This is a genomic window from Fictibacillus aquaticus, from assembly GCF_002245695.1.
Lineage (GTDB): Bacteria > Bacillota > Bacilli > Bacillales > Fictibacillaceae > Fictibacillus > Fictibacillus aquaticus.
In genome coordinates this window covers 57,672-112,828 of the sequence record NZ_NOII01000001.1, presented here as the reverse complement: position 1 = coordinate 112,828, position 55,157 = coordinate 57,672, and the positions used below count along the sequence as shown (strand labels likewise).

Sequence of the window (55,157 nt, the reverse complement as noted above, 5' to 3'; positions counted from 1 at the left end):
GAGAGATCCATCAACTCATACGCGTATCTTCTTGACACACCCAAAATTTTTGACACTTGCTTTGCATCCAGATAAACCGGAAATCCTTTTTCACCTTCCATATTTACCGTTCCTCCATTCGTTTTATTGGTCATTTTGACCATCGTTGGATAAAAAAATATCCGTGATTTGAGCATCAAACAGGGTTGCGATCCTTACCCTCATTTGGAGAGATGCAATGACTTTCTCATTCTCCAAGCGATTCAGGTACCACTTGCTAACATTCAGCTTTGCTGCTACTTCTTCTTGGGTCCAGTTCTTAGCTAAACGATACTCCCTGATGCGGTTAACCATATTGGCCTCCCTTCCGTTGGTCAAATTGACCTTCCTGTAATACTTACTATAATGGTCAAAATGACCAATGTCAATACATTATATTGAATTATTTTATTTATGTGTGCTAAAAGGTAATTTTGTTATGATGTGGAATTAATTACAGGTTGTGAATCAATAGTCAGAATGACCGAGGTTATGTAATATATGTTTGAGGAGGTTTGACCACTAAATGGATAAAAAAGAGATAAATAATAAAATCGGGCAAAGAATTAAAAAAATTAGAGAAGATAGAAAACTTGATATTCGAGATGTTGCCCTGGCGATCAACGTAGATAATAGTAATTTAGGGAAAATTGAACGTGGGGAAAGAATCGCTTCAACTGAATTGTTAGTAAGACTTTCGGAATTTTATAAGGTTCACATTTCGTATTTCTTCGGAGAACTCCAACCAGTTCCAGAAGACCTTAATAAAATTGGTGTAGAATGGATTTCTTTTGCGGATAAGATGAAAAAAGACGAACTTACTCCTGAAGAAATAGAAAATATTATTAAAGCTGTGAAAAAGTTAAACATTTAATGAACTATTATTGCACACAAAAATATTGTCGTATTTTGTAAAAAATAAGCAACCTCACAAGCCTTTCCATTTCTCTCGTACTTCCCTATAATTAAAATATACCAAAAACGGAACATATGTTCTCATTTTTGTTCGGTTTTTTTACTGGAAGGGGAAACGAGAGAATGAAAGTGATCTATTCTACCGATTTGCAACCTGGTCTTACTGTATGTGTTGGAGAATATATCATCATAGGAGTTGAGGAAGATGAAGGGTTACTATCGTAAACGTGGTAACCGATGGTCTTTCACGGTCGATATAGGAAAAGATTCTAAAACAGGTAAGAGAAAGCAAAAGACACTTTCAGGTTTTCCCACTAAAAAAGAAGCTCAAAAAGCCGCTGCAGAACTTATAGCCAAAATAGAAAGTGGAAATTTTATTAATCCAAGCAAAACAGAATTAAGAACGTTCCTTATCGATTTCGTGGAAAATCAGTACAAGCCAAATGTAAGATCTAACACATGGAAACGTGCGGAGGTCATTGTCAATAATCATCTGGTCCCCTCTTTGGGCCACCTTAAGTTAAAAGATATTAAACCGGCTCATATTCAAAACTACTTTACAGAAAAGCTCGAGGCGGGATTATCAGCTAATTACATTAATATTATGAATCAGCTGCTTAAGAAGGCATTGGATGTTGCGGTTAAATGGGAGCTGATTGAAAAAAATCCTGCTCAAGTGGTTCAAGCACCAAAGCGATTCAAAAGTAAGTTTGATGTATGGACCACGCAAGAAGCGCAGGATTTCCTCTCTCATATGAAAGGAAAGAAGTATTATCCTGTATATTTGCTCGCGATCTACACCGGAATGAGAAAAGGTGAACTTATCGCATTAAGATGGCAGGATATATCATTGGACAATGAAACGTTACAAGTTAATCGAACGTTCGTGTTCACAGACTATAAGCCGTCATTCAATGAACCTAAAACCGCAAGTTCTATAAGAACCATCCACTTGCCCACTCTTGTCCTTCAGGAGTTAAAACGATTACTCGTTAAGGCGAAGGAACAAAAACTCAGTAGAGGCGAATTATGGGCGTCTAGTGACCTGTTATTCACCACGCGAACGGGTAATGTGGTCATGCCGAACCAAATTCAGAAGGATTTTGCCAAGGCGTGCGAATCATTATGCCTAAAGCGAATCAGATTCCATGATCTCCGGCACACTCATGCCACCATGCTACTGCAGATGGGCGTACACCCTAAAGTGGTTTCTGAGAGGCTGGGGCATTCGAGCATCCAGATTACTCTGGACACATATTCTCATGTACTGCCTTCCATGCAAGAATCACTCGTTAAGGATTTGGACAACCTCATCTCCCAAAGTGGTCAAAAAGTGGTCAAATGAGTGTTAGGCGGCAAAGGAAAAACCGCGAACCCCTTTATTATCAAGGTTTCGCGGTCATTAATTAGTTAAGTGTATACTGTCGTACACAGTATACACTTTTCAATTCGGCATGAGAAGATAAAATGAGAAAAAAATACCGAAAAAAGAAAACGCTTTCTTCCATTTCTGCTGTCTGTATATGCCAAATGGCACAGCTGAGAAGGCTTTAGTGCAAATGGAAGGCCGCTCCCCGTTATGCTGCTGCATGCGGAGAACGGCCTCTTGTTCCTCAATCATAATAAGCTTGGTTCTGTTTCATAAGGTGATCTGAAAATCTCCTCAAGCTTAGAGCTGTTTATTTTTTTAGCGAAAGGTTAATCAGCTTTTCGATCATTTCCGGATAATCGAGCCCGATTTCTCTTGCAGCATCAGGAAACAGGCTTGTCGGCGTCATACCCGGCAGCGTGTTTACTTCGAGAATGACGGGTGCTGAACCATCATGCGGAACAATAAAATCAACGCGTGAATAAACTTCGCAGCCCAGGGCCTCGTGAGCAAGCACTGCTTGATTTTGAAGCAGTTCTGTCACTTCTTCACTCACTCTTGCCGGGACATAATGGATGCTGCCGCCTTCTGCATACTTGGATTCATAATCATAGTATTTGTTTTTCGGTACGATCTCGACGACCGGAAGCGCCTGAACATTTCCCTTTTCGCCCATCACAGCTACCGTCACTTCAGTTCCTGCGATAAACTCCTCTACCATCACTGTATCATCATGCTTGAAGGCCTCTGAGATGCCTTTGAGAAGCTCGCTTTGACTATGCGCGATCGTAAGTCCAATCGTGGACCCTTCCCTGTTAGGCTTAACGACTGCAGGAAATCCGAAAGAGATTTCCGCCTGCTGTTCTTTGTATAATTTTCTTTCTAACACTACTTCACGGGCTATCCGAATGTTTTGCTCTTTGAAAAACATTTTAGATTTTGCTTTATCCATCGCAATTCCTGAAGCGAGCGCGTTTGAGCCGACGTATGGCAATTCGAGCATGTCAAGTACACCCTGCAGCCTTCCATCTTCTCCAAACCTTCCATGAAGGCCTAAAAAAACGATATCTGCTTCAAGATCAAGAAGTTCGTTCAATCGAGAAGGATGAAAATCAATCCCGGTTACTTCGTGTCCTTTTTGTTCAAGCGCTGCGATAATCTGCTTACCTGTTGACAAGGAAACTTCCCGCTCAGCAGATACACCGCCATACAATACTGCCACTTTCATATATTTCACTCCTAGCCCAATTATGTAAAATCATTATATTCCCCCTATAACGCAACGGGAACATTCATCTTTAAAATATCAATAATCATAACATGTTTTCATAAGCTGTACCTACTGTTTTGCCGCATATTTTTTTGCTCTGCATTTTTTAAGAAAATAAAAAAACTGCTATTCTTCAGCAGCTTTTTATTTAAAATAATGCACTATTTGTTTAATCGCATCTTCTGCCATAAGTTTTTTTCCGTATTCCATGACTCTATAGCTCGTAATCGTGGAAGAACATCCAAATTCAGCCAGCAGAGCGATCAGCATATCATATTCAACGCCTGAAACATCATGTTCTTCAAATTTCAGGTAAAATCTTTCGTTGTATGAAAATAAAGTGCCTCCTGATAAACCTGCACCCGACAAGCGCTTTGAAAGGGAGATTACATCCTCGAAACTGAAGAATTCGTAAAACACTTCATCACTTTCATCCAGCGTAACTTGCATCTCGATATAATCTTCGTCATAATCTTCTTCTATTTCATATTCATTGACGCCTTTTGTAACAATGACTACCATACCCTGTGCGGGAAGGGAGAAGACTTCAACAGCAATCGGGCCGTCCGCTTTAAATCCGACTTCATCATCCGCCTCTGTCATCATATCGCGGAACAGCTGATGAACCTTTGGAATGTCTTGCCATATTTCTTCTTTAGAGATGCCGCGCTCATTCAGATCATCAAACGTCAGGAAGATTTTTATTTTGTTATAGGTTAGCCGCTCTACCCGCATCTATGTTCCCCCTTACGATACAATCCTAATCATAATCTTATTACAATATATGAATCACGTTAAACTTGGTGAATGGGTGCCAAGCATAGGTTTTAGCTTTTTCTCATATTCTGCTCGATCCAGTCTTCCCATTCTTGTCTAGTGCTCCCTACTATCATGTGCTCAAAGCCCGTTTTTAACTCATCAGCCATCATATTAAAAGCTGTCCCTCCAGCACCAAAAGACACATCCGCAAACTTTTGCTCAAGAGATTGCAGCCACTGCACCGTCTTCTCTGCATGATCCTCAATGGTGCACGAGACAAATACAAACTTTGGGGATGAATCAGCAATTACTTTTTCGAGGTCGCTCTGAGGTATGCCTTGTCCCAGATAAATCACCTCAAAGCCATTTCTTCTTAAGTACAAGGTAAAAATCAGCAATCCAAGCTCATGCTCTTCTCCAGGCCCGCAAAAGGCCATGACTCTCGGAAGATATGGATCCACCGAAAAGCTGTGGAGGATTTGTCCAATTTTCACGCGGAGAAAAGAGCTGGCGTAATGCTCGTGCGCGACCGTGATCTTCTTTTCTTCCCACATATATCCAATTTTAACAAGAAGTGAGCCGAGAATATCGATAACTACTTTTTCAATCGTATACATGCTGAAAGCCTGGCTTATAAGGTCCTGTGCTTTTCTTTCTTGAAATGTCAGCAAAGCTTCAAGAATTTGTTCAGATAGACGTGAAGCTTGATCTTCAGCAGAAGATTGAACAAAAGCGGGTTCTTTATAAAGTTCCCCGCTTTGGGCTAGATCGACAGCCTGGCTTATGGTGAATCCTTTGTTCACTTTATTGATCAGCCATTTTAAGATATAGATTTGATCATCCGTATAAAGACGGTGTCCCGCTTCATTTCGTTTCGGCTGGACAATGGCATATCTTCTTTCCCACGCTCTCAGTGTCCCTGCCTGTATGCCAAGCATTTTGGAAACTGCTTTAATATTATATTTCCCTTCAGATGCCATCCTACACGTTCCTCCAACCGAATTTCTACTTAAAATGAGTATAGCGAATGTCTTTCGCAGTGTAAACTTTTCGAGTGAGAGTAATCAAATGCGTCTGAGCAGGGGCACAGAGACGAAGCGGGATATGTGTAGCTCCATAACCATTGCTGATCAGGAGCGGAACACCTTTCAGGCTGTACCACCCGCCCTTTTGCCTGATCCCAAACGGACCAAGACGGATCTGTCCGCCGTGAGTGTGGCCGCTTAAGATGAGGGACAGTCCAGAGATCTGTTCCTCCTTTAACTGATAAGCATAATCAGGATTATGAACGATCAGTACGGTGCATCCTTCAGCTTCCTTTAAAGCTTTTCTGCTATCAGGTGTACCGGCAGCACAATCGTCGATTCCTGCAAAAAACAGCTCGCTGTCTCCCTCTTGAATCTTGACTGAACTATTGTCGAGTACCTCTGCATCTTCTTGTTCTAATAATTTGAGAAGATCGTTTTTAGGCATATCATAGTCATTGTTTCCGTACACAAAAAACAAGGGTCCGTATCTCTTCAGATAACGCAGGTTCTCCTCGATTCGCTCCCTAGGCACTCCCCGCTCAAGAAGGTCCCCTCCGATAACGATCCAATCCGCTTGCTTCAAAGCATGATCTAGTGCTCGGCTGATCTTTCTGCGGTGTATATCCGAAATAAAGAAGATTTTTTTTCCGCTAAACGCTTCCGGCAGGTCTTTTATTTCGCAATTGCCGTTAATGACACGTGTTGAATGAGCTTCAAACAACATCCATGCTAACAAAAGAGCCGCAAAAATAAGGCATCCAATAATCAAACTTTCCATCTGTTGCACTCCCTGCTTTTTCTGTTAATAAGAAAGCCTTCCTCATGAAGGAAGGCTTAATCCTCATGAATGCTGAGGATTCGGAAACCAGACTGTTCCAGTTTTTTTAAAAACTTATCCATATTTTGCTTTTTTTCTACTTTCATAACGATCCTTCTTACCAGTTTATCTGTTTCATCAAAAGTAGCAAGTGAAATGATGTTTTCGTGAAACTGTCTGGTGATTTCCGACAGTCTTGCTATACGCCCCTCAGTCTCAACTGAGGTAAAGCTGATTCTTACACCTTTTACGTTCATGCCAAAAGCACTTTGAAACTGACTGAGTATATCGGATCGGGTGATGATTCCGAGCAGATCCCCTGTCTTTCCAGTGACTGCGATGAGTGGCCGGTCTTTTACGAGCAGCAGTGTTTTTTCGAATACTGCATCCTCATTTATACTGTCATCTTTCCAATGAGCAATGTCGCCTGCCTTAACATAATTCAAAAAATCATCGGTTGCCATTCCGCTTAAAAATTGTGCTTCAAATAATTTATATCTCGTGACGATTCCCGCATATTTGCCTTCCTTCAGTACAGGCACTCCATCAATATCGTGCTTTTCAAGAAGTGAAAGCACCTCTTTTGCTGTTCTGTTTTCTTGAACATGCAATGTTTTGCGAAGCGGTATCATTGCGCTGCTTACAAACAAGTTATCTCCTCCTTGACCGGAGTAAATTTTTTGAATATTTAAAAAGATTTGTTGAAAAAATTGTAAATTTCACATATGATGAGATTAACAGTTAATTTCAGAATGGAGAGGAACATCATGACTCTTTCAAAATTGGTAAATAAATCTCTCATCACATGCGAGGAATTTTCCTACAGCATGAATCTCGGACTTCCTGTAGAAGTCTACTGTCCAGTCAGGCATAAAACCATTGCGTTCGGACGAATTATTTCCATGTGCGAGCAAAGCATAGTAATTAACGATGAATGCCACCCCCGCGACTCATTCCTATTTTTCGGCTGTCCCTGCTCCTGATCCACTACTTGTGAAGTACGTTGATGTTATATTCCTTCTTCATATACTCCATGACAACATGTCTGTTATCCCATTGCTCTTTTTCTGTCCACCACTCTTCGTTCCTGTCAATAAAATCTCGGCGTGCTGACTCGTACTCGTCATCGGCTTTTCCATATTTTTTTTTCAGTATAAGAAGCTGAAACCCTGAAAGCAGACAGAAAAAACCGCAAAGCCAAACAACAGGATCAGAAAACATACTTCTTAATGCAGAGACGGATTTTCCATTCCCTGAAGAAAATGACACATACGCAAAAAGCAGCAGTATGATAAACATCAGCGAAAATCCCCAAGTGTTTTGCATGCTTTTCCATTTTTCTTTCTCGGATTTTTTTTGGATGAGCACGGTGAGCATTTGTTTGGTCGCGTCTGGAACGATTGTCTTGTACTCGTTAAAATTCTCCATTAGCATGACCTCCTGTTTAAACCTATGCAGCCTGCCCTAGAATCATTCTTCGTTCAGCACAGGGGTTCATTGTTCTTTCATGTTATTAAAAACAGCACAACAAAACACCTCGGCCGCAAGCGCCGAGGTGTTTATTTTTCAATTTGAACCTGAACCGGTTCATCATTTTTGTTTTTGTCGAGAGGATCAAGGATACGCCCAGACCAGTAGTCGTAAGAGAAAGTTGCAGCTATTAAAAGCAGGAAAGCTAATAGGATAACTTTAAAAAGCGGGAAAGGCTTTCTCTCGGGAGCCTCATCCTGTTCTCCCGCTTTGCTGTTCTCCATCGTTTCTTCTCGCCTTTTCCGCTGATGAAATTCTCTTCTTGGAGGGAGCGGTGTCGTTGCCGATGCCGGCACCGCAGAACCTGTTTCCTCTGCAAGCTCGCGCAATGATCCAGCTTGGTCTTTATTCATCATCCCTTGATTCACCTCTTTTACGTTCACTATTTCGTCTGTAATCTCTTGCTATCATCATACCGGATATTGCATCAAATAAAAAATGAAAAAGAATCGGAAGCCAGATTGATCCGCTCCATTCATACAAAAGTCCCAGCCAAATTGAGAGAAAGACAACAAAAAGAAGCAGGAACGGCTTTTTTATATAACGGAAGTGAAGGAGTACAAAAACAAGACTTGATCCTGTGAGTCCGATAAGCGGCTGAAGCGTTCCGCGGAAAAGGTATTCTTCACAAACAGCAATTACTGCGGACAAAAAAAGGATATGTAAAGTGCTTATGCTGCCAAACAGCTTTTCATTAATACCGCCATCGTCAAGGCTTTGTTCAGGCAGCATCCTTTTCAATACGTATGAGGCTGAAACAGCTGCAGCTGCACTCAGTACTCCTGTAAAAAACTGCCACTGCGAAACAGCATTTAATGTGAGCCAAGGCTCAGGGATGTTAAATATATATGAAAGAATGACAGCACACGCGAAAAAAATCATCTGTGTAAGATAAACATTGATAATGAGTTCTTTTGGAGTAAGATCTTCTGCTTTAATCTTCTTCAATTGTCTATAACCCGCCTTTTTATAGAAGCATCAGTCTCAGTTCCTCACGCCAATCCAGCAAGCTGGCATCAGCTTCTGCTTCCTCTTGGCCGGCATAGCTGCTGAGTGATATCCCGCAGCTGCCGCAGCAGCGGTCATCCTGCATCACTCCAGCTTCATCAAAAAGATTCAGCAGAGCGGTCCTCTTGCAGCTGTGTAGCCGAATCCAGTTTATCAGCTTTCTAAACTGTTCGTGCTTATATTTTTTTCTTGATTCAATTCTTGAAGATAGCCTAGTAAAAAAATCTCCCGACAGACCCTTGCTTTTCAAAGCTTCATCCCGTTCAATATAAAACTCTAAAAAACGAGCGGCTGTTTCGGCTAGAAATGCACCTTCAATGCGCTCTTTCATTTCATCTTTCGTTGTACAGCCTCCAAATATTGCCGGAAGCCGCAAAGGATCAGGAAGTTCCATTTCAATAAAATGAAAAGGGATTTCCTCATCAAGCGGATGATAGAGCAGAATAGCAACCGCCGGCATTCCGTCCCTGCCTGCTCTCCCTATCTCCTGAACGTATGCCTCGATGCTTGAAGGCAGCTGATAATGGATCACGTACCTTACATCACTCTTGTTGATTCCCATTCCAAACGCGTTCGTACAGCAGATCAAATCGAGCTGGCCTTCCAAGAACTGTTTCTGCACGAGCATCCTGTCGTGATGCTCCATTCCGCCGTGATAAAATGCTGTTCTCTTTTTACCCGCCTCTTTGGCAGCATGACAGACCCACTCTGCCATGTTTCTTGTAGAAGTGTAGATGATTCCCGGTCCCTTCAGCATCATGATCAGATCCTGCAGCCTCTCTTGTTTTTCATCAAGTGTTGCGGCTGTCTCCGCAACTAGAGCAATATTGCTTCTGTTCATGGTCCCGATGTGCTTTGAGGGCTCTTTTAAACAAAGATATTTAACGATGTCATCTTGCACCTTTTTCCCCGCCGTTGCAGTAAGAGCAAGACAAGGAGGGTTTCCGATTTCTCTTCTAATCTCAGCAAGGCTTAAATAGTGCGGCCTGAACTCATGGCCCCATTGCGAAACGCAATGGGCTTCATCTACGGCAAATAATCCTACATCCGCCTTTTTTAAGGACAAGATCAGGCTTTTGTTCTGCAGCATTTCTGGCGAAACGAAAATAAACTGGCTGGTGGCGAGTCTGTCCATTTGTTCTCTTTTTTCCTCGTATAATAATGAGGAATTAAAAGCGACAGTACGTTTAAACCCCATTCTCTTCAGCTGCTCTGTTTGATCCTCCATTAAAGATAAAAGAGGGGAGACGATAACGACAGGCTTATTCAGCATAACACCCGAAAGCTGGTAGCAGATCGATTTTCCAGTACCGGTAGGCAGCACTGCTAAAACATCCTGGCCGTTAAGAACGTCACAGATAATTTCTTTTTGACCGTGTCGAAAGGAATCAAAACCGAAATGGCGCTGCAGTTCTTTTTCAAGATTCACCATTTTATTCACCCCCAGCCTTCTTTAGCGATCGCCAGACGAATTTTCAAATACGATAAAGATGAGGCTTCATCTTTTATCGCTTTTAATCGCTTGTCTTTTAATTTTGAGCAAATGCGGGAGATGAGCTGCCGTTCACTCTCTGTTATGTATGGGGATATATCAAAATCGGGAACAGAACGCGCAATCTCCACGAGATGATCTTCTAGTGTGCTTTTTTTAAGCCTCCGATTCCGTTCTATCTCTTCAAGAGTCTGTCCCTCCGCAAGCAATTTGTATGTCGCTCTTGCTGAGATCGTTAAAGAGACTGCTTCACCCGTTGGAAGAAGTTTTGACAGTTCCGGATAGGCAGCAGGGTTCTCTTTAATACAAGAGAGGATATAATGAAGCATGGACCGAAACAGCATCCTCGCTTCAGGCTCTGGCACACTGTAAAGACCGGCAAGCTGCTCAAAAGTTGATCCTATTCTTTCATGTCTAGTAAGTCTCTGCAAAAAAAGGCTGGCAGCACGATCATCTCTATACATTTCAAACAAATGTTCAAACTCTTTATGCAGACGTTCAGATGCCATTTTTCTCGAGGCTGAGTCTCGAGGGAAAACCGCCTTTACTGCTGCTGCAGCTCTAGCGTCACTTACCACTGGAAGAAATCTGCTATGATTGTTCAGCACGTTTGACAATGACTGAACGTAAAGTGCCAAAGTAAGCCAGAATGATTTCTCATAACTCCAATGAGCTAATCCTGCTAAATGATCCAAAAAAGGAAAAGAAACTTCTTTCAAGATATCTTTTCCATCAGCAGTACAGTAATACGTTCCAGGAGATTGCTCTTCTATCCAATTTTCAGACTCAAGCACTCCGGTGATTTCATCGAAACGTTCCTTATTAAAATTCGTCAATACGCCATAATACTTTCCGATGTTAAACAGCTGGGCATCTGCAAGAGACTGTGCTGTCCTTTTCCCTGAAACAATATGAAACAAGCCTTGTGCTGACCTTGCACCGTTCATGTTCTGAAAGCAGTCAAGCAGCATATAATCATATACATTCAAAGTGATACACCCTTGCAATCATTTTTCTTATTGTAACAAAAACCATGCCTGTCCGCATGAATTGAATTCGAGGCAAAATGGTAAATAAGATAAGAGAGTTGGTTTCGTTCGACTGTGTGGGGGAATAATCTTTCTGAAGAGAAAATAGCGGCCGGATTTAATTGTTGAAATGTGTTTATGAAGTCTTTACAATATAAATAGTAAACCTTAATTCGTTTCAGGAAATTGTTGGATATAATTTTAGCAATCTTTTTTCCGGTTACCAATTCATTTAGGAGGTAATTTCTATGCCAAAGTACACAATTGTAGACAAAGAAACCTGTATCGCCTGCGGCGCTTGCGGAGCAGCAGCACCCGACATTTACGATTACGATGATGAAGGAATCGCGTTCGTGACGCTCGATGACAACCAAGGTATCGTGGAGATCCCGGATGTGCTTCTTGATGATATGCAGGACGCGTTTGAAGGATGCCCGACTGACTCAATTAAAGTAGCAGAAGAGCCGTTTGACGGGGACGCATTAAAATACGAATAACGTTAATTCAACTGGCAAGTCTTTCTTATTCACAGGAAGGCTTGTTTTTATTTTATTAAGGATGATAATCATTGTCAATTAAATATTGTCTCCTGCTTGCTGTCTTATCCTCCAAAAAAACAGCCAGAGAGCATGCTCTCTGGCTTGTCATTCCCGCCCTCATGATTTTCCGCTATGTACGGTTTTTTTTATTAATCAAGCTCCTAATTTAGCCGTGAAAAACAGGACGCCAATGCACAGCGTCAAAAACAATACAGCCGAAATTCTAGTTACATAATCGCTCATAACAACCTCCCCTGACATAACCGTATTAGTGTATGTTCTTGCTAGAAAAAGTTGCTAAAGAAATCGTTTGTTTATATAAAAAGTCACCTGCGTGCAGCAGGTGACAGGTAACTAGTATATGTCAGCGGCGTTATATTTCCGCATCTGTTTATCCATGATAATATAAAGCGGCTTCGCAAGCACACCATAAAAGATCATGTTGCCTATTGCGTGATTCGTATCAAAACTGATGCCGGCTAGATAATACGCCCAGATATGGTCCACCGCGATCGCGTTAAAGAGCGTCATGACGATGCCGAAGTAATAGCCGCAAAATCCAGCATATAAGACCAGCGCCCAAAAAGGGAATATATTCCTATGCTTTCCAAGCCATCCGCTGAAAAGTGCAATGCTTCCCCAAGCCGCGATCTGGCCGATCGACCAAATGCCGCTGCCAAGAAACATGTTGGTCGTGATCGTACTGATGACCGCCAATACAAATCCGTAAACCGGTCCCAAAACGAAGGAGGCGATAATCAGTATTGAGGTATTCGGCTGTACGTTCGGTATGGAGGTAAAGGCGATCCTTCCCACTGTCAGAAGCGCCGACAGCACTCCAAGCAATGTAAGGATTTTCAACTTTTGGCTACTCATATTTATGAAGGTCGAAGCTGACTTTGTCTCCCTTTTTCAGCTTGATCTCTTTAGCTCCCTTCATCGCTTCCTTTCCGTTGACAGAAAAAAACCATGATGTTTTATCTTTTTCGCTGCCTTCAATGCCGTTAATACCGCTGATGAAAGAATCATCGAACATCGTTTTGACATCAAATTCCCTTTTCATCACTTCCATCACGGTTTCTCCTTCCTTGATGGCAACCTCCTTTTGTTCTACTTTTTCTTTACCATTTTCCTTCGTTAATTCGACAGTAACTGTTTCTTGTTTTTGGTTTTCTTCTGTAGTGTTTTTGCTCGTTTCTGCTGATTTCTCTTTTTCTGCCTGTCCACAGCCTGAGACAGCGATCATTGCTGCAAATAGAAGTGCCGTTAAACGTTTCATAGACTTGTTCTCTCCTTAAATAATATTTTTGGCCAAACAAATACCCATGCAGAAAGACCGCATGGGCAGATAGATTATGATGACAAAGAGTGCTTTAGTAGAAAAGCTCCGTTTCGCCAACACTGCCTATCCTCGTAGGTCATGCTGAAATTCTTTGTAACAGGCAGGTCTCCTGGCTCATGGTCTTCGTCTCCTATAAGCCTTCCCGTCTGCACAGACAGTGGCATCATGTATAGGATCCTCCCATTTACAGTGGCGGGACCGCAACGGAATTTAACCGTTTTCCCTTTTAAGCATACCCGTTATTTGGGCTGCACCTGTTAACTCATATGAAATTCACAATTTTTATTATATCGGAACACAACCGTCTGGGAAAGAGCTAATTTCCAATTGTTTCTTATGAAACAAGAAAAATCGCGATTTTCAGACCTCTCCGTCCATATTTCGCGGAATAACAAAAGAAAATGTCGTTCCTTCTCCTCTTTTGCTGTGGACAGTGATGACCCCATCATGGGCTTCCACAATGTTTTTGGCTATGGCAAGACCTAGACCAGTGCCGCCTGACTTACCGCGTGTCCTCGCTTTGTCGCCTTTATAGAAGCGTTCAAAAACAAACGGCAGATCTTCTTCAGGGATGCCTGACCCTGTATCTGTAACATCCACCTTTACAGCCGCATCTGAAATAGAAGCTCTCAGGATGACTTCACCGTCCTCTGCTGTATGCCTGATCGCATTATCAATCAAATTAGTAAGAACCTGCTCAAGGCGGTCTGCATCAGCATACAATTCGCCGCTGCTATCTTCTAATTCTGCCTCTAGATGAAGATGGATCTTCCTTTCTTTTGCCGGACCATGAAATTTCCGGAGTATACGAGATGCATAATCATGTATATTGATCCAGGATTTATACAGCTTCATATGTCCTGCTTCGAGACGTGCAAGATCCAGCAGTTCATTGACGAGCCTGCTCATCCTGCGTGATTCATCGAGAATAATCCCAGCCAGTTCTTTTTTCTCTTCTTCTGTTTCGGCAATATCATCGACAATTGCTTCACTGTAGCCTTGCAGCATGGCGATCGGCGTCTTCAGTTCATGTGAAACGTTCGCGACAAAATCCTTTCTAAGCTTGTCCATCCTCCGCTCCTCCGTCATATCACGCAAAACGGCGACAGCACCTCTGATAAGTGACTGATTATAAAGCGGCGTCATAACGACAACCCAGGAACGGCCTTGAAGCGCGACTTCTATAAGCTGTTCACGCTCGAGCGTCACGACCTGATTAAACTGCTGCGACACCGCTTCAGGCAAGCTGTACTTTTCTTTGGCCGACATGCCGGTCTCATAATAGCACGCCTGCAAGAAACGGTCAGCAGGAGGATTCGTCACAAGAATGTTCATCTTCCTGTCGAAGGTAATAACACCATCCGCCATCGAGCTGAGTACGCCTGATAATTGCTCTTTCTCCTGATTGAGCGCTTGCACATAGTTTTTCAGCTGGCGCCCCATTCGATTGAATGTCATTCCAAGCTCGCCGATCTCATCATGTGTAAGAATGGGCACTTTAGCATCAAACTCACCTTTTGCCACAAGCATCGCTGCTTCTCTCATTTTACGCAGGGGCGCCGTGATGCGGCTTGAAAGGAAAAAGGCAAAGACCGTAGTCAAAATAATTGCGATGCCAGCGGCGATAAAGATAAGCTTTTTAGCCTGGTCTGTCGTTTTGGCGATATTCTCCACTGACTGATACACGTAAACTGCTCCTGTACCACCTGAAGGGTCGCGGTACGGCTCTCCATAAATGATCATCGTATGATCTTCTGTCCCGCCTTCTTGCTTGAGCGGAAATTCTTCTTTAACAAACCTTTTTACTCTCTTTTGCGGTACATCAGAAAGCTGTTTATTTGACAAAAAAACCTCAATGTCCAGTTCGCTGTCCTTTGAGCTTGAAGCCGGAAGCACAGGCTGCCTGCTGCTGTCGATCATCATCACTGACATTGAGTAAACGTCTGCCATCTCTTTCGTGATTCTGACTGCTTCTGTGCTGTTTGGATCTTTCTCAAGAATAACAACAAGCCTGTCTGCCATCTTTGTCAGCTGGTCTTTCGCCTGATTATCATGAAACGTTTCAAAAAACTGTGTAAGAAGCATCGTTAAAATGATCAGTACAGCCAGTACGAGCAAAAGGATTGTCAGCCAGAGCTTGCCGACTACACTTCTCCAGAGCATCTATTCCGCGCCCTCAAATTTGTACCCGACGCCCCAGACCGTTGCGATCATGGAGGCTGCGTCCGGCGAGACTTTGTTCAGCTTTTCTCGCAGCCGTTTTACATGCGTGTCAACTGTCCTTAAATCGCCAAAGAACTCATAATTCCAGACATCCTTCAGCAGCTGTTCCCGGGCATATACTTTATCTGGTGTGCGGGCGAGATAATGAAGGAGCTCATATTCCTTTGGTGTCAGGTTGACTTCCTTCCCGTCTGCGATCACCTTATGTGCATCATGGTCAATGGTCAGGTGCGGAAAGACGATAATATTTTTGGAAACCGTATCTGTTTCAAGGAACCGAGTGGTAGAAGATCTTCTCAGCAGCGCTTTCACTCTCAAAATGACTTCTCTTGGACTGAATGGCTTTGATATGTAATCATCAGTTCCGGCCTCGAAGCCTTGAATCCTGTTCAGCTCTTCACCCTTGGCAGTCAGCATGATGACAGGCGTCGCTTTTTTCTCACGCAGCTTCTCGCAAACCTCGATGCCATCCATGCCCGGAAGCATGAGGTCGAGCAAAATGAGGTCAAAGTTCATCGACAATGCCATCTGCAGTGCTTCTTCTCCATTTTCAGCTTCTTCTGTTTCATAGTTTTCGCGTTCAAGGTACATTTTTATCAGTTTTCGGATGCGTTCTTCATCGTCTACGATGAGGATTCTGCCTTCTTTTTGATCCATAGTATCACCTGCTTTTATTTTGTAAACATTTCCTCTTTTATCATACAGCAACCGCTCTTAAACTACAAAAAGCAGGCCCATGCATGTCAGATGGCACTGAAAAAGTCCTTTACTAACAAGTTTGGTGCAGGTGATCTCCGCTCCAGGGTGCTGAGCTTTCCGCGGGGCGTGCGGTGAGCGGCGCCTGAAACGGAGATCAACCTCTTCACTGAATTCTTTAATAGCATCAAGAATTACGAAAACAGCTATAAAAAAGAAAAACCGGCAAAATTCAACCGGTTTTTCATTACCCTCTGCATGTCATGGCCTGCTTTTTGTTTAAGCGTATGAATGAAGTCCTGCAACGACCAGGTTGACAGCGATCAAGTTGAACATGATGATGACAAATCCCAGTACACAGAGCCATGCGGACTTTGTTCCGTGCCAGCCTCTTGAAAGTCGAAGATGCAGATAGGCAGCATAAAACAGGAAAGTGATAAGCGCCCATACTTCTTTTGGATCCCATCCCCAGTAACGGTTCCACGCTTCGTGCGCCCATATCATCGCAAAGATAAGTGCTCCAAGCGTAAAGACAGGAAATCCGATAGCAACACTTCGGTAGCTGATTTCATCCAGCAGTTCTGGATTGATGTTTCTAAGCTTTGGCTGAATGGCAGCTGCCAGGCGCTTTCTTAAGATAAGCCTGAGCAACCCATACAGAATTCCTCCTGAGAGCAGCGACCAGATCATTGTGTTAAGCTTTACTGCTGCATTTTCACCTTTCATCCAGGCAGGTGCTTCAAACAGCGGTCCAAACCCTCCTTGCACTTCGGCACTATCAGCAGGTGCAGAGATGACAGGCAGCTGATATACGGCTTCTAGTTCGTTTCCGTTCTTCCCAGTGAATGAATAAACCGCCTCATATCCTGCTGATTTGAATGTGACAGACAAGATGATAAAGCCAAGTACGCACAGCAGACAATAAAGCACTCCTTCAAGCCATTTTGTTTCTCTCGTTGATTTTTCCTGCTTGACCGTACCGATCAGATAAATAAGACCTGCAGCGAAAGAAATTGCCAGGATGCCTTCTCCTAGAGCGGCAGTTGTTACATGAATCTTAAGCCAGTCGCTTTTTAGAGCCGGGATAAGCGGCGATATATCTTTTGGAAACATACCGGCATAGGCGATAACCAGCAAAGCGATCGGCATCGCAAAGACTCCAAGAGCATTTGTTTTATAGATTCCATAAAGGATAATAAAAGCAAAAACCATCATCATGCCAAAAAAGGTTGTGAATTCAAACAAGTTTGAAACAGGGGCATGCCCGCTCGCTGCCCATCTTGTAAAGAAATAGCCGAGCTGAAGGGCAAAGCCTACGATCGATGTAATGTATCCGATTCTTCCCCAGCGCTTTGAATATGATGCTACCTTCTCTTTTTTGTCCGATAGCGACATCGCAAAAAAGAGTGTGCCTATTAAATAGGTGATAAACGCCGCATAAAGCAGCGTGCTGCTTAACTGAGCCATGATATTCCTTTCCTCTCTCTGACTGGATTAAGCGGTCTTGGCTGCAGTGCGGTCTTCAGGCATCACGATGCCTGTTTTATCAGACAGCTTCTGCAAATCCTTCTTTATGCCAAACCAGTTCTTGTTTGTATGGGCAGCGATCCATAATCCGCCCTCTTTTTCTTTGATCCAGATGCGCCGATGGTTCCAGTACAGCCCCTGCACGACACCGATCATAAAGATTATGCCCCCAAGAGAAACGATTGGGAGTGTATGATCCTTCCTGACTGTGAGTGCTGTGAGGTTTTTTGTTTTTATACCGGCAAACTCGACTTTATAGCGATTGCCCTCCATTTCGATATTGTTCTTGATTGCAACAAACGCTTTTTCTTTCTTTGTGCTTTCAGGCGAAATCATCTCGAAAACAAACGCCGGGTTGTCAGGGACATTATTTTTTGTTTTAGGCTCTCCGTCTTCTAGGAAATAGTTTGGATAATATTTTCCGAGGTTCACAGAATAGCCGTTTCCGAGATCATATTTCTTCTTCGGATTAATCAAGTCCACCTCAAACGCACCTACTTTTTTTTGCGATTCTTTTTCCACTAAAGAAAATGACATCGCATTCAATTCGTCCATTTTAAAATCTGTCTGGTATAAAGAGAACGAATCAAATTTCAGCGGTTTGTTGACCTGGATTTTTCCTTCTTTTACCTTTTTTATCTCGCCGGCTCCAATCGTTCCGTTGCTGTCTGATTTGTAAAGGACGGCATTCGTTTGAAAGTTTTTAGGGACCGGATTAGATGTGTTCTGAAGCGCATCTTTAAACTGCTCATCGTTTTTGTCATAAAACTCAAGAATGAACTTTTCGTTCTTCAAATAATATTGTCCATCCTCAGACAGCGTACCGGGAATAGCTGCTGTATCCCCTTCACGAAGCCAAAGCACCTCTTCAACATACATGCCTGGGAAAAAACGGAGCATTGCCCCTGCGAGGAAGATGACGAGGCCAACATGGTTCACGTAAGGACCCCATCTTGAGAAGCGTCCCTTTTCAGCAAAAAGGCTCCCGTTTTCTTCTCTTATTTTATAGTTTTGTTCTTTCAGCGCTATTTTCATCGTACCAAGATCGCCTTTAACATCTTGTGCAAAAAGCCGCTGATGCTTCAAGAACTGGTCATGCCTGATAACTTTCTGGCGTTTCAGCGATTTATACAATGGAACGCCGCGGTCGATGCTCGCCACAATAATTGAAAGTGCCAGCATTCCAAGAAGGACGATAAACCACCATGATCCGTATAGATTATGGAATCCTAACAAGAAATAAATTTTGCCCAGGTTGCCGTATTCTGACTCATAATGCGAAGCAGGATCTACGTTTTGCGGTATGTACATCTCCTGAGGAAAAATTGTGCCGATTGCAGCAGCCACAAGAATAACAACTATGATCCAGATACCAACTTTTACTGAAGAAAAAAAGTTCCATATCTTATCGACCGCTGTGCGATTGTATGTCTGTGATCTTCTTGCTGTCCCTTCATAACGCATGCTCGCTTCCATGTTTTCCTTTGCATCAGCAAACGGCTTTCCGCATGATTGGCAGATGAGTGTACCAGGAGGATTGTGATGTCCGCATTCGCATATTATGGTTTTCTCCATTTAAAGCTCCTCCTTTCTTTTCGTCGTTTAAGGCTTAATTTTTTCCATCATTTGCACGATGTCTTTGTTTGAAAGTGAACGGCTAGTCTTTTCTACAACCTTGCCGTTCTTGTCGATTGTCAGAGTGGTAGGAATCGGACCTATACCGTAAGCTCTCGTCACATCCCTGTTCTTGTCTAGCGGAATAGAGAACGTTAGCCGGTATTTGTCACGGAAATCTTCCACGGCAATATTTGACTCACCAACATTGACCGCTAAAATTTCAACTCCTTGTTCCTTATAAACTTTAAATTGCCTTTCCATATAAGGCATTTCGCGTTCACACGGTTTACACCATGTTCCCCAGAAATTCAGGAATACTCCTTTTCCTCTGTAATCGCTTAACCTGACTTCCTTGCCATTAACATCTGTCAGTACGAAATCCGGTGCTTGATCCCCGCTATTAACGAGTGTACGTTCTTTTATGAAAAAGCTGCTGTACACGGTATATCCAATAGCTGCTGCAATAAGTGCAAGCAAGATGGACCGAAACCAAAATCTTCCGTTCCGCTTCAATGTAAATCCGCTCCTTTGTCTTTCGCTGCCAATTTTAATGATAACGCTAAAAAAAGGCTGTTATCGGCCTTTTTTTGACGGTTGTGTGACAGCCGCGTTGCGCAGAAGCTTAACCTCATGCGGAGTCAGTTCCCTGAACTCTCCTGGATTAAGACCTTTCACGTCTAAAAATGCGTACTTTTCACGTTTTAGTTTTTGAACAGGGTGTCCGATATGTTCGAACATCCTTCTGACTTGGCGGTTCTTACCCTCTGAAATGGTCAGCTCAATAATCGCTGTCTGCTTCTTTTTATCCATTGATAGAAGTTTTGATTTTGCAGGAGCAGTCTTGCCATCTTCGAGGATCACGCCGCGTTCGAGCTTCTTCAGCTGTTCTCTAAGAGGTATGCCTTTTACTTTAGCGATGTATGTTTTTTCCACTTTATATTTGGGATGCATGAGCACGTTAGCAAATTCGCCATCGTTGGTCATAATCAAGACACCGGTTGTGTCATAATCAAGACGGCCGACAGGAAATACCCGTTCTTCTACGATATCCTTGAAATAGTCAGCTACTGTCTTACGCCCTTTATCATCGGAAACAGCTGTAATCACGCCTGATGGTTTGTACATTAAGAAATATACCGGCTGCTCTCTTTGCACCTGAACGCCGTCTACCTCGATCCTGTCTTTCGGGGAAACCTTTGTTCCAAGTTCTCTTACTGTGTCGCCGTTCACTTTCACACGGCCTTCTGTAATCATTTCTTCTGCTTTTCTTCGGGAAGTAATACCGCTTTGGGCGATTACTTTTTGTAAACGTTCCATTCTTTCACCTCATCATACATCATACATCAAAAGGCTGGTGTTTCCAACCTGTCCTTGATTACATTTAAAACGCCCGCACCACGGATCAATTCCGTAATGCGGGCGGATAACATGATTATTATGAAAATACTAAACTGACAACGATGATTGAAGCTGTGAATCCGATCAAGTCTGCTAGAAGCCCGACTTTCAGGGCATATCCCATCTTTCTGATTCCTACTGCACCAAAATACACGGTCAGCACATAAAAGGTTGTATCAGTGCTGCCTTGGATCGTCGATGCGAGCCTCCCGATAAACGAGTCCGGACCGTATGTTGCCATCAGGTCAGAAGTCATACCGAGAGCTCCGGTTCCTGAAATCGTCCGCAGCAATCCGAGCGGGACAATTTCTGCAGGCACATGGAGCAAATGGAACAATGGCCTGAAAATGCCGAGGACAAGGTCCAGCGCACCCGATGCCCGAAAAACAGAGATAGCGACAAGCATTCCAACAAGGTATGGGATAACAGAGATGGCCATCGAGAACCCTTCTTTCCCGCCCTCAACGAAAGTTTCATACGTAGGGACCTTTTTCATCGTCCCATAAAGAAGAATGAAACCTATTAAAATAGGAATAAACCAGACAGAAAAAGATTGAATGGCAGCCATCACCTTCTCTTCTCCTTTCTGACAGATCGATAATAATAATAACGGTCGATCAGAATTGCACCCACTGTTGAAAAAGCGGTGGCGATCAAAGTCGGCCCCACAATGTCTGTCGGAGTTGCTGAATTATAGCTCATTCTGATTGCGATGATCGTTGTGGGTATGAGGGTGATGCTTGATGTGTTAATGGCAAGCAGTGTGATCATCGATCTGCTCGCTTCATCACGCCCGCCATTAAGGAGCTTAAGCTGCTCCATCGCCTTGATCCCCATCGGTGTTGCCGCGTTTCCAAGACCAAAAAGGTTAGCGACCATGTTAGAAAGGATATATCCTTGTGCCGGATGGTTTTTCGGCACATCCGGAAAAAGCAGCCTGACAACAGGGCGAAACAAGATCGCGAGCAGTTCCAGCAGCCCGCCTTTTTCTGCTATTTTCATAAGGCCCAGCCAGAATACGAGAATGCTGATCATCCCTAGACTTAACGTGACAGCTTCTTTAGCACTCGTAAACAATGCTTCGTTCACTTTATCCATTGTGCCGTTAAGCGCTGCGGTTATAAAACCCGTGACCATAAGCCCTACCCATATATAATTAACCATCTGTGCCGCCTTCTGCCTGAACAAAAAACAGCTGTGAAAAGATGTTTTTAAATGTTCCCCATACTCCAAGATCGTCTTTTATGGGTGCTTTTCCTTCATAATAGAGTGGCAGATTGCCAATTTCAATGCCGGCTAATTCAATGAACAGCCGGCCTACTGGTTTCGGAGCTTCTCCGCCCTTCCATTTGCCATCCTTCGGGTATCGGTAAACGTTCATTTTGGATGTTATATCCCGTTTTTCCGACTCTCTCAGCGGATAAAAGAAGGTGCGGTTCGCCTCCAATTTATGTTTGTACTCTTTCTGAACTCCATCAACCGGCCCTTTTTTCACGATCGGTACAAGGTCGAATTCGTGAAAAGCCCATTCAAACATCCGTTCATGGTCATCCCAATCGTTAGGATCGTTGAGCGTGACAGCGATCAGCTCCATCCCGTTTTTCTCAGCCGTTGATACGAGTGTCCTTTTGGCTCGCTTCGTGTAGCCTGTCTTGCCGCCAGTGGAATACTTATAGTACTTCAGCATTTTATTTTTATTGCGCCATACACGGTCCCATTTCTCCCCTTCCTGAGGAGAGCGGTACACCTTTGTTGCTGAGATCTCTTTAAATGTTTCGTTTTCCATCGCATAGCGCGTCAATAGAGCCATATCGTAAGCGCTGGAATAGTGATCTTCATGGTCATCTAGGCCATGGGGATTCTGAAACAGTGTATCCTTCATTCCAATTTCCTGTGCTTTTTCATTCATCATGTATACGAAGCCTTCAAGACTGCCGCCTACATACTCGGCGATCGCTACCGCACTGTCATTACCTGACCGAAGCATGAGGCCGTAAACGAGGTCTTTCAGCGGTACGGTTTCACCTGGCTTTAAATAAAGGGAGGATCCTTCTGTTCCTGCAGCTTTTTCTGAAATCTTCACTCTTTGCATGAGCTTTCCCGATTCTACTGCTATAATAGCGGTCATGATTTTCGTGATGCTGGCGATCCTCATCGATGTATGCTCGTCCCTGCCAAAAAGAACACGTCCGGACTCTTGCTCCATCAGCACAGCTCCTCTGGCTGATACACCGGGTCCTTCAGCTGCTGCTTTAGATGGAAGCGATGAGAAGAGCAGAATAGAAGCAGCGGCAATTTTTGCGAATAATTTATATGTAGGCATGTTTGATCCCGTCCTTTATTGCGTTTGTACAAGTTTATGCAATAAAAGACAAGTTATGAGTTGGAATTATTTCCTGTACTTCTCGGCATAAAGCGGGCGTTGCTTCCATGGCGCGACTCATAGTCGGTAAATTCTTTCAGTGCTTTCTCTTCAGCCGGGATGCGGACTGACAGCATCCAGATGTTCAGCAATGAAAACAGTACTGCTGTAAAATATGCTTCGAACAATAATGGTACAAGCAGCAGTTCCGCTATAACGACAGCATAGTTGGGATGCCTCATGAAACGGTAAGGACCCTTAGCAATAACCTGTGCATTTGGTACGAGCAGAATCTTCGTGTTCCAGTACTTTCCAAGTGAGAGCAGCGCCCACAGCCTTATGCCCTGAACGATCATGAAAAGGATGAAAATAATCAGCCACAGCGGATGCAGTCCCCCGCCTTTGAACCAAACTTCAGCAAAAAGCGAGACAAAAAAGGCTGCATGCAAGGCCACGATGTATGGATAATGGCCAGAGCCGAACTCAACTGCCCCTTCACTTCTAAGCTTTTTTTCATTTCGTTTAGCCACGACTAATTCTGCGGCACGCTGCAGCACGATAAACGCAAAAAAGAAATAAAAAGCTGCCATCACATCACCACCTAATTAGAAGCTGCTCAGAGCTAAAACCCGGACCTAGCGCGGCAATCAAACCATACTCGCCTTTTTGCGGATTCAGTTTTGCGAATTCATTGTACACATAAAACACTGTAGCCGAGGACATATTGCCCTGATTTTTCAGGACTCGCTTTGATATTTCCGTCCTGCTGCTGTCAAATCCAAGAGCGTCTTCATACGACTCCAGTACTTTCTTTCCTCCAGGATGAGCAACAAAATGCTTGATATCCCGTCCTGTTAGATTATGCGGTGCGAGAAATTTATCAACATTCGGCTTTAGCCATGTTCTGATAATATTCGGGATGTCACGTGAGAATACAACGTGCAGCCCCTCATCCTTTACCTCCCATCCCATCACATCCTCAGAATGAGGCATAAGCGTGGACATCGTATCAAGTATGGCCGGCTTTACGCTTATCTGAGAAGCAAGCGGTGAGTCATCTCCAGCAATGACGGCCGCTGCAGCTCCATCTGCAAAGAGGGAAGTCCCGACCAGGTTGCTCTTGCTTCGGTCATTATGCTGAAAAGTCAGGCTGCAAAGTTCAACTGCCAGGACAAGGACGTTGGCTTCAGGATAAGCTTTGCAATAATCATAAGCTCTAGCAAGGCCTGCAGCTCCGCCCGCGCACCCTAAGCCCCATATTGGTATCCGTTTTGTATGCTGAGAAAATGGCATTTTGTTCATGATCCTGGCTTCGATGCTTGGAGTCGACAGCCCTGAACTGGAAATAAAGAAGATAGCATCAATGTCATCGAGATCAGTTAACCCGAGCTGCACCATACTTTTGCTGATGCAGGCTTCTCCAAGTTCTACAGCTGTTTTTATATATATATCATTCTTTTCCTGTAAGGTTCTTGGCTTATTGAACCATTCCACCGGCATGGCGAAATACCGTTTTTCGATTTCGCCATTGGCAAACACCTTCAGAAGCCTGTCGATATCTGAAAATGATTCAGAGAAAAGCATTCTCGCAAAGTCTGCTGTCTGCGACTGCGGGATGCAATGCGGCGGGTTTTGAACGGCTGTTGTAAGAATATAAGGCATATCATCAGCATCCTTTTCTGTTTTGGTAAGTTTACCCTTAAACAGCTGAGATTACGCCTTGAAATAGAAAACCCTGTCCGGCATTTGCCAGACAGGGTTTTCATGAGGTTATCTTCTTTTCAGTGTGAACGGATAGACGATAAAGCCAGCAAGGAACAAGCCAATTCCAAGACCAAACGTTTTCAGGTCTGCAGTACCCGATTTGATAACCCAAAGAGAATAAATTAAAGCTAAACCAGCGATTACAGCATCTGCTGCCCGCGATCCTTTCAGAGAAGAATCAATATAAGTTTCGCCTGTCAGTGCAAGTTTTAAGAAATATGCGGCTGACACGAGGTAAGGAATCAAATATGCAAGCGTGGCCGATGTAATCAAAAACGTGTATGCCTCGCTGATCGTGCCGGAAATAACTGAGAAAATAAAAACCTGGCTCATGATGTTTGTTACGGCCAGTGCACGAGATGGACTTCCGTTTTTGTTCAGTTTTGCGAAAAACGATGGGAAGATGCCTGATTTTGCAGCCTGATATGGTACTTCAGAACTGATCAATATCCATCCGATCGTTGCTCCGAACAGCGAGACAGCAGCTAAAAGCGCCATTACTGTAGCACCAGTACTGCCGATCATGACGGAAAGCGCATCTACAAACGGCTTGTCTGACGCTTTAAGGACGTCCTGCGGCAGCACGCCCATTGTCAGCAGCGTTACACCCATATAGATAACAAGCGCGATGAAAAGACCAAACATCGTGGCTCTTCCAACATCTCTCTGAGATTTGGCACGCCCAGATAAGATGACAGCAGATTCGATCCCGACAAATGCCCACAAGGTCGAGATCGCGGCAAGCTCAACTTGTTTGAAGAGGCCGTTCGCTTCCTTTCCTTCTCCAGGCACAGCTGAATATAACTCTCCGATGTTAGACGACTGAAACGCGAACAGCGCGGCAACGATAAATAGCGCAAAACCTGCCACTTTTGCAGCAGTCGCAGCAAAATTCAGCTTTCCAGCACTGTTCAAGTTCGTGACAAGCAGGAGGTGCGTACCCCAAAGCAAAAGTGTACAGACAGCAAAAGTAACAGCTTTTCCTGCTGTGATCTCGTAAGATCCTGCGTTGAATAGGACTGAACCAGAATTCATGACAGGAAAAAACGCAGACAGATAACCGGCAAAGCTGGTGATGATCGCGACATTTGAGATCCAATTCGCGACCCAATAGCCCCAGACCATACTGAAACCAGCGATACGCCCGTTTTTCTCATTCTTAAAGAATGCCTTCGCATAGCTTTGCGGTCCTGCTTTCAGCTCAGGCTTTCGAACCGAAAGCTTGCCAAACACTAGTGCGATCATTAATACGCCAAACCCAGTGACAATCCACGCAGCCGTGACACCGAGCGGACTTGCCGTCTGCGCCAGTGTGCTCGGCAGCATGAAGATTCCAGAGCCGACCATATTCCCTACAACAAAAGCCGTCAGGAGCCATAATCCCCATTTATTTGTTAACATGATAATCTCCTCCGATTGGTTTTTTGCCATAAAAAAGCGCTCATGCCAAAAGGCAAGAGCGCGTTTAAACGACACAAACCCGCATTTAATCCCATATAGCGCTCCACGGAAAAACCGTGACAGTCCTGTACCTGTTCGATACAGTCCCAGCCTGCAGGCGTTCCGGCGCCTGAGGGCTTCGGCATCATTCCCTTTCAAGCACAGTCATAAGCTCCGGAGAGCCTCTCATGCTTTACTGATGAATCATGCAACCTCTACCTCATCGAGATTAAATGAGGATTTTAAACTATTATTTTTTAGTCAACAGGTAGGAGAATATCAAAAAACGAAACTTGCGTCAACATATTAAAGCAAGGAAAAAATATCCTTTTGGTCATCATCCGATGAATGACTTTATTTTGTTAACGTTAACATCTGAGAACAATTTAGCAAATTCATCAAAATCGTTGATGTATGCTTTTCTCTTGTTTTTGTTTCCTTCGTCAGCCGTCAATGCAGCTAGAGCGGCAATGTCCTTGACCGCATACTTACGTTCTGAGGCCACCAGCACCGCGTCCTTGTCCCATCCAAGCTTTGCGGCGAGCAAGTCTTCGAAATACCTCACATAAAGCAGCTGAAAGGTTTTTTCTTTTCCTCCGTCATCGTAAACAGCTTCGGACCGGTTAAAAAAATCTTCTGAAGTATTCGGTTTTTCCTTCTCCAGTTCCATTCCAGACAACCGCATCACGTTCAAGTGTAAGTCCCCCTATTCTTCAGGTTGAAATGATTGCTGAAAACGCGAAAAGAACAAATCTGCTTCTTCTTCCTCTTCATCAGTCTTCACGCTGTCCGGAAGCGGAGGAAGATCTTTGATCGTTTTTAATCCAAAATGCTCCAGAAAGGCTTTGGTCGTGCCGTACAATATGGCACGGCCTGTACCTTCTGCCCGGCCCGTTTCTTTCACGAGGCTTTTGGCCTGCAGTGTCTGCAGCGGTTTCTCCGTTTTCACACCTCGTATTTCCTCTATCTCAGAACGGGTAATCGGCTGTTTGTATGCGATGATCGCCAAAGTTTCCAGCGCAGCCTGAGAGAGTCCGCTGTGTTGAGGACTTTTGATCAGACGTTCATAGTAGACGGCATGCTCCGCTTTCGTTACAAATTGAAGCTGGCCTGCATACTCGGCTATTCTCATACCGCGGTTTTCATTCTCGTATTCTTCTTTCAGTTCATTAATATACCGTCCTGCTTCCTGCAGGCTGATTTCGAGTACTTCCGTTATCTGTTTACGCTCGATGCCTTCCTCGCCGCTGACGAAGATCAGCCCTTCTATAGCGCCTTTAAAATTTGTTTCTTTCAAACTGCCTTCTCCTCTTCCAATGCTTTGATCATGATCTCGCCAAAATTACCTTCCTGTACGCAGGCGACAGCTTTTACTTTCATCAGTTCAAGCAGCGCTAAAAATGTAACGACGAGGTGATCTTTGCTGCCAGCCGTAAAAAGGTCTGTAAAACGGTGGCTGCCGCCCTTTTCCCACAGCTTTTCTCTGATCTGAATCATTCTTTTCTCGATCGGGATCTCCTGTCTTTCAATCTTTGCTGAAGCCGTTCTTTTCTCTTTTTTCTTTTGTGAAATTTTTTGAAAAGCTGAAAGCATGTCATATAAAGACACGTTGGTGATCAGACCGGTCTCTTGCTCTTTTTCAAAAGAAGACAGGTCCATCGGCTGTCTCGCATATACAAGGCTTCTTTCTGCTTCCTTCTCTTTCAATTCAGCAGCTGCATGTTTATATTTTTTGTATTCCACGAGCCTTCTCACAAGATCCTCACGCGGGTCTTCTTCCATTTCCAGCTCCATCTGCTGATCAAAATCGTCGTTCTCATGCTTAGGCAGAAGCATCTTGCTTTTGATGGCAAGCAGTGTCGCCGCCATCACGAGGTACTCACTTGCCACGTCAAGCTTAAGTTCTTTCATCGTATGTATGTAATTCATATATTGCCCTGTGATAATAGCAACAGGAATATCATAAATATCTATCTCGTATGTTTGGATCAGGTGAAGGAGAAGGTCAAGAGGCCCTTCAAACCCATCCAGTTTCACATTGTATATCATGCTCATCCCCAGTTTCGGTGTTAATGATAACCGTATTATATCATAAATTTACCGGGACATAGCTTCCTTGACAGCCTGTTTACCTTGTATGCATGATATACTTTCACTAAAAGCACTTCGCAGTATTTTTGAACATAAGGAGTGAACGATGATGCTGCCAACGTCATGGCTCAATTATCTGGTGCATTTTCACGGCAGCAGAGATTATTTTGAATGCCACGAAATACTTGAAGAATACTGGAAAGAGCATGATATGAAGGATGATGTCTGGGTCGGATTCATTCAGCTCGCAGTCTCTCTGTATCACGAGAGGCGCGGGAACCAAAAAGGTGCCATGAAAATGATGGAGAGCTCTTTATGTATTCTCACAAACCACCGGAAAGAATCTGAGCAGCTCGGTGTGATGTACAGCCGCCTCATCAGTATGATGAAACACCGTCTGGAGCAGATGAAGATGCAGAAACCTTATGAAGACCTTTCCATTCCGCTCTATCCTGAAGCTCTGGCAACCGGCAAGACAGAAGCAGAAAAAATGGGTTTCATCTGGGGAGCAGCCAGCCCGTTCAACGATGATGCCCTCATTCACAGGCATAAGCTCAGGGACCGATCAGATGTGGTCGCCGAAAGAGAGCGGCAGCTGCTTGCCAGAAAACACAAAAAAAGCACGGGCGATTGAACCGCCGCGTGCTTTTTTTATCATTACTCTTCCCAGACTTTTACTTCTTTCATCACATCGTTCTGTCTGATGCGCAGAACACTGTCCATTCCTTCTGTCACTTGGCCAAACACTGTGTGAACACCGTTCAAGTGCGGCTGTGGCTCATGAACGATAAAGAACTGGCTTCCGCCTGTGTCTTTTCCAGCATGTGCCATGGATAAAGATCCAGCCACGTGCTTATGCGGGTTGCCTGCCGTTTCACATTTGATAGAATAGCCAGGTCCGCCCGTCCCCGTTCCGCTAGGGCATCCGCCTTGTGCTACGAAACCAGGAATAACACGGTGGAATGTCAAACCGTTGTAAAACCCTTCGTTTGCGAGCTTTTCAAAGTTTGCTACCGTTCCCGGAGCTTCTTCAGGGAAGAACTCAATTAAGATTTTTTCGCCATTTTCGAATTCAATGCTACCTTTTTTCAAAGAGGCAACCTCCTTTTATCATATAAAACTACTGTTTCATTGTAAGCAAAACACTGCTTGAACACAAGCAGAAGCATCAAGTATTCGCCGGGGGTACGGTACCAATACAGAAAAACAGCATTATATCGGTAAACGCAGAAAATGGTACCGTACCCCGATGAGCATGACGAAAAGGCTGCAGCATAATGCAGCCTTAACTGTTCTTATCTAACTTTTTTGTGGATTCTATCTGGACATGCTGTGTCTGCGCAGCGGCAGATCCTGTGCTGTAAGGTCTTCAAAAGTCTCTCTGCGGATGACGAGCTGTGCGTCCCCGTTCTCTACAAAGACGACTGCCGGCTTCATCATCCTGTTGTAGTTGCTTGCCATGCTGTAGCCATATGCACCCGTACAAAATACAGCAAGAAGGTCGTCTTTTCTCACTTCTGGCAGCTTGATGTCCCAGATGAGCATATCTCCGCTTTCACAGCATTTTCCCGCTATGGAAACCTCTTGAGAAGCTTTTTCTGCAGCACGGTTCGCAAGCACGGCGTCATACTTTGCCTGATAAAGAGCCGGGCGGATGTTGTCGCTCATTCCGCCGTCAATCGAAACGTAGCGGCGGATCCCCGGGATATCCTTTTGTGTTCCTGTTTTATAAAGTGTGGTCCCTGCATCTCCTACGAGAGAGCGGCCGGGTTCGATCCAGATCTCTGGGGTCGTCTTTCCGCTAAACGATTTCATCTGTACCTTTACTTCATCAATCATCGCTTTGACATACGTTTCTGGAGCCAGAGGTGTATCCTCTTCTGTATAGCGGATGCCAAAACCGCCGCCAAGATTCAGCACCTTAGGGAAGTAGTCTAGTTCGCTATCCCACTCTTTTATCAGTTGGAACAACGTTTGAATCGCCATCGTAAAACCTGCCGTCTCAAAGATTTGAGAACCAATGTGGCAATGGATGCCTAGAACATGCAGTACTTCGGATTGTATTGCTTTTTGAAGCGCGCGTGTAGCCTGCCCGTTCTGCACATCAAGTCCGAATTTAGAATCTTCCTGCCCGGTCAGGATGTAATCGTGCGTATGAGCTTCGATTCCGGGTGTCACTCTTAATAGCACGGATGCCGAAACGCCTGTTTCGCGGCATATTTCTTCTAGCAAGTAGAGTTCATCTTCGTTGTCTACTACAAAGCAGCCGATCTCCGCCTTCAATGCGAAGCGGATCTCCTCTTCGCTTTTATTGTTTCCGTGAAAATGAATGCGTGCTGGAGGAAACCCAGCAGATAAAGCGGTATGGAGTTCTCCGCCAGAAACGACATCTAAGCTTAAGCCTTCTTCCTCTGCAAGCTGCATGACAGCCATACAGGAAAAAGCTTTGCTGGCATAAGCTACTTGATACCGCATACCTTCTTCCTTAAACACATTTTGAAACCCGCGCGCCCTTTCACGTATCAATGATGTATCGTATACGTAAAGAGGTGTACCATACTGAGCGGCAAGCTCTGCCGTGTCTGCTCCGCCTATATATAAATGACCGTTCTCGCCAATGTTCATCGTTCCGTATGCATGCATGTTGTCTCTCTCCTTTTTATATAGAAGAGTATCGCCGGCTGGAAAATGCAAAAAAGACAGCTCATAAAAAGGCATGGCTGTCTTCATAAACCGCCCTCATTTGCCGGAATAGCTCTCCACTACATCTGTAGTGACAGTCCGGTGCTTGTTCAGCACCGGCCCAGCACAGACGGCTATGGGAGCCACCTGAACTTCGGCAAATTGACCTTTCAGAAACCTTCACTGTGCCCCACGCACTCACTGTCCCTTACTCATTCTTTTTGCGCCTCTACCTCATCATGAGGCATTTTTAATTAGTTACGACTTTAACACAATCTTTTTTTCCGTGCAAGCTTATTTTTTTGACCCAGGCTGTTTGTGTACATTTTGTGGATGAACAATGCTCGGTCTTACATTCGACCTGGGCACCGCGATCCTCACAACGACCTGCATGAACGCTTTAGCGTTAAAAGGGAGGAACGGCCACAAATAAGGCGTGTTCAAATTCTGTACACTGGCCATATAAATTAAAATAACGGTGATGCCGATCACGAATCCAGGAACTTTAAACAGCATAACAAGCGTGATCAAGAGCAATCGTATGATTTTGTTCGCGATGCTTAGTTCATAACTCGGAGTAGCAAATGAGCCGATGGCAGCAATCGCAACATATAGAATAACTTCCGGCACGAACAGCCCCACGTCGATGGCGATCTGTCCGATAAGAACTGCTGCGATCAAGCCCATGGCCGTTGAAAGGGCGCTCGGCGTGTGAATTGCTGCCATCCGTAATACATCGATTCCCATTTCTGCAAGGTAAATCTGAATAAACAGCGGTATGTTCGTCTCTTTATTCGGACCGATAAAGTCAATCTTATCATTGAGCAGTGAAGGCTCCATTGCGATCAAAAGCCACAACGGAACAAGCAGCAGGGATGCAAGCATACCGGCAAATCTCGTCCACCGGAGAAAGGCGCCGATAAACGGGGTCTGCCTGTATTCTTCAGCATGCTGAACATGATGGAAAAATGTCGTCGGCGTGATGATAACGCTGGGTGATGTATCAGTGATGATGATGACGTGCCCTTCCATCAAATGCTGCGCCGCTACATCTGGCCTTTCAGTATAGCGGACGAGAGGAAACGGGTTCCACCCTTGCTTGACAAGAAACTCTTCGATCGTCTTATCGGCCATCGGAATACCGTCGATGTCAATGCTGCCAAGTTCATCTTTTATCAGCTTTACAAGCCCTGGATCAGCTACATCCTGTATATATGAAATACATACGTCCGTTTTCGAACGTTCACCGACTTGAAGGATTTCATGGCGCAGTCTTTCATCACGGATCCGGCGCCTCGTCAGCGCAGTATTGACGATAATGTTCTCTGTATACCCGTCTCGCGAGCCGCGCACAACTTTTTCTATATCGGGCTCCTGCGGCTGTCTTCCTGGATAGCTCCTTACATCGACGACAAAAGCTTCTGCCTCGCCGTCAAGAAAAATGACAATCAAGCCAGAAAGCATCCGGTCCACGGCTTCGTCGAGGCTTTGAGTAAACTCTACCTGCTGATGCGCCAAGTGGTTATGTAGTATTTCTTTCACCTTCGACGGGGCCCGGTGACCGTGGTCCATATCCATGATTTCCCGGTAGATCTGAATGATATACAAGCTGTCACACAAGCCTGTGCAATAATACATCTGAATTTCTTTCTTTAAAGCATAAATTTTCCGGACACCGACATCGAAGCTGACCCCAATGCCAAGACGTTCTTTCAGAAAAGCTTCATTCTGCTTTATGTCAGCACTGATCGGTGTCTTGTTTTCTTTTTTCTGCGCCATTATCTATGGCTCCTTTCAAGAATAAGCTGTACGGCCATCCTTGTGATCGGCGAACCTTTTTCGACTGAATCATATCCTGCCATTTTGCCAATATCTCCGACCCCTATGACAATGGGCAGATTCAGTTCGTCCAGAATATAAACAGTGTCTCCGTTTATTCTGCCCAGCTCAATGTCGGGAAGGCCGCTTTTATCGATCCCGTACTCTGTCAGATTCCCATTGCGGTCGATCGACACATTCACATTCGCCCATTCAGCATGCTTTGTTTTGGCAGCTACAGCAATAGCACCAAGCACCTCGATTTCCGGACAGGATGCAATCTCCCGCATCGCTCTCTCTCCCGGACCTTCTCCTTTATACCCGCAGTCATCGAACATGACAAGAACAGGATCTGCCGGTGCAGAGAGAATCATTTTTATCAGTTCTTCACCTGATCTTTTTGAAGGATTCCCCCATGAATGTGAAATGCACCTTCCGCCAATATCTCTAGCGACCGATTCAACTGCATGAAGAGCATAAAGGTCACCGTCTGTGACGAAAATAACCTTTTTTCTATCCATCTTCATCACCCTTTCGGTTTAAAGATGATAGCAGTTAGAAAACCAAACAGTATCGCAGATGAGATCCCGGCAGATGTGAGTTCGAAAATCCCCATTGCTATCCCGATAAAGCCGTGCTCATCTGCTGACTGCATCGCCCCGTGCAGGAGCGAATGGCCGAAGCTGGTTATCGGGACGCTTGCCCCTGCCCCAGCAAACTCAATAAGCTTGTCATATATTCCAAATGCATCAAGAACAGCACCGGCAACAACAAATGAAGTCGTAACATGTGCAGGCGTCAGCTTGAACACATCCATCAGCAGCTGGCCGATCACACAAATAGCTCCGCCGACCACAAAGGCCCAAAAGTATTCCATTTTCGCCTACACCTCCTTCGCATGTTCCATGACAACAGCATGTGCGACCGTTGGGATGGATTCTTTCTGCTGTACCATGGTCGGGTTGAGCAATGCACCCGTTGCCACGACAAGTATCTTGTTCAAGTTTCCTTTTTCCAGTTCTTTTACAAGATAGCCATAGGTAACGACAGCAGAACATGCACAGCCGCTTCCGCCGGCAAACACCGGCTGGTCTGGCCGATATACCATAAGTCCGCAATCCCGGTGATTGGAACTGATATCGATTTCCTGCTCTTGAAGCAGCATCTTTAAAATCGGGCTTCCGACTCCTGAAAGATCACCAGTTACGATTAAATCGTAGTCATCTGCATTTGTTCCTGTTTCATTCAGGTGGGCGGCGATTGTATCTGCTGCTGCTGGTGCCATCGCGGAGCCCATGTCGAACGGGTCTTTTATTCCCAGATCTTTTACTTTTCCTATTGTGGCACCTGTAAGCTTGACATTAGAACGTTCCCGGCTCACGAGTGCTGCTCCCGCACCAGTTACAGTGAACGTTGCTGTATCAGGCTTTTGTCCGCCGTATTCTGTAGGATAGCGGAACTGCCTTTCTGCTGTTGCATTATGACTGCTGACGGCTGCGATAATGCGGTCTGCATATCCTCCGTCGACCAATGCAGCACCTAAGGCAAGCGACTCCATCGAGGTTGAACAGGCTCCGAAAATGCCGAGAAAAGGGATCTCGTTTCCTCTGGCTGTATAGTTCGAGGAAACAATCTGGTTCAGGAGATCTCCCGCCAGGAAGAAATTAATATCCTTCTCGGTCAGCTTTGCTTTTGCAAGGCAGGAAGATACCGCATCTTCCATCAGCCTCCGTTCAGCAAGCTCCCAGTTTTTTTCATTACAATGCAGGTTGTTATACGCTTTATCATAAAAGTCACCGAGCGGACCTTCACTTTCTAGCGGTCCGACCGCGGTTCCTGCGGTGTTTAAAAATACGTCTGCAAACTGCCATGTCTGCCTGCCGAGTAGCTTCATCATAATTCCTCCTTACATGAATGTTGCGAAGGCGTAGCGGAGCATTCCAAGAATATATGCAGCTACAGCACCAAAAACGATAACGGCTCCTGCGAGCTTGAATAGATTCGTTGCAACGCCGAGCACGAGCCCTTCGCTTCTGTGTTCAAGTGCAGCACTTGTGACCGCGTTTGCGAAGCCTGTAACAGGCACGACAGAACCCGCTCCGGCAAACTGTCCGATCTTATCGTAGACACCGAGGCCCGTCAGCAGTGACGCGATCAGAATAAGTGTCGCGACTGTCGGGTTACCTGCTGTTTTATCGGTAAAATTGAAGAACGTCATATAAAATTCCATCAGCGCCTGTCCGATGATGCAGATCAGACCGCCGGTCAAAAATGCTTTTACGCAGTTTTTTACAAGCGGCGGCTTAGGCTGAAGAGGTTTGATTTTCTGAGCAAACTGCTGCTGTTCATCTTTTGATGATGCCATGATACTTCCCTCCAGTTTAATGGTTTACATAATAGATCCAATGAAAAAGAGAACCCGAGATCTTCCCTAAAACTATTGCCATTAGAATTAATAGTATTTTTTGTCCGAAACCTACCCGCTTTGCCAAAATAGGCAGTACGTTTAGCACTTCGGTAAGTGCTGCAGCAAGCATGCCGACAAAAACACCGCAAAATAATCCGATCGGCACGAGCAGAAGTGTTCCTGCAGGAAAAGACAATGTATGACCCGCAAGAATCATCCATCCGCCAAGCACACTGCCAGAAATAATGCTCCATTCATAGCTTCTCGTTGCTTCATATGTCTTAGAAAGCTGCATCAGCCGCGGCACGATGCCGAGAACGGTCAGGAAAGCTACCAGCCCCGATCCGACAGCGATCCCTCCTCCAAGTCCGATAAAAAAGAGAACCAGAACTTTAATTCCCATCGATTTTCTTTTCGCTTTCTTTGTTCTCATGCACGATTACATATTGATCAAGATCCTGCTGATAGTTAAACATTTCCACCTCAAGCGGACTTGGTTCTTCGTTAAGGCGCTTGCGGAACAGATGATTAAAAAAGAGAATCATGCCTAAGCCTAGACCAAAAGAATATGGAATCTGCAGCAGAAGCGGCTGTTCTTTATAATGCCCGGTAACCATATAGTAAATTTTCTGATGAACCGTCTGCATGCTTACGTCTTCGTGAAAGTTCATGATCGCAAGCGCCGAGCCAATAAAAAGAAGGAGCCAGACAAGAATAAAATAAACAGGAGAGGATTGTTTCTTTGAAAGCTGAATCTCTAAAATAGATTGTGCAGGACCGATCGTCTGAACGTCTGCGTCACTTTGTGCATGTGCGATTCTTCTGATCACCTGCATCACGTCGATCACAACGAGATGCTTGTCTTCAGGAGTTACTTCATGAATCAAAAGCTTGGAAAGCTGTTGTTCCCATTTTGGCGGAGCGATGACCTGAGCAATGTCATGAAGGGTGATTTTCTGCCCTAGTTTCACCTGAACTTTCTGCCTCATCCGGAGGTAAACCGTATTCTCCACATCCACCACCTCATCCAACATTTGCTTTTAGTATGCGGCTGTTGTTTTGCTGTCATTCAGACTCGGCTCACTTCCTTGATTTTCCACAAAGAAAAAAACCAGGAAAGAGCCATTTAAGACTCCATCTGGTTTTTCATGAATTGAAGTATTTTCTTTTCCAAGCGTGACACCTGAACTTGTGAAATACCAAGACGCGCTGCCACTTCTGACTGTGTCTGGTCCTTGTAATAGCGCAGCATCATAATAAGCCGTTCCCGCTCATCGAGGCTGTCCATCACATCCTTCAGCGCAATTTTATCAAACCATTTTGTTTCTCCTGGATCTGATATTTGGTCCAGTAGTGTGATCGGATCCCCATCGTTTTCATAAACCGTCTCATGAATAGAAGCCGGAGCTCTTACTGCATCCTGTGCCATGACAACATCTTCCGGAGAAATTTCCAGATGTGCCGCAACTTCTGTGATCGTCGGGGTCCTTCCAAGAGATTTGGAAAGCTCGTCTTTAGCTTTACGTACTTTATTTCCTGTCTCTTTCAGTGAACGGCTAACCTTTACCGTACCATCATCACGTATAAATCGCTGAATTTCACCGATGATCATCGGCACGGCATAAGTGGAAAAACGGACATCATATGTCAGGTCAAACTTGTCGACCGACTTTAGCAGTCCGATGCTCCCGATCTGAAACAGATCATCGGCTTCGTAACCTCTGTTTAAAAAACGCTGTACGACGGACCATACAAGCCTCATGTTTTTTTCAACGATGAGGTTCCTTGCATCTTGGTCACCGTCCTGGCTCTGCTTGATCAGTGCTTTAATCTCTTCATCCTTTAAAAACGGTTCACTTTTGCTGCCTTTCACCTCGACATCCATCAGGCATGCTCCTTAATTGCATAACGCTTTATTTTTAGTCAAGTATTTAGTCAAGTGAATCGTGGTGCCGTATGAAGGTTCAGAAACGATTTCCACTTCATCCATAAAATTTTCCATGATCGTAAAACCCATTCCTGATCTCTCAAGCTCTGGTTTTGAAGTGAACAGCGGCTGTCTCGCTTCGTCCAAATCAGGTATCCCTATGCCGTTGTCACGGATCGTCAGCTTGATCATATCTTCGTCAAGCACGGCGTGTATATAGACCACTCCATCCGGACGGCCATCGTACCCGTGAATGATGGCGTTAGTCACCGCTTCGGAGACAACCGTTTTGATTTCAGTTAGCTCGTCGATAGTCGGGTCGATCTGCGCGATAAAGGAAGCTACCGTGACACGGGCGAACGATTCGTTCTGGCTTAATGCCGAAAACTGAAGCTTCATTTCATTTCTCATTTTATGCTACCCCCAATGCTTGCAGAGCGAGCTGCTCATCCTGTTCAAGGCGCATGATCTTAAACAGCCCGGACATGTCAAACAGTCTTTTCACTGCCGGAGAAATGGCGCAGATGACCATCTCTCCCTGCTGGTTTTTTATCTGCTTATACCTTCCCAGGATAACGCCAAGTCCTGAGCTGTCCATAAATGACAGATTTTCAAGGTTAAGTACAATATGGGCAATAGGGTGCATCTTTAATGCATCCTCCGCTTTCGTCCGGAGTTCTGCTGCGGTATGATGATCCAGCTCCCCTTCAAGCCGTATACAAAGAACGTTCCGCTTCACTTCCATATCAATGGCAAGACTCACGTACCCTCTCCTCCTCTATTTTGGATACGTGAAACTTCTATAAAAAAAGAACGAATTCCTTCACTATGACAAAACTAGTGGGGATTCGTCCGTATCTGCCAAATTATTGAGGGCTTTTGACCATGCTTCCGACTGTCCGTTTCATCAGACTCCACCAAGAGGCAGAAGCAATATCTTCTGAAGCAAGCAACGGGGATGTAACGACTTTTTTATTTCCATTCATAATCGTCAGGCTGCCGACTTCTTCACCTTTTTTCACTGGCATCTTTAAATCATCTTTTAGCTTCACATTCGTCTTGACTGCTCCTGCTTTCTCACCTTTTTTCATCAAAAGGGAAATGCTTTCGCTCGTAACAACAGAAAGTTTTGGTTTGCTTCCTTTCTGTACTTTTACTGCTTTAACGATCTCATGGCGCTCAAACATTTTTTTGGTCGTATACTGAGCATAGGCATAATCGAGAAGAGAAGTTACTTGAGCGTTTCTTTCTTTAGGTGACGGAGCCCCCATCACCACGGCAATCACCCTCATACCATTCTTTTGAGCGGTGGCTGTCAGGCAATATTTCGCTTCGTTCGTGAACCCTGTTTTCAATCCATCAACACCGGGGTAAAACTTAACAAGACGGTTCGTGTTCACGAGCCAAAATTTATTTCCTGTCTCTTCGCGGAGATAATCTTCATATAACCCGGTGAATTTTGTTATCTCTTCATGCTTTAACAGTTCTCTCGCCATAACTGCCATATCAAAAGCTGACGTATAATGGCCTTTTGCAGGGAGACCGGTCGGGTTCTTAAAGAAGGTATCCTTCAATCCGAGCTGAGCTGCTTTTTTATTCATTAAATCCACAAATGCTTCTTCTGATCCTGCGATGTGCTCTGCCATCGCAGTTGAGGCATCATTCGCGCTTCCGATCGCGATGCCCCTCACCATGTCATCCACTGTCATCTCTTCATTCGGTTCGAGGAAAATCTGTGAGCCGCCGAGGCTTGCTGCATGTTCGCTCACTCTGATTTTATCATTCCATTTAATTTTTCCATCGTCGATGGCTTCCATAATCAGCAGCATGGTCATGATTTTTGTCATGCTTGCCGGAGGAAGCTTGCTGTGGCTTTTTTTCTCAAACAGAACACTTCCTGTATCCCTTTCGATCAGCACTGCAGAGGAAGCTTTTTCAGCTAATGTCAGCCGTTCGGCAGCCATGGCTGAAGGCGCGAAAACCCCTCCAAGCAATACCAGGCTCAAAACGGGCGCTAGTAATCTCATCATCTTATTCCCTCCAATCATATAGCCTTATTTTTTCCATAATTTTTCTGTTTATACGAAACACCGAACCTTTACACGTTTCAATGCACAAAAAAAGCCGGACAACAGTCCAGCTTTTTCATTGATCTTACTTTTTAATTTCTTTGTAGACGAGCGGCGGTGCAGTTACTGGGTCAGAGGAGATGCTGTATGCTTCGAGTACTTTTTTGGCGACTTCTTCATTGTTCTCGCTGTTTGAGTACATCGTAACGATTGCTTCTCCTGCTGTGACTTTTTCGCCAACCTTTTTGCGGAGCATAAGACCGACGGCAAGATCGATTTCGGACTCTTTCGTTGCGCGGCCTGCTCCTAGAAGCATAGCAGCTGTGCCGATCTCGTTTGCTGTGATTTCAGATACATAGCCATCTTTTTCAGCTTTAATGTCACTCACATATTTTGCCTGCGGCAGTTTCTCAGGGTTATCAACCACGGATCCATCCCCACCCTGTGCGGAAAGGAACGTTTTGAACACCTCAAGGGCTTTTCCGTTTTTGATTACTTCCTGCAGCTTAGCTCTTGCATCTTCAAGTGTTTCAGCCTTTCCTGCAAGGTAGACCATATGGCTTCCAAGCACGTAGCACAGTTCTTCGAGATCTTTTGGTCCCTCGCCTTTGAGCGTGTCAATCGCTTCTTTAATCTCTAATGCATTTCCGATCGCAAACCCGAGCGGCTGGCTCATGTCTGAAATAACAGCCATCGTATTGCGTCCTACAGCGTTTCCGATGTCTACCATCGCTTTGGCTAGCGCTTCAGCTTCTTCTGTAGTTTTCATGAAAGCGCCTGCTCCTGTTTTTACATCCAGAACGATCGCATCCGCACCAGCTGCGATCTTTTTGCTCATAATAGAGCTGGCGATCAGAGGGATCGAATTGACAGTAGCCGTTACGTCACGAAGGCCGTAAAGCTTTTTGTCAGCAGGGGTCAAGTTTCCGCTCTGTCCGATAACCGCTACCTTGTTTTTGTTTACAAGGTCAATGAATTCTTCGCTCGTGATTTCAACATGAAAACCTTCAACCGCTTCAAGCTTATCGATCGTACCGCCCGTATGCCCAAGCCCGCGGCCTGACATCTTCGCAACAGGAACATCAAGTGCAGCCACTAATGGAGCAAGCACCAATGTTGTTGTGTCACCAACTCCTCCAGTGGAATGCTTGTCGACCTTGATCCCTTCGATCGCGGAAAGATCGATCTGGTCACCGGATTCTACCATCGCCATCGTAAAGTTTGCACGCTCTTCAGTTGTCATGTCTTGGAAGAAAACAGCCATAGCAAAGGCAGACATCTGGTAATCAGGGATATCACCATTCGTATAATTCTTAATAATAAAATCTATTTCTTCTTTGGAAAGCTCTTTTCCATCTCTCTTTTTCTCAATCAGGTCAACCATTCTCATCTAAAACACCACTTTCTTTTGCGTTTCTTTATGCCAAGCCTGATGCTTGGGTTAATTCATTTCTTTAACGATGCCTTTTACAAGAGCCAAAAAGTTTGATTTTACAAGCTCTGTTGTTTCCATTACTTCATCATGCGTCAGCGGCTGATCAAGAATGCCTGCAGCCAAGTTAGAGATGCATGAGATGCCGAGCACCTTCATACCGGAATGCCTTGCCACGATCACTTCCGGCACTGTTGACATACCGACTGCATCTGCCCCAAGCACGCGAAGCATCCTCACTTCTGCAGGAGTCTCATAGCTTGGACCAGAATTTGCAACATACACGCCTTCCTGCATAGGGATCTCTAATTTTCTCGAAACTTTTCTTGCCGTCTCCATTAATTCTTTTGTATAAGCCTCTGACATATCAGGGAAGCGCACGCCAAATGATGACTCGTTCGCGCCGATAAGCGGATTATCGCCGATGTTATTAATATGATCTGTAATGAGCATCAGATCACCTGCTTTGAACGATGTGTTCACACCACCGGCAGCATTCGTAACGATAACGCTCTTAACGCCGATCAGTTTCATGATGCGGACAGGGAACGTAACCTTTTCCATCGAGTATCCTTCATAGTAATGAAAGCGGCCCTGCATAGCAATGACAGTTTTTCCTTCAAGTTCACCGATGACAAGCTGTCCTGCATGTCCTTCAACTGTAGATACAGGGAATCCCGGAATTTCACTGTATGGGATGACTGTTGGAGACTGGATTTCATCGGCAAGAACGCCTAAACCAGATCCAAGAATGAGCCCGATCTCTGGGGCTGAGTTAAGTTTGTCAGTAATATAAGCTGCTGCTTGTTGATAGTGTTCCATTTATAGCACTCCTCTTACAATGATTATTTTAAAGTTGCGATAAAAAGCTTACACCATTGTCTGGTGCTTTTACGCCGTATATATCAGCCACTGTCGCTCCGATATCAGCGAATGTCGGAGATACCTTCAGCTCTTTTCCATTTTGAATGTTTTTATGGAAAACAACGAGCGGGACGTATTCGCGCGTATGGTCTGTACCATGATGAACTGGATCGTTTCCATGGTCTGCTGTGATGATCAGCAGATCATCTTCACGAAGCTTACCAATTACTTCTGGAAGGCGGGCATCGAACTCCTCGAGTGCTTCACCATACCCTTTCGGATCTCTTCTATGTCCGTAAAGAGCATCAAAATCAACGAGATTAAGGAAGTTCAAGCCAGTAAACTCCTTGTCCATCGATTCAACAAGCTTATCCATCCCGTCCATGTTGGATACGGTGCGAACTGCTTCAGTTACCCCTTCGCCATCAAAGATATCCGAGATCTTGCCGAGTGCAATACTGTCGAGCCCTGCGTCCTGCAGTTCATTCATCACTGTCCGGCCGAATGGCTTAAGTGCGTAATCATGACGGTTTGACGTGCGCTTGAAGCTTCCCGCTTCACCTGTAAACGGCCTGGCAATAATGCGGCCGAGCATATATTTACCTTCGCGTGTCATTTCTCTCGCTTTTTCACAAATGTCATAAAGTTCTTCAATCGGCACGATATCTTCATGTGCCGCTACTTGAAGTACGGAGTCTGCTGAAGTATAAACAATCAGCTTTCCTGTTTCCATATGCTCCTGTCCGAGTTCTTCAAGGATTTCGGTTCCAGAAGCAGCTTTATTTCCGATAATGCCTCTTCCCCACGCTTCCTCAAGCTGTCCTATAAGCTCCTGAGGAAAACCGTCTGGGAACGTCTGGAAAGGTTCATCGATACGGAGACCCATGATCTCCCAATGTCCTGTCATCGTGTCCTTGCCATTTGATGCTTCCTCAAGCTTTGCATAATGCGCCTTAGGCTTCTCCACTGCGGAAATGCCTTTGATTTCTGCAATACGTCCTAGACCAAGTCTCTCCATGTTCGGCATGTTCAAGCCGCCCATATGATCGGCGATATGGCCAAGAGTGTGTGCACCTTTATCATTAAACCGTGCAGCATCCGGGGCTTCGCCGATTCCTACCGAATCCATCACGATTAAAAATGTGCGTTTAAATTGATACTCCATATCCGTTCCTCCTATAAAAAGTTACATTAATTTACTATTGCCTCACTCAATTCAAATAAAACAGCAGACGTAGTGGTCAGAAGTCTGACCTCTTGTGACGAAGGAAAGCTAAAAGCTTTCTTTCTTATGCTCTAGGATGAAAAGCTGTGTAGACATCTTTCAATCTTGTCTTCGTCACATGTGTATAAATCTGAGTGGTAGAGATGTCCGCATGTCCCAGCATTTCTTGGACTGCTCTTAAATCTGCTCCGTTTTCAAGCAGGTGGGTGGCAAAAGAATGTCTGAGTGTATGCGGGGTGAGATCCTTCTGGATGTTCGCCTTGCGAGCGAGCTGTTTCAAAATCTTCCAGAATCCTTGACGTGAAAGTCTGTTTCCGTGGTGATTCAAAAACAGCGCGTCCGGCCTTTTTCCGCGTCCAAGCTCCATACGTCCTGAATCCAGATACTTCTCCACTGAATTTTTTGCCATTTTCCCGAGCGGAATGATCCTCTCTTTGTTGCCTTTTCCCCGGCACATGATGAATCCCATTTCCAGATGGGCGTCACTCATATTAAGATCAACCAGTTCCGAGACCCTCATGCCTGTCGCATAAAGCAGTTCAAGCATCGCCTTATCGCGCTGTGAAAATGCATCATTCCCTGACGGACCGTCCAAAAGCGCTTCCACTTCTTCTGTTGAAAGAACCTTAGGCAGCTTACGATCCGACTTTGGTGTTTCAATATGTACGGAAGGGTCGTGGCTGCACATTTTTTCTCTCAGCATGAATTGATGAAAAGAGCGTATCGACGCAATATTGCGTGCCACTGTGGAAGAAGCTTTTCCTCCATCTTTTAAGTGATGCAGGTATGACATAATGCTGTTGCGTGAGATTTCCTCTGCAGAAACAAGCTGATCGACATTTAATAGATAGTGCGAATATTGAGTAAGATCTCTTTTGTATGATTCTATTGTATTACGGGAAAGCCCGCGCTCTACTACCAAATATTGAAGAAAATCTTGAATTTGATCGTTCATCTTTATCTTCCTTTATTCGCCTGATTGATAAAAGAATTTAAGCCTGTCTAAAATATTGCCTTCACTGCCAGCGTCCATTTTAAATACTTTAACGGCACGGCCCTCAGGCTCATCGTACCTATGATAGTTTTCATATTCTTTATTCAGCCACTGCAAACCATAATAGAAAATAAGGGTGCATACTGAGAAGGCAAGAAACACCTTTGAACTTCTCCATACTAGTTTCAGCCATTCCACCATCATACAGCCTCCCTGTGTATAACTGCTTTGTACAGGGTATGCCTGATAGGACTTGCTTTATACTATCAAATTCATAGATTGTCTATAAAATTTAAGTTACCCCATTGCGGCTTTTTTGTAAACAAACAATTCATTTTTCTTCCTCTTTAGAGCTGCACTGATCATTTCAAACCGTGTATTATTTTTTGCTCAACAAAAAAAGAAAACCTTATTCCGGGTTTTCTTCTGCGTCTTCATTATTATGGCAGCGATGACAGATACCGTGAAAGGTAAGACGGTGATCCTTAATTTTAAAGTTCCAGCCCTCTTCCACTATTTTTTCGACATCTCCTAAAAGGTCCTCTTGGATTTCATCGACTGCGCCGCACTCGATGCAGACTAGGTGATGGTGAAAATGGTCGGCACCCTCAGTTCGCAGATCATAGCGGGAAACGCCGTCCCCAAAATTTATTTTATCAACGACTTTCAGTTCGGTTAGAAGCTCTAGTGTTCGGTACACCGTTGCAAGGCCTATTTCTGGCGACTTTTCTTTCACGAGCAGGAAAACGTCTTCAGCGCTTAAATGATCTTCTTCATGTTCAAGGAGGACTCTGACGGTCGCTTCGCGCTGTGGAGTCAGCTTGTAGCTCTGAGAATGCAACTGTTTTTTGATGCGGTCAAGTCTGCTTTCCATACGTTCTCCTCCTTATAATATACATTCATATTATAAACAGCGAGAAAAGGAGTGTCAATTTAAACTAATTACAAACAACCGTTAATATTTATTATTAAATGATATTCATTATCAAGACGTTGACCATTGAATGACCTGCTTGATCAAAGGCGGTGAAAGCACAGCTTCTAAGCTCACGCCGGCTACAACGATTATTCCAGCGGCTGTCACTACTAATGCGTATGAAAAAAGCTGATGAATGAACGGGACGCTCGTCCTTTTGCCTGCCAGCTGCTTAATGATCCGTATGGAAAAGGACACTGCTGCAGCAGTAATAAAAATAAAAGCAGGGATTAGAAAGATATTTTGCGGCAGAACAGCAACAAATGCCAAAAGAAAGCCGTGCCAGCCCATCTGATTGATCAGGAAGCCAACCGTGAAGCCGACAACAACACCTTTTAAGAACAGCAGGATAAGTATGATCGGAAGTCCGATTACTGACAAACCAAGCAGCCAGATCAGCCCGATGTATTTAATATAGTGACTGAACCCTTGCTGGAAGATTTCTGTTTTAGCAGCAAAACTTCCGTCCAGCGCCTGCATGAAAAACCTGGACAAATACGTGTACAAATCTTCCTTTTGAGCAGGCGAAAGGCTGTTGACGACAACAGCTCCAAAAATGACTCCCATTAAAAAAAGGACCGTTACAAATGCGTAAAGTGAACTGTTCTCTTGTATATGCTTCTGTATGACTCTCTTAAACGGCTGCATGGTTTTAGCCCTCCCTGAAATCTCTTAATTCATTCTATGAAAGAGAATCAGAGGGTATGCCATTTTCTCATAGAGTCATTCTATCCTGCCGTAAGCTCCTCCGCCTCCTGCCTTGATCATTAATCTGCCTTTCCGTGCATCGATAATGCTTGCAGAGGCACGTGAAGAAAGCATTTCTTTTAGTGCTTCCTCATCCGCGCTGTGTAAAACGGCCATATCATTGCCGAAACGTATTCTCAGTTTATCCAGCGTTCTAGGTCCGATGCCAGGGATAAATTCAAGAGGCACTTGATGGCGGTAAGGAGGACGGACAGCTGACTGTCTCACAGTTCCTGAAAGCTCTTCTATACGCCTGCTCACACCTTTAATCCTTTTGCTGCAACCGCATTTTAGACAAGTTGAACGTTCTCTGTCCCAAACAGCAAGACATTCGGCACAAACACTTTCGTAATATTTTCCAAGCAGCGGGTCCAGCCCGAAATTGGCAGATATATGACGGCCGCCTTCACCCCTTAACGCCATTTTCAGCTCCTTAAAACTAACGCTCTGCACAGAAAGCTCCATATGTTCCCGCCCTATTTTTTCAAGTGAATGGGCATCTGAGTTTGTCAGGAAAGGATAGTTCTGCAGTTCGATAATTCTTTCCGCCATGGAGGTATCTGCACTAAGACCGAGTTCAATGCCATCAATTTTATCTCTGTCAAAAACTTCACTCAAGCTTTTTTGAACCCCTTTGCCATACAGACTCTTAAATGGAGTGAATACATGAGCTGGGATAAAAAGCCCCCCTAGTTCCTTTGCTTTGTTCTGAACTTCAAGTCCTGATGCGTAGATGCGCTGAGAGCTTAAATGATAGTTTTTCATTCTTTCCTGCAGCCATGAACTCCATTTTTTTAATGCAACCATATCCGGAAGATAAACAAGCACGTGAACAGGACCTGAACAGTTTTCATCATTGATTTCAATTTCAGAACCGGTGATCAGGCAAGAGTCGCCGTACCCGAATCCTCCATCCTGCAGCTCTGCTAGAGCTCCGCCTTTTATCATTGTCTCTATTTCACTGATTACTTCAGGCACATGGCAGTCGATGATTCCTGTCATCGAAATGCCCTTGATATCTTTTGCGAATTGCAGGATTTTTGGAAGCGTGAGAGTTTTTGAGCCTGTTATTTTTACAGGCCGTCCTGTCATCGTCCTGCCAATGTGGATATGAAGATCGGCAAAAATATGCTTCATTCCTGTTTCAACGGTCATACTTCATCTGCAGGTACATGGCTGCATACATCGTCTTTGCATCATGAATTTCTTCCTTCTCTATCAGTTCAGAAATTTCAGCTGCCGTGAGTTCGAGCACATCTATAAATTCATCTTCATCCGTATTCTGCTCCCCTTTATAAATAAGCGAGTCGGTAAAATAGACCGTGATGATTTCATCGGCAAAACCAGGAGAAGTATAAAAAGAAGCGATTTTTTTCATTTCTCGGCACGTGTACCCTGTTTCTTCCAGAAGCTCCCGTTTCGCGCTTTCCAGCGGATCCTCTCCTTTTTCAAGCTTGCCTGCCGGAATTTCAGTGATCACCTTTCCAAGTGCTTTGCGGTACTGTCTGACCATCAGCGCTTTCTTGTCTTCAGTGACCGCGATTACGGCTACAGCACCAGGGTGCCTTACAATTTCTCTCGTGCTTTTACCTCCGTCGGGCAGGAGTACGTCCTCGATCTGCAGGTCTATGATTTTACCTTTATAAATATCGCGGGTATTGATTGTCTTTTCTATTAAATGGTCCATCGATAACACTCCTGTTCTATTTTTTTCAGCATATACATAAAGTCTATCATACTTTGGAATACTGAAAAAAAACGATGAAACAAGGAGGCTGTTCACTTGAAAGTGTATATTCAGCCAAAAGGCATCACTCTCGTAGGGAAAAGCTGGCAGATCAAGCATATGCTCAAGCAATACGCGTCTCGCTATCATACGGTAGAAGAATGGATTTCGTCGTCACAGCCTAAATCGAAGCCTTCTCTTAAAGTCCTTCCTTGATCTTTAGGGAAGGACTTTATCTTGTTTCACCATGTACTTGAGCACAGTTTTATGAATGCACCATGCACTGTGGTAATGTTGATAGAAAGGAGAGTGATCGGAAATGGAAAAAAGGCAGATTGGCAGTTCAGACCTTCACTCAAGCGTGATCGGTCTCGGCTGCATGTCATTAGACCCTGGGAACCCAGCAGAAAACAAACGAATTATTGATGAGGCGGTCGAATTAGGCATCAATTACTTTGACACTGCTGATTTATACGACTTCGGCAAAAATGAAGAAATTGTCGGCAGTGTCCTGGCTCACCGCCGCAAAGACATCATTCTCGCGACAAAAGGCGGGAACCGCTGGAACGAGGATAAAGATTCATGGAGATGGGATCCTTCAAAAGCGTACATAAAAGAAGCCGTTAAAGGCAGCCTCAGACGCCTCAGAACAGACTATATTGATCTTTACCAGCTTCATGGCGGCACGATTGATGATCACATGGATGAAACGATCGAAGCGTTCGATGACCTGGTAAAAGAGGGCACTGTCCGCTTTTATGGGATTTCGTCGATCCGGCCGAACGTGATCCGCTATTATGCCGAGCATTCAAAGATTGTCAGCGTGATGATGCAGTACAGTCTGCTGGACAGGCGGCCTGAGGAAATGTTTTCTCTGTTGGAAGACAAAAATATCAGCGTTTTGGCAAGAGGGCCAGTCGCCAAAGGAATGCTTTCTGATAAAGTGCAGGATATGGATGGTTCCCGGTCCTTTTTGAAATGGCGTGCAGAGGACGTCAAACAGCGCATGCTGAAAGTGAAAGAAGAACTGAAAGATTATAGGATACATGAAGCCGCACTGCAATATGTCCTGAGCAGCGGCACAGTTGCCTCAGCTGTGACCGGAGCAAGCAGCATAGAGCAGATCCGACAAAACGCTTCTGCCGGCATGCTGCCGCATTTAAGCGACGGACAGAAGGCACTGCTTTCCGAATTATTCCCTTTTGAACCTTACAAAGACCACCGCTAAAAACAATTATAATTAAAAACTGACTTGGAGCTTGCTCCAAGTCAGTTTTGTTATTAATGAGCTACATTTTCTATGATCATTGCTATCCCTTGACCGCCGCCAATACAAAGGCTGGCAAGCCCATAGCGCTTACGCTGCCTTCTCAGCTCATAGGACAGAGTCAAAAGAATTCTCGCTCCGCTCGCTCCTACTGGATGTCCAAGTGCGATAGCCCCGCCGTTTATGTTCGTCCGCTCACGATCAAGATGAAGTTCCTTCTCCACGGCAAGATACTGTGCACTGAACGCCTCGTTCACTTCCACAAGGTCCATGTCTTCAAGCAAGAGTCCTGCTCTAGCTAATGCAGACTTGATGGCAGGCACCGGTCCGATGCCCATAACAGAAGGATCAACGCCGCTTACTGCCCATGACACAATTCTTGCGATCGGTTTCATGTTCTTCCGATAGACTGCTTTTTCACCTGCCAAGATCAATGTTGCCGCTCCATCATTGATCGTGCTTGAGTTTCCAGCAGTTACAGTCCCATCTTTTTCAAAAGAAGGCCTTAAAGACGCTAACTGATCAGAGGATGTCTCTCCTTTGATCGATTCATCTTGCAGCGCTTCCCCTTTCTTTACCGGTACACCGATGATTTCTTCAGCAAACTTTCCGGCTTCCGCTGCACGATATGCCCTCTGCTGGGAGAGTATTGCATATTCATCTTGCTGCTCTCTTGTAATTCCATACTCTCGTGCCAGGTTTTCCGCAGTGATACCCATTCCGATTCCGATATGCTGATCGGTAAGCGTGTGCAACAGCATATCTTCAAACGCCAGCGTTCCATATTTCTGCCCGCCAAAACGGTGAGAAAATGAAGCATGGGGGCTCATCGACATATTATCTACGCCTCCGCATAGGGTAATGTCTGCATCGCCGGTCATAATGGTTCTTGCCGAGGAAATCGCAGCCTGCAGTCCGGATCCGCAAAGCCGGTTTACGAGCATGGCCGGTACTTCCTGCGGTATTCCAGACCTGAGTGCGATATGTCTTGCCACGTAGGCGGCGTTCGTAGTCGAATGAATCACGTTTCCATACACGACATCTTCAATTTCACCAGGCTCGACATTCGCGCGCCTTATGGCTTCAAGTGCTGTAACCGATCCAAGCGTAACGGGTGAAGTATCTTTAAACTGCTTGCCAAACGCGCCGAACGCTGTGCGCGCTCCTTCCATAAGGAAAACTGACTGCATGATTCACGACTCCTTTTACTTTAAAAAATGGTAAGGCCGAGACCAATGATAATACCGCTCACAATGGTGGCAATCAGGCAGAAGCCCATTATGTCCTTTGCTTTCAGTCCTGCGATCGCAAGCGCAGGAAGCGCCCAGAATGGCTGGATGAGGTTTGTCCATGCATCCCCCCATGCCACAGCCATCGCTGTTTTCGCAGGCTCGATTCCAAGCTTCATACCGGCTTCAAGCATAACGTGAGCCTGAACCGCCCATTGTCCCCCGCCGGAAGGAACGAAAATATTGACAAGACCAGCACTCAAAAAGCTGAAAAGAGGGAACGTTGTCTCATTTGAAATTTTCACGAACCAATCAGACATTTCACTGACAAGGCCCGAGCCCATCATCATTCCCATGATGCCCGCATAAAAAGGAAACTGGATGATGATACCGCTTGCCCCTTTGACAGCTTCGCTGACGGAATCGATATAATTCCTCGGTGTGCCATGCAGCAGGATGCCCAGAAACAAGAAGATGAAGTTTACGACATTGATATTCAAATTAAATCCATTTTTCAAAAAAAAGTAGACGACGAAAGAGAGACCGAGAACCCCGATCAGCAAGGAAAGCACTTTGCTGTTCTCAAGCTTGACCGCCGGTGTTGCCTCTTCTTCCACAGCCGCAGCTTCTGCCGATTCATTCAGCAGAGAAGGATCGATATAAACGGCTTCGTCTTTGTTAAGCATAAGCCTGTTCACCAGAGGCAGTACAACAAACAGCGTTCCAATGATGATGAGGTTAAACGGTGCGAACAGTGTTTCTGTTGTCGGGATCACCCCGATCAGATTTTCCGTAAAGTGGCCTTTTGTCGCGATGGTAAGCGGAATTGATCCTGAAAGCCCTCCATGCCAGACGACAAACCCGCTGTACGCGCTCGCGATAAGAAGCCTGTAGTCTACATCTTTCACTTGCTTCGCCAGTTCTCTGGAAAAAACCGCCCCGATCACAAGACCGAACCCCCAGTTGATCCAGCTCGCTGCGAGAGCTGTCAGCGTGACCGCTATGATAGCCTGCCCAGGTGTTCTTGCTGTACCAGCAAGCTTGCGGAGCCCTTTTTTTACGAGTGGTGAACTTGCAAGCACATAGCCAGTTACTAGAATGAGCACCATCTGCATGGAAAATTCAAGCAGTTTCCAGAACCCGTCTCCCCAATGACCGATCATCTGAACCGGAGACTGGCCGACGAGCACGAGGCCAAGGATAAAAACGAGAAGTGTCAAGATAACAACAAAGATAAACGGGTCAGGCAAATACCGCTGCATGATTCTGTTGGAAAAACTCGTTAATCCTTTGATCATCCTTATGCTCCTTTTTATAAATTAATAGGCATACAGTTTCAATGAATCGGAAACGGACAGCTTTGCTTCTGTGCAGTTTTGAATATCTTCTGCTGTAAAGCCTTCCGCTGTTTCGACCAGCACGAGGCCGTTTTCTGTTACATCCATGACTGCGCGGTCCGTGATGATGCGCTGCACGACGCCTTTCCCTGTCAATGGAAGCTTGCATTCTTTTAAAATCTTGCTTTCTCCTGCCTTGTTGACATGATCCATGATAACGATGATCTTCTTTGCGCCATGAACGAGATCCATCGCTCCGCCCATGCCTTTGATCATCTTTCCAGGAATCATCCAGTTGGCCAGGTCTCCGTTTTCGGAAACTTCCATGCCGCCAAGGATAGCGATATCGATATGCCCGCCGCGGATCATGCCGAACGATTCAGCACTGTCAAAATATGAAGCTCCCGAAATCGCTGTAACGGTCTCTTTTCCTGCATTGATCAGGTCTGGATCTACCTCGCTTTCTTCCGGAAAAGGACCGATGCCAAGGAGGCCGTTTTCGGACTGCAGCACAACCTGCTTGTTGTCCGAAATATAGTTAGCGACCATCGTCGGGATGCCGATGCCAAGGTTTACATAAAATCCGGATTCGATTTCTTTCTCTGCGCGTCTGGCGATTTTTTCGCGTGTGTTCATGTATGTATCTCCTCTCTATCCTTGTTTTACTGTCAGACGTTCAATTCGTTTTTCCTGCTTGCCGACAATCATGCGCTGTACGTACACACCCGGTGTATGGATGGCATCCGGATCAAGCTCCCCGATCTCAACCAGCTCCTCTACCTCCGCGATCGTCACTTTTCCTGCTGCCGCGATCATCGGATTGAAATTTCTCGCTGTCTTGTTGAAAATCAGGTTGCCAGCTTTATCGCCTTTGGCTGCTCTAACAAGGCTGAAATCAGCTGTAAGCCCAAGTTCCATCAAGTATTCCTTGCCGCCGAACATTCTTGTTTCCTTTCCCTCCGCAACAGGTGTTCCGACTCCAGCCGGTGTGAAGAATGCTGGAATCCCTGCTCCGCCAGCCCGGATTCTTTCAGCGAGGGTCCCTTGAGGAATCAGTTCAACCTCCAGTTCGCCTGCGAGCACCTGGCGTTCGAACTCTTTGTTCTCGCCTACATATGACCCTATCATTTTCTTGATCTGTTTATTTTTCAGAAGAAGACCGAGTCCCCAGTCATCTACCCCGCAGTTGTTAGAGATGACAGTGAGATCTTTTACCCCTTTTTCTTCTAAAGCAAGGATCAGATTTTCCGGTATTCCGACAAGCCCGAACCCCCCGACTAGCAATGTTGCTCCATCCTGTATATCTTTTACAGCTTCACGCGCGGAATCTAATAGTGGTTTCATCCTGTTTCTCTCCTCCTTATCCTCGTTCAACAATTGTCGCGACGCCCTGGCCGCCGCCGATGCACAATGTCGCAAGCCCGTATTTCGCTTCTCTTTTTTGCATTTCGTGTACAAGTGTAACGAGCACTCTCGCCCCGCTTGCTCCGATAGGATGTCCTAATGCGATCGCTCCGCCGTTCACGTTCAGCTTATCCGGGTCAAATCCTAAATCTTTCCCTACAGCAAGCGACTGGCTCGCGAACGCTTCATTTGCTTCGATCAAGTCCATATCCGAAATATCAAGGCCTGCCTTTTCCAGCGCTTTTTTCGTCGCGGACACAGGACCGATCCCCATAATATGCGGCTCAACACCGGCACTTGCGTTCGCACGAATCACAGCAAGCGGCTTCAAACCGAGTGCTTCCGCTTTTTCACGGCTCATCACGACAAGCGCGGCTGCACCGTCATTGATACCTGAAGCGTTTCCGGCCGTCACCATACCGTCTTTTTTGAATGCTGGACGCAGCTTGCCTAGCTTCTCAGCTGTCGTCCCTTTTTTCGGATATTCGTCTTCGCTCATTACGATAGGTTCGCCTTTACGCACCGGGATCTCGACCGGAACAATCTCATCAGCAAAACGTCCTGATTCCATCGCCTCGGCAGCTTTTCTCTGGCTTTCAGCGGCGAAAGCATCCAGCTCGTCCCGTGAAAGACCGTGTGTCTCACATAAATTTTCTGCTGTCATGCCCATATGGAAGTCGTTGAACGCACACCATAATCCGTCATGAACCATGGAATCCACCATTTTGCTGTCACCCATGCGCAGTCCTGATCGTGCATCCTTCATAATATATGGCGACTGGCTCATGTTTTCCATACCGCCGCAGACAGCGATCTCGCTCTCGCCGAGCCAGATGGACTGGCACGCGAGATGCAGAGCCTTCAATCCAGAACCGCAGACTTTATTGATCGTCATGCTCGGGATCTCGACAGGAAGGCCAGCATGAATAGCGGCCTGTCTCGCCGGATTCTGCCCAAGTCCTGCCTGCAGGACATTGCCCATGATCACCTCATCTACATCACCAGGTTTCACATCAACTTTTTTCAGCGCTTCTGAAATAACAAGAGCTCCCAGTTTCACAGCAGAAACGTTCTGCAGAGCTCCCATGAAACTCCCAATCGGAGTCCTGACAGCGCTTACAATCACTGCATCTGTTTTTGTGTTCATTACAGTTCCTCCCTCTCTCTATGTATTCTGAATATTCACCAATATCATAACATAACTGACTTAAATGTATTGCAAGTGGTGATTGTATATAGGTAAAATATTTTTAAAGCGTTTACATAAAAGGAGGAAAACAATGGAACTTCCCGAACGAGCTGCCATAATTGAAGTCGGTCCAAGAGACGGGCTTCAAAACGAAAAAAACTTCGTCGATACTTCCGTAAAAATCGAGTTCATAAAAAAACTTAAAAAAGCCGGCTTTCAAGAAATGGAACTGACCTCTTTTGTTTCTCCTAAATGGGTGCCGCAAATGAAGGATTCCGCGGAGATTGTCGCATCCTGCCTCGATGATGAAACAAGAAATTTCGTCCTGACTCCAAACGAACGCGGCATTCAGCGTCTGTATGAGACATCATGCAAAAACGCAGCCGTCTTTGTCGGAGTGAGCAATACCTTCAATCAAAAAAACATTAATAAGCCGACCGCCGACAGTCTCAGCGAGCTTGCACCGCTGATCAAGGATTTAAAGCGCAAAGGCTATTTTGTCCGAGCGTGCATCTCTACCGCTTTTTACTGCCCATATGAGGGGAAGATCGACGAACAAGATGTGCTCGCTGTTTGTGAACAGTTCGAATCGTTCGGGGTTGATGAGCTGAGTGTCGCTGACACGAACGGGATGGCAAGCCCGCTTGAGGTTTATGAGCTGTTTTCGCTTCTCAAGCACCGTTTAAGCTCCACGACCCTTTTGACAGCCCACTTCCACGATACGAGAGGTCTCGCACTGGCAAACATTTTCGCCGCTCTTCAGGCAGGAGTGAACCGCTTCGATTCATCAGCGGGAGGACTCGGCGGCTGCCCTTTCGCCCCAGGAGCGACCGGAAACGTAGCAACAGAGGATGTTGTGTATATGCTGCATCAAATGGGGATTCAGACAGGTATTCAGCTCGAGCCGCTGCTGGAAGCCGTCGATTATATTTCAGATTATGTCTCAAGGCCTGTTGAAAGCAGGCAGTACAAGCTTGGCCAGATGAACCGCACCCGCGCTGAGCAATAATAAAAGCCTGTACATCCTGAGGTTTCCTCACGGCTGTACAGGCTCTTTACTTTTATGAACTGCTGTTATTGTGCTGATGAAAATAGCTTCATCCGAGAATTCAATATTTGGCTCTCGCTTTTCAGCACAAAAGATCCGCTCGTGTTTGTATCGATCAAAAGGTTTTCATCAAAAAACACGGCTGTTGTCTTGTCATAATATATTTCAGGATCCGCTCCTTCCGCCAGCACATCGTTCTCTTCCGGTTCAGGTACAAGCCACAGAGCCGATATTCCGCTTACAAGGCAGCCGCAGCCTTCAGTATCGTACTTCAGCTTTAGCACCCCATCCTTTTTATCCAGCCATTCGTTCACAGCTTCACGTGCTTTGCCGCTCCATTTAATGTTCACTCCGCTTCATCTCCGTTCATTTTTTCAAGTTCTTGAATCGCCCAGTCGCACCACTCGACCCAGCTCTCCATATATTTTTGGCCGAAGCCTGATGTTAAATATTCTCCCAGCTGATTCTTTGAATAGCGGCCATCGGGAAAGTTCATGCCTCGCCACATTTTCATCGCTTCGAGTCCCTGAAGGTGATGCTCCCTGCTTTTTTTCAAATACTCTGCAGCTTTTTTGGATGGCAA

Annotated in this window: 65 protein-coding genes and 3 riboswitches (2 of these 68 cut by a window edge); of the genes, 7 read left to right on the top strand and 58 right to left on the bottom strand. The window is 45.1% G+C overall.

What is annotated here, in order from left to right; genetic code table 11:
* A protein-coding gene (locus tag CGZ90_RS00595) for a helix-turn-helix domain-containing protein (RefSeq protein ID WP_094250397.1) crosses the window boundary here: on the bottom strand, positions 1-101 show its 5' portion. The gene continues 100 nt to the left of window position 1, outside the view; 101 of the gene's 201 nt are visible here — the first part of the coding sequence; it begins with the start codon at positions 99-101; its stop codon lies beyond the left edge, outside the window.
* Positions 102-123: 22 nt separating this feature from the next.
* On the bottom strand, positions 124-333 hold the full coding sequence (locus tag CGZ90_RS00590; RefSeq protein ID WP_094250396.1) for a helix-turn-helix transcriptional regulator: 210 nt from the start codon (positions 331-333) through the stop codon (positions 124-126).
* A gap of 211 nt (positions 334-544) precedes the next feature.
* Between CGZ90_RS00590 and CGZ90_RS00585 the strand changes: the two genes are divergently transcribed.
* Together CGZ90_RS00585 and CGZ90_RS00580 are read left to right on the top strand one after the other, a co-directional pair.
* Positions 545-892, top strand: coding sequence for a helix-turn-helix domain-containing protein (locus CGZ90_RS00585; RefSeq protein WP_094250395.1), 348 nt, complete (start codon positions 545-547; stop codon positions 890-892).
* Between the two features lie 246 nt (positions 893-1,138).
* Entirely contained in the window at positions 1,139-2,278 is a 1,140-nt protein-coding gene (locus tag CGZ90_RS00580; RefSeq protein WP_094250394.1) for a site-specific integrase, read from the top strand.
* Between the two features lie 334 nt (positions 2,279-2,612).
* On the opposite strand, the gene CGZ90_RS00575 is transcribed toward CGZ90_RS00580, so the two are convergent.
* The 10 genes from CGZ90_RS00575 to CGZ90_RS00525 all read right to left on the bottom strand — a co-directional run bounded on the left by CGZ90_RS00575 (position 2,613) and on the right by CGZ90_RS00525 (position 11,195).
* The gene (locus tag CGZ90_RS00575) at positions 2,613-3,530 is read right to left on the bottom strand and encodes a D-alanine--D-alanine ligase family protein (protein ID WP_094250393.1); all 918 of its coding nucleotides are present in this window, start codon (positions 3,528-3,530) and stop codon (positions 2,613-2,615) included.
* A 186-nt stretch (positions 3,531-3,716) separates the two neighbouring features.
* Complete coding sequence (locus CGZ90_RS00570) at positions 3,717-4,307, bottom strand: genetic competence negative regulator (protein WP_094250392.1); 591 nt, start codon at positions 4,305-4,307, stop codon at positions 3,717-3,719.
* 92 nt (positions 4,308-4,399) lie between these two features.
* Positions 4,400-5,311: a MerR family transcriptional regulator gene (locus tag CGZ90_RS00565; protein ID WP_094250391.1), complete on the bottom strand. Its 912-nt coding sequence runs from the start codon at positions 5,309-5,311 to the stop codon at positions 4,400-4,402.
* 25 nt (positions 5,312-5,336) lie between these two features.
* Positions 5,337-6,137, bottom strand: coding sequence for a metallophosphoesterase (locus CGZ90_RS00560; protein WP_094250390.1), 801 nt, complete (start codon positions 6,135-6,137; stop codon positions 5,337-5,339).
* 56 nt (positions 6,138-6,193) lie between these two features.
* A complete protein-coding gene (locus tag CGZ90_RS00555) occupies positions 6,194-6,826 on the bottom strand; it encodes a CBS domain-containing protein (protein ID WP_205727359.1) in 633 nt (210 codons plus the stop codon).
* A 337-nt stretch (positions 6,827-7,163) separates the two neighbouring features.
* Positions 7,164-7,604, bottom strand: a complete 441-nt coding sequence (locus tag CGZ90_RS00545) for a DUF2663 family protein (RefSeq protein ID WP_165766718.1) — start codon at positions 7,602-7,604, stop codon at positions 7,164-7,166.
* A 131-nt stretch (positions 7,605-7,735) separates the two neighbouring features.
* On the bottom strand, positions 7,736-8,062 hold the full coding sequence (locus CGZ90_RS00540) for a hypothetical protein (RefSeq protein WP_094250387.1): 327 nt from the start codon (positions 8,060-8,062) through the stop codon (positions 7,736-7,738).
* Positions 8,052-8,654: a CPBP family intramembrane glutamic endopeptidase gene (locus tag CGZ90_RS00535; protein ID WP_094250386.1), complete on the bottom strand. Its 603-nt coding sequence runs from the start codon at positions 8,652-8,654 to the stop codon at positions 8,052-8,054. The genes CGZ90_RS00540 and CGZ90_RS00535 overlap by 11 nt, the downstream gene beginning before the upstream one ends.
* 19 nt (positions 8,655-8,673) lie before the next feature.
* The gene (locus CGZ90_RS00530; RefSeq protein WP_094250385.1) at positions 8,674-10,146 is read right to left on the bottom strand and encodes a RecQ family ATP-dependent DNA helicase; all 1,473 of its coding nucleotides are present in this window, start codon (positions 10,144-10,146) and stop codon (positions 8,674-8,676) included.
* A gap of 5 nt (positions 10,147-10,151) precedes the next feature.
* Positions 10,152-11,195 carry a YpbB family protein gene (locus CGZ90_RS00525; protein WP_094250384.1) on the bottom strand — a complete coding sequence of 348 codons (1,044 nt, stop codon included), beginning with the start codon at positions 11,193-11,195 and terminating at the stop codon, positions 10,152-10,154.
* Positions 11,196-11,482: 287 nt separating this feature from the next.
* Between CGZ90_RS00525 and CGZ90_RS00520 the strand changes: the two genes are divergently transcribed.
* On the top strand, positions 11,483-11,731 hold the full coding sequence (locus tag CGZ90_RS00520) for a ferredoxin (RefSeq protein WP_094250383.1): 249 nt from the start codon (positions 11,483-11,485) through the stop codon (positions 11,729-11,731).
* Positions 11,732-12,127: 396 nt separating this feature from the next.
* Here the strand turns inward: CGZ90_RS00520 and CGZ90_RS00515 are convergent, their stop codons facing one another.
* From CGZ90_RS00515 to CGZ90_RS00435, 17 genes are all read right to left on the bottom strand, one after another.
* Positions 12,128-12,634 (bottom strand): ECF transporter S component, encoded by a 507-nt coding sequence (locus CGZ90_RS00515; protein WP_205727358.1) that lies wholly within the window; start codon positions 12,632-12,634, stop codon positions 12,128-12,130.
* Positions 12,635-12,641: 7 nt separating this feature from the next.
* On the bottom strand, positions 12,642-13,052 hold the full coding sequence (locus tag CGZ90_RS00510) for a DUF4430 domain-containing protein (RefSeq protein WP_094250382.1): 411 nt from the start codon (positions 13,050-13,052) through the stop codon (positions 12,642-12,644).
* A 145-nt stretch (positions 13,053-13,197) separates the two neighbouring features.
* A riboswitch (cobalamin riboswitch) is annotated at positions 13,198-13,388 on the bottom strand.
* A gap of 87 nt (positions 13,389-13,475) precedes the next feature.
* Positions 13,476-15,278: an ATP-binding protein gene (locus CGZ90_RS00505; protein WP_094250381.1), complete on the bottom strand. Its 1,803-nt coding sequence runs from the start codon at positions 15,276-15,278 to the stop codon at positions 13,476-13,478.
* Complete coding sequence (locus tag CGZ90_RS00500) at positions 15,279-15,995, bottom strand: response regulator (protein ID WP_094250380.1); 717 nt, start codon at positions 15,993-15,995, stop codon at positions 15,279-15,281.
* 318 nt (positions 15,996-16,313) lie between these two features.
* Positions 16,314-17,501, bottom strand: coding sequence for a c-type cytochrome biogenesis protein CcsB (gene ccsB, locus CGZ90_RS00495; protein ID WP_094250379.1), 1,188 nt, complete (start codon positions 17,499-17,501; stop codon positions 16,314-16,316).
* Positions 17,502-17,528: 27 nt separating this feature from the next.
* Positions 17,529-19,136 (bottom strand): cytochrome c biogenesis protein ResB, encoded by a 1,608-nt coding sequence (gene resB, locus CGZ90_RS00490; protein ID WP_094250378.1) that lies wholly within the window; start codon positions 19,134-19,136, stop codon positions 17,529-17,531.
* 27 nt (positions 19,137-19,163) lie between these two features.
* On the bottom strand, positions 19,164-19,691 hold the full coding sequence (gene resA, locus CGZ90_RS00485; RefSeq protein WP_094250377.1) for a thiol-disulfide oxidoreductase ResA: 528 nt from the start codon (positions 19,689-19,691) through the stop codon (positions 19,164-19,166).
* A gap of 60 nt (positions 19,692-19,751) precedes the next feature.
* Complete coding sequence (locus CGZ90_RS00480; RefSeq protein WP_094250376.1) at positions 19,752-20,495, bottom strand: pseudouridine synthase; 744 nt, start codon at positions 20,493-20,495, stop codon at positions 19,752-19,754.
* A gap of 118 nt (positions 20,496-20,613) precedes the next feature.
* Positions 20,614-21,144, bottom strand: coding sequence for a spore maturation protein (locus CGZ90_RS00475; protein WP_094250375.1), 531 nt, complete (start codon positions 21,142-21,144; stop codon positions 20,614-20,616).
* Positions 21,144-21,740: a nucleoside recognition domain-containing protein gene (locus tag CGZ90_RS00470; RefSeq protein ID WP_094250374.1), complete on the bottom strand. Its 597-nt coding sequence runs from the start codon at positions 21,738-21,740 to the stop codon at positions 21,144-21,146. The genes CGZ90_RS00475 and CGZ90_RS00470 overlap by 1 nt, the downstream gene beginning before the upstream one ends.
* The gene (locus CGZ90_RS00465) at positions 21,733-22,899 is read right to left on the bottom strand and encodes a D-alanyl-D-alanine carboxypeptidase family protein (protein WP_094250373.1); all 1,167 of its coding nucleotides are present in this window, start codon (positions 22,897-22,899) and stop codon (positions 21,733-21,735) included. The genes CGZ90_RS00470 and CGZ90_RS00465 overlap by 8 nt, the downstream gene beginning before the upstream one ends.
* Before the next feature lie 53 nt (positions 22,900-22,952).
* Complete coding sequence (locus tag CGZ90_RS00460) at positions 22,953-23,528, bottom strand: isoprenylcysteine carboxyl methyltransferase family protein (RefSeq protein ID WP_094250372.1); 576 nt, start codon at positions 23,526-23,528, stop codon at positions 22,953-22,955.
* 4 nt (positions 23,529-23,532) lie between these two features.
* Entirely contained in the window at positions 23,533-24,600 is a 1,068-nt protein-coding gene (locus CGZ90_RS00455) for a type III polyketide synthase (RefSeq protein ID WP_094250371.1), read from the bottom strand.
* A gap of 108 nt (positions 24,601-24,708) precedes the next feature.
* Positions 24,709-26,106, bottom strand: coding sequence for an amino acid permease (locus CGZ90_RS00450; protein ID WP_094251738.1), 1,398 nt, complete (start codon positions 26,104-26,106; stop codon positions 24,709-24,711).
* Between the two features lie 85 nt (positions 26,107-26,191).
* Positions 26,192-26,368, bottom strand: a riboswitch (Lysine riboswitch).
* Between the two features lie 111 nt (positions 26,369-26,479).
* Positions 26,480-26,827 (bottom strand): hypothetical protein, encoded by a 348-nt coding sequence (locus CGZ90_RS00445; protein WP_379675181.1) that lies wholly within the window; start codon positions 26,825-26,827, stop codon positions 26,480-26,482.
* A gap of 21 nt (positions 26,828-26,848) precedes the next feature.
* On the bottom strand, positions 26,849-27,439 hold the full coding sequence (scpB, locus tag CGZ90_RS00440) for an SMC-Scp complex subunit ScpB (RefSeq protein WP_094250369.1): 591 nt from the start codon (positions 27,437-27,439) through the stop codon (positions 26,849-26,851).
* Entirely contained in the window at positions 27,436-28,191 is a 756-nt protein-coding gene (locus tag CGZ90_RS00435; protein ID WP_094250368.1) for a segregation/condensation protein A, read from the bottom strand. Before CGZ90_RS00435 ends, scpB begins: the two co-directional genes overlap by 4 nt.
* A 148-nt stretch (positions 28,192-28,339) precedes the next feature.
* On the opposite strand from CGZ90_RS00435, the gene CGZ90_RS00430 reads away from it, so the two are divergent.
* A complete protein-coding gene (locus tag CGZ90_RS00430) occupies positions 28,340-28,867 on the top strand; it encodes a DUF309 domain-containing protein (protein WP_094250367.1) in 528 nt (175 codons plus the stop codon).
* A gap of 23 nt (positions 28,868-28,890) precedes the next feature.
* Here the strand turns inward: CGZ90_RS00430 and CGZ90_RS00425 are convergent, their stop codons facing one another.
* The 22 genes from CGZ90_RS00425 to CGZ90_RS00320 all read right to left on the bottom strand — a co-directional run bounded on the left by CGZ90_RS00425 (position 28,891) and on the right by CGZ90_RS00320 (position 47,061).
* A complete protein-coding gene (locus tag CGZ90_RS00425) occupies positions 28,891-29,325 on the bottom strand; it encodes a peptidylprolyl isomerase (protein ID WP_094250366.1) in 435 nt (144 codons plus the stop codon).
* A 225-nt stretch (positions 29,326-29,550) separates the two neighbouring features.
* Entirely contained in the window at positions 29,551-30,876 is a 1,326-nt protein-coding gene (lysA, locus tag CGZ90_RS00420) for a diaminopimelate decarboxylase (RefSeq protein ID WP_094251737.1), read from the bottom strand.
* A gap of 101 nt (positions 30,877-30,977) precedes the next feature.
* Positions 30,978-31,155, bottom strand: a riboswitch (Lysine riboswitch).
* Between the two features lie 54 nt (positions 31,156-31,209).
* A complete protein-coding gene (locus tag CGZ90_RS00415; RefSeq protein ID WP_094250365.1) occupies positions 31,210-32,694 on the bottom strand; it encodes a spore germination protein in 1,485 nt (494 codons plus the stop codon).
* Positions 32,694-33,254, bottom strand: coding sequence for a stage V sporulation protein SpoVABEA (spoVAEA, locus tag CGZ90_RS00410; RefSeq protein WP_094250364.1), 561 nt, complete (start codon positions 33,252-33,254; stop codon positions 32,694-32,696). The genes CGZ90_RS00415 and spoVAEA overlap by 1 nt, the downstream gene beginning before the upstream one ends.
* Positions 33,255-33,259: 5 nt before the next feature.
* Positions 33,260-33,610 carry a stage V sporulation protein AE gene (gene spoVAE, locus CGZ90_RS00405; RefSeq protein ID WP_094250363.1) on the bottom strand — a complete coding sequence of 117 codons (351 nt, stop codon included), beginning with the start codon at positions 33,608-33,610 and terminating at the stop codon, positions 33,260-33,262.
* 6 nt (positions 33,611-33,616) lie between these two features.
* Positions 33,617-34,627, bottom strand: coding sequence for a stage V sporulation protein AD (gene spoVAD, locus CGZ90_RS00400; RefSeq protein WP_094250362.1), 1,011 nt, complete (start codon positions 34,625-34,627; stop codon positions 33,617-33,619).
* Between the two features lie 12 nt (positions 34,628-34,639).
* The gene (spoVAC, locus tag CGZ90_RS00395; protein ID WP_094250361.1) at positions 34,640-35,098 is read right to left on the bottom strand and encodes a stage V sporulation protein AC; all 459 of its coding nucleotides are present in this window, start codon (positions 35,096-35,098) and stop codon (positions 34,640-34,642) included.
* A 16-nt stretch (positions 35,099-35,114) separates the two neighbouring features.
* On the bottom strand, positions 35,115-35,543 hold the full coding sequence (locus tag CGZ90_RS00390; protein ID WP_094251736.1) for a stage V sporulation protein AB: 429 nt from the start codon (positions 35,541-35,543) through the stop codon (positions 35,115-35,117).
* Positions 35,533-36,153, bottom strand: a complete 621-nt coding sequence (locus tag CGZ90_RS00385) for a stage V sporulation protein AA (protein WP_094250360.1) — start codon at positions 36,151-36,153, stop codon at positions 35,533-35,535. The genes CGZ90_RS00390 and CGZ90_RS00385 overlap by 11 nt, the downstream gene beginning before the upstream one ends.
* A 113-nt stretch (positions 36,154-36,266) precedes the next feature.
* On the bottom strand, positions 36,267-37,025 hold the full coding sequence (sigF, locus tag CGZ90_RS00380) for an RNA polymerase sporulation sigma factor SigF (RefSeq protein ID WP_094250359.1): 759 nt from the start codon (positions 37,023-37,025) through the stop codon (positions 36,267-36,269).
* A gap of 12 nt (positions 37,026-37,037) precedes the next feature.
* Positions 37,038-37,478, bottom strand: a complete 441-nt coding sequence (spoIIAB, locus tag CGZ90_RS00375) for an anti-sigma F factor (RefSeq protein ID WP_094250358.1) — start codon at positions 37,476-37,478, stop codon at positions 37,038-37,040.
* A gap of 1 nt (position 37,479) precedes the next feature.
* Positions 37,480-37,830 carry an anti-sigma F factor antagonist gene (gene spoIIAA, locus CGZ90_RS00370; RefSeq protein ID WP_094250357.1) on the bottom strand — a complete coding sequence of 117 codons (351 nt, stop codon included), beginning with the start codon at positions 37,828-37,830 and terminating at the stop codon, positions 37,480-37,482.
* A gap of 103 nt (positions 37,831-37,933) precedes the next feature.
* Entirely contained in the window at positions 37,934-39,097 is a 1,164-nt protein-coding gene (locus CGZ90_RS00365) for a D-alanyl-D-alanine carboxypeptidase family protein (protein WP_094250356.1), read from the bottom strand.
* A 124-nt stretch (positions 39,098-39,221) separates the two neighbouring features.
* A complete protein-coding gene (locus CGZ90_RS00360) occupies positions 39,222-40,526 on the bottom strand; it encodes a pyrimidine-nucleoside phosphorylase (RefSeq protein ID WP_094250355.1) in 1,305 nt (434 codons plus the stop codon).
* A gap of 51 nt (positions 40,527-40,577) precedes the next feature.
* On the bottom strand, positions 40,578-41,390 hold the full coding sequence (locus tag CGZ90_RS00355) for a purine-nucleoside phosphorylase (protein WP_094250354.1): 813 nt from the start codon (positions 41,388-41,390) through the stop codon (positions 40,578-40,580).
* 28 nt (positions 41,391-41,418) lie between these two features.
* Positions 41,419-42,597, bottom strand: a complete 1,179-nt coding sequence (deoB, locus tag CGZ90_RS00350) for a phosphopentomutase (protein WP_094250353.1) — start codon at positions 42,595-42,597, stop codon at positions 41,419-41,421.
* A 124-nt stretch (positions 42,598-42,721) separates the two neighbouring features.
* A complete protein-coding gene (gene xerD, locus CGZ90_RS00345; protein ID WP_094250352.1) occupies positions 42,722-43,612 on the bottom strand; it encodes a site-specific tyrosine recombinase XerD in 891 nt (296 codons plus the stop codon).
* 12 nt (positions 43,613-43,624) lie between these two features.
* The gene (locus tag CGZ90_RS00340) at positions 43,625-43,852 is read right to left on the bottom strand and encodes a YqzK family protein (protein WP_094250351.1); all 228 of its coding nucleotides are present in this window, start codon (positions 43,850-43,852) and stop codon (positions 43,625-43,627) included.
* A 208-nt stretch (positions 43,853-44,060) separates the two neighbouring features.
* Positions 44,061-44,525: a ferric iron uptake transcriptional regulator gene (fur, locus tag CGZ90_RS00335; protein WP_094250350.1), complete on the bottom strand. Its 465-nt coding sequence runs from the start codon at positions 44,523-44,525 to the stop codon at positions 44,061-44,063.
* Positions 44,526-44,636: 111 nt separating this feature from the next.
* Positions 44,637-45,275, bottom strand: a complete 639-nt coding sequence (gene spoIIM / locus CGZ90_RS00330; RefSeq protein ID WP_094250349.1) for a stage II sporulation protein M — start codon at positions 45,273-45,275, stop codon at positions 44,637-44,639.
* A 75-nt stretch (positions 45,276-45,350) separates the two neighbouring features.
* A complete protein-coding gene (locus tag CGZ90_RS00325) occupies positions 45,351-46,511 on the bottom strand; it encodes an endonuclease Q family protein (protein ID WP_094251735.1) in 1,161 nt (386 codons plus the stop codon).
* A gap of 7 nt (positions 46,512-46,518) precedes the next feature.
* Entirely contained in the window at positions 46,519-47,061 is a 543-nt protein-coding gene (locus CGZ90_RS00320; protein ID WP_094250348.1) for an NUDIX domain-containing protein, read from the bottom strand.
* 96 nt (positions 47,062-47,157) lie between these two features.
* Here CGZ90_RS00320 and mciZ point away from each other — a divergent pair, with 96 nt between their 5' ends.
* Complete coding sequence (mciZ, locus tag CGZ90_RS00315) at positions 47,158-47,316, top strand: Z-ring formation inhibitor MciZ (protein ID WP_094250347.1); 159 nt, start codon at positions 47,158-47,160, stop codon at positions 47,314-47,316.
* A 103-nt stretch (positions 47,317-47,419) separates the two neighbouring features.
* Positions 47,420-48,328: an aldo/keto reductase gene (locus CGZ90_RS00310; RefSeq protein ID WP_094250346.1), complete on the top strand. Its 909-nt coding sequence runs from the start codon at positions 47,420-47,422 to the stop codon at positions 48,326-48,328.
* Positions 48,329-48,381: 53 nt separating this feature from the next.
* Here CGZ90_RS00310 and CGZ90_RS00305 read toward each other — a convergent pair whose 3' ends face one another.
* The 5 genes from CGZ90_RS00305 to CGZ90_RS00285 are packed head-to-tail and all read right to left on the bottom strand — an operon-like array spanning position 48,382 to position 53,484.
* Positions 48,382-49,557: an acetyl-CoA C-acetyltransferase gene (locus tag CGZ90_RS00305; protein ID WP_094250345.1), complete on the bottom strand. Its 1,176-nt coding sequence runs from the start codon at positions 49,555-49,557 to the stop codon at positions 48,382-48,384.
* Positions 49,558-49,577: 20 nt separating this feature from the next.
* Positions 49,578-50,891 (bottom strand): short-chain fatty acid transporter, encoded by a 1,314-nt coding sequence (locus CGZ90_RS00300; RefSeq protein WP_094251734.1) that lies wholly within the window; start codon positions 50,889-50,891, stop codon positions 49,578-49,580.
* 24 nt (positions 50,892-50,915) lie between these two features.
* Positions 50,916-51,569 carry a CoA transferase subunit B gene (locus CGZ90_RS00295; protein ID WP_094250344.1) on the bottom strand — a complete coding sequence of 218 codons (654 nt, stop codon included), beginning with the start codon at positions 51,567-51,569 and terminating at the stop codon, positions 50,916-50,918.
* Between the two features lie 15 nt (positions 51,570-51,584).
* Positions 51,585-52,277, bottom strand: a complete 693-nt coding sequence (locus tag CGZ90_RS00290; protein ID WP_094250343.1) for a CoA transferase subunit A — start codon at positions 52,275-52,277, stop codon at positions 51,585-51,587.
* A 16-nt stretch (positions 52,278-52,293) separates the two neighbouring features.
* On the bottom strand, positions 52,294-53,484 hold the full coding sequence (locus tag CGZ90_RS00285; protein WP_094250342.1) for an acetyl-CoA C-acetyltransferase: 1,191 nt from the start codon (positions 53,482-53,484) through the stop codon (positions 52,294-52,296).
* A gap of 133 nt (positions 53,485-53,617) precedes the next feature.
* Here CGZ90_RS00285 and CGZ90_RS00280 point away from each other — a divergent pair, with 133 nt between their 5' ends.
* On the top strand, positions 53,618-54,535 hold the full coding sequence (locus CGZ90_RS00280) for a hydroxymethylglutaryl-CoA lyase (protein WP_094250341.1): 918 nt from the start codon (positions 53,618-53,620) through the stop codon (positions 54,533-54,535).
* A gap of 65 nt (positions 54,536-54,600) precedes the next feature.
* Here CGZ90_RS00280 and CGZ90_RS00275 read toward each other — a convergent pair whose 3' ends face one another.
* Entirely contained in the window at positions 54,601-54,924 is a 324-nt protein-coding gene (locus CGZ90_RS00275; RefSeq protein WP_094250340.1) for an iron-sulfur cluster biosynthesis family protein, read from the bottom strand.
* On the bottom strand, positions 54,921-55,157 hold the end of the coding sequence (locus CGZ90_RS00270) for a PadR family transcriptional regulator (protein ID WP_094250339.1). The gene runs 318 nt beyond the window's last position; the window shows 237 of its 555 coding nt (coding positions 319-555); its start codon lies off the right edge, out of view; its stop codon occupies positions 54,921-54,923. Before CGZ90_RS00270 ends, CGZ90_RS00275 begins: the two co-directional genes overlap by 4 nt.

Excerpts from the sequence above, each read along its gene's own strand:
- CGZ90_RS00590 (WP_094250396.1), bottom strand. The coding sequence starts at position 333 with ATGGTTAACCGCATCAGGGAGTATCGTTTAGCTAAGAACTGGACCCAA.
- CGZ90_RS00585 (WP_094250395.1), top strand. The coding sequence starts at position 545 with ATGGATAAAAAAGAGATAAATAATAAAATCGGGCAAAGAATTAAAAAA.
- CGZ90_RS00580 (WP_094250394.1), top strand. The coding sequence starts at position 1,139 with ATGAAGGGTTACTATCGTAAACGTGGTAACCGATGGTCTTTCACGGTC.
- CGZ90_RS00575 (WP_094250393.1), bottom strand. The coding sequence starts at position 3,530 with ATGAAAGTGGCAGTATTGTATGGCGGTGTATCTGCTGAGCGGGAAGTT.
- CGZ90_RS00570 (WP_094250392.1), bottom strand. The coding sequence starts at position 4,307 with ATGCGGGTAGAGCGGCTAACCTATAACAAAATAAAAATCTTCCTGACG.
- CGZ90_RS00565 (WP_094250391.1), bottom strand. The coding sequence starts at position 5,311 with ATGGCATCTGAAGGGAAATATAATATTAAAGCAGTTTCCAAAATGCTT.
- CGZ90_RS00560 (WP_094250390.1), bottom strand. The coding sequence starts at position 6,137 with ATGGAAAGTTTGATTATTGGATGCCTTATTTTTGCGGCTCTTTTGTTA.
- CGZ90_RS00545 (WP_165766718.1), bottom strand. The coding sequence starts at position 7,604 with ATGGAGAATTTTAACGAGTACAAGACAATCGTTCCAGACGCGACCAAA.
- CGZ90_RS00540 (WP_094250387.1), bottom strand. The coding sequence starts at position 8,062 with ATGATGAATAAAGACCAAGCTGGATCATTGCGCGAGCTTGCAGAGGAA.
- CGZ90_RS00530 (WP_094250385.1), bottom strand. The coding sequence starts at position 10,146 with ATGGTGAATCTTGAAAAAGAACTGCAGCGCCATTTCGGTTTTGATTCC.
- CGZ90_RS00520 (WP_094250383.1), top strand. The coding sequence starts at position 11,483 with ATGCCAAAGTACACAATTGTAGACAAAGAAACCTGTATCGCCTGCGGC.
- CGZ90_RS00510 (WP_094250382.1), bottom strand. The coding sequence starts at position 13,052 with ATGAAACGTTTAACGGCACTTCTATTTGCAGCAATGATCGCTGTCTCA.
- CGZ90_RS00505 (WP_094250381.1), bottom strand. The coding sequence starts at position 15,278 with ATGCTCTGGAGAAGTGTAGTCGGCAAGCTCTGGCTGACAATCCTTTTG.
- CGZ90_RS00500 (WP_094250380.1), bottom strand. The coding sequence starts at position 15,995 with ATGGATCAAAAAGAAGGCAGAATCCTCATCGTAGACGATGAAGAACGC.
- ccsB (WP_094250379.1), bottom strand. The coding sequence starts at position 17,501 with ATGGCTCAGTTAAGCAGCACGCTGCTTTATGCGGCGTTTATCACCTAT.
- resB (WP_094250378.1), bottom strand. The coding sequence starts at position 19,136 with ATGGAGAAAACCATAATATGCGAATGCGGACATCACAATCCTCCTGGT.
- CGZ90_RS00480 (WP_094250376.1), bottom strand. The coding sequence starts at position 20,495 with ATGGAACGTTTACAAAAAGTAATCGCCCAAAGCGGTATTACTTCCCGA.
- CGZ90_RS00475 (WP_094250375.1), bottom strand. The coding sequence starts at position 21,144 with ATGGCTGCCATTCAATCTTTTTCTGTCTGGTTTATTCCTATTTTAATA.
- CGZ90_RS00470 (WP_094250374.1), bottom strand. The coding sequence starts at position 21,740 with ATGGTTAATTATATATGGGTAGGGCTTATGGTCACGGGTTTTATAACC.
- CGZ90_RS00465 (WP_094250373.1), bottom strand. The coding sequence starts at position 22,899 with ATGCCTACATATAAATTATTCGCAAAAATTGCCGCTGCTTCTATTCTG.
- CGZ90_RS00460 (WP_094250372.1), bottom strand. The coding sequence starts at position 23,528 with ATGGCAGCTTTTTATTTCTTTTTTGCGTTTATCGTGCTGCAGCGTGCC.
- CGZ90_RS00455 (WP_094250371.1), bottom strand. The coding sequence starts at position 24,600 with ATGCCTTATATTCTTACAACAGCCGTTCAAAACCCGCCGCATTGCATC.
- CGZ90_RS00445 (WP_379675181.1), bottom strand. The coding sequence starts at position 26,827 with ATGCGGTTGTCTGGAATGGAACTGGAGAAGGAAAAACCGAATACTTCA.
- CGZ90_RS00435 (WP_094250368.1), bottom strand. The coding sequence starts at position 28,191 with ATGATATACAATGTGAAACTGGATGGGTTTGAAGGGCCTCTTGACCTT.
- CGZ90_RS00430 (WP_094250367.1), top strand. The coding sequence starts at position 28,340 with ATGATGCTGCCAACGTCATGGCTCAATTATCTGGTGCATTTTCACGGC.
- lysA (WP_094251737.1), bottom strand. The coding sequence starts at position 30,876 with ATGCATGCATACGGAACGATGAACATTGGCGAGAACGGTCATTTATAT.
- CGZ90_RS00415 (WP_094250365.1), bottom strand. The coding sequence starts at position 32,694 with ATGGCGCAGAAAAAAGAAAACAAGACACCGATCAGTGCTGACATAAAG.
- spoVAEA (WP_094250364.1), bottom strand. The coding sequence starts at position 33,254 with ATGGATAGAAAAAAGGTTATTTTCGTCACAGACGGTGACCTTTATGCT.
- spoVAE (WP_094250363.1), bottom strand. The coding sequence starts at position 33,610 with ATGGAATACTTTTGGGCCTTTGTGGTCGGCGGAGCTATTTGTGTGATC.
- spoVAD (WP_094250362.1), bottom strand. The coding sequence starts at position 34,627 with ATGAAGCTACTCGGCAGGCAGACATGGCAGTTTGCAGACGTATTTTTA.
- spoVAC (WP_094250361.1), bottom strand. The coding sequence starts at position 35,098 with ATGGCATCATCAAAAGATGAACAGCAGCAGTTTGCTCAGAAAATCAAA.
- CGZ90_RS00390 (WP_094251736.1), bottom strand. The coding sequence starts at position 35,543 with ATGGGAATTAAAGTTCTGGTTCTCTTTTTTATCGGACTTGGAGGAGGG.
- sigF (WP_094250359.1), bottom strand. The coding sequence starts at position 37,025 with ATGGATGTCGAGGTGAAAGGCAGCAAAAGTGAACCGTTTTTAAAGGAT.
- spoIIAB (WP_094250358.1), bottom strand. The coding sequence starts at position 37,478 with ATGAGAAATGAAATGAAGCTTCAGTTTTCGGCATTAAGCCAGAACGAA.
- CGZ90_RS00365 (WP_094250356.1), bottom strand. The coding sequence starts at position 39,097 with ATGATGAGATTACTAGCGCCCGTTTTGAGCCTGGTATTGCTTGGAGGG.
- CGZ90_RS00360 (WP_094250355.1), bottom strand. The coding sequence starts at position 40,526 with ATGAGAATGGTTGACCTGATTGAGAAAAAGAGAGATGGAAAAGAGCTT.
- CGZ90_RS00355 (WP_094250354.1), bottom strand. The coding sequence starts at position 41,390 with ATGGAACACTATCAACAAGCAGCAGCTTATATTACTGACAAACTTAAC.
- deoB (WP_094250353.1), bottom strand. The coding sequence starts at position 42,597 with ATGGAGTATCAATTTAAACGCACATTTTTAATCGTGATGGATTCGGTA.
- xerD (WP_094250352.1), bottom strand. The coding sequence starts at position 43,612 with ATGAACGATCAAATTCAAGATTTTCTTCAATATTTGGTAGTAGAGCGC.
- CGZ90_RS00340 (WP_094250351.1), bottom strand. The coding sequence starts at position 43,852 with ATGGTGGAATGGCTGAAACTAGTATGGAGAAGTTCAAAGGTGTTTCTT.
- fur (WP_094250350.1), bottom strand. The coding sequence starts at position 44,525 with ATGGAAAGCAGACTTGACCGCATCAAAAAACAGTTGCATTCTCAGAGC.
- spoIIM (WP_094250349.1), bottom strand. The coding sequence starts at position 45,275 with ATGCAGCCGTTTAAGAGAGTCATACAGAAGCATATACAAGAGAACAGT.
- CGZ90_RS00325 (WP_094251735.1), bottom strand. The coding sequence starts at position 46,511 with ATGAAGCATATTTTTGCCGATCTTCATATCCACATTGGCAGGACGATG.
- CGZ90_RS00320 (WP_094250348.1), bottom strand. The coding sequence starts at position 47,061 with ATGGACCATTTAATAGAAAAGACAATCAATACCCGCGATATTTATAAA.
- CGZ90_RS00310 (WP_094250346.1), top strand. The coding sequence starts at position 47,420 with ATGGAAAAAAGGCAGATTGGCAGTTCAGACCTTCACTCAAGCGTGATC.
- CGZ90_RS00305 (WP_094250345.1), bottom strand. The coding sequence starts at position 49,557 with ATGCAGTCAGTTTTCCTTATGGAAGGAGCGCGCACAGCGTTCGGCGCG.
- CGZ90_RS00295 (WP_094250344.1), bottom strand. The coding sequence starts at position 51,569 with ATGAACACACGCGAAAAAATCGCCAGACGCGCAGAGAAAGAAATCGAA.
- CGZ90_RS00290 (WP_094250343.1), bottom strand. The coding sequence starts at position 52,277 with ATGAAACCACTATTAGATTCCGCGCGTGAAGCTGTAAAAGATATACAG.
- CGZ90_RS00285 (WP_094250342.1), bottom strand. The coding sequence starts at position 53,484 with ATGAACACAAAAACAGATGCAGTGATTGTAAGCGCTGTCAGGACTCCG.
- CGZ90_RS00280 (WP_094250341.1), top strand. The coding sequence starts at position 53,618 with ATGGAACTTCCCGAACGAGCTGCCATAATTGAAGTCGGTCCAAGAGAC.